Here is a 57,671-nt window from a genome sequence, read left to right as displayed (position 1 = left end):
CCGACGTACCGAGAGGGCCGACGAGCGTGCCCGCGCCGAGGGTGAAGCCGGTGCCGACGGCGTAGGCCGCGCCCCACACCACCGCGTTCGGCACCAGCACCAGGGCCAGCAGCAGCACCGCGAACCGGCCCGTCCCGGGCTCGGTGAGCTGGTGGAAGGACTGCTGCGCCGCGGCGCCGTGCCAGGTGAGGGACAGGGCGACGAGCAGGGCCCCGCCGCCCAGCAGAACGGCCGTGCCGGCGGTTCCCGCCCGCCCCGCCGTGACGAGCCTGCGGCGGGTGAACACCGCGCGGACGCGGCGCGGGATCCGTTCCAGGACCTGCCCGGCCCGCTCGGGCAGCGGGTCGCGCGGCCGGCCGCAGGCGGTCCAGTACCCGTAGGCGACGGCGGCGAAGGTGACGACCGGCAGGTGCAGCAGGGCGCTGAGGGCGTCGGCGTGCAGCGGGCCGCCTGACGCGTAGATCACGGCCGTCACGCCGACCAGCAGATAGCCCGCGCTCAACCACCCGATCGTGGGACCGGCCGGAGGGGGGCCGCCGGGCTCGCGCCCGGCGTCGGCCAGCTCCTCCTCATGGGTCTCGATCGCGTGACGGGACGCGCGGTACAGCAGCCAGACGGGCACCGCGCCGAGCAGCAGCGGGGTGATGCCGACGGGCGCGGGGGCGCCGGAAACAGTGCCGGTGCGCACGAGTTCGGCGCCGTGGGCGAGCAGCCACAGGGCCGCCGCCACGTGCAGCGCGGCGCTCGGACCGCTCTCCGGGTACGGCGAGACGATCCACAGCAGCAGGACGACGACAGTCACCGCGCCGAGCCCCAGGGCGGCCGCGACCACCCCGCCCGCGACGAGGCGGCCGCGGGCCGGCGACGACGGGTGCGGCGGTGACGGCGGCGGTGTCCGGTCGTTCGAAGGGGTCACGGCGGACATGCTGCCAACAACACACCATTCGGGGGCGCAGCAGCTCTTCGGCCGTCGTGTCGCTCAATATGTGGCTATGCACCGTTACGCACAGCCCGGCAGGGAACGGGTGGGCGGAGGCGCGGCGTTGGCGTTCGACGCGCTCTACACCGCCCACGCCGCCGGCCTCGTACGGCAGGCCTATCTGCTCACCGGCAGCAAGCACCTCGCCCGGCAGGCGGTCTACCACGCCTTCTACCAGGCATGGCAGCGCTGGCCGGAGGTGGCCGTTGACAGCGATCCAGCCGGGTGGGTGCGGGCCGCGACGTACGAGTACGCGCTCTCGCCCTGGCGCCGGCTGCACCATGCCAACCGCGGGCCGTCGGGCCGGCTGGGCCCCGACCGTGCGCTCATCACCGCGCTGCTCGGCCTTCCGCCGTCCTACCGGCGTGCGCTGCTGCTGCACGACGGCGTGGGTCTGGGTCTGCCCGAGACAGCGGCGGAGACCGAGGCGAGTACGGCCGCCACCACCAACCGGCTGATGCACGCCCGGGCCGCCATGGCCGGGTCGCTCCCGGAGCTGCGCGATGCGACGCCGGTCCGGCGGGCCGCGGCCCTGCGCCGGATGCTGAGCGAGAAAGCCGCCGTGCAGCAGGTCAGGACACGGCCCGCGGAGTCGGTGCGGACGGCGGGCGAGCGGCGCGCGCGGTTCTGGACGCGGACGGTGTACGGGCTGGTGGGTTTCTTCGCCGCGCTGCTGCTGGTGGCCACGGTGGTCGACACCCTCTTCTGACGGGAGTGGGCGGGACTCATGGCCCGAAGTGCCGTCACGCAGAAGGGCTTGGGCCCGTACCTCGCGGTACGGGCCCAAGCCCTTGTCAGCGTTGCGCCGGGATGCCCCGGGGCTCAGCCGCCGAGCGCGGCGCGCGCCAGGCGGGCGGTCTCGGACGGCGTCTTGCCGACCTTGACGCCCGCGGCCTCCAGGGCCTCCTTCTTGGCCTGGGCCGTGCCGGAGGAGCCGGAGACGATGGCGCCGGCGTGGCCCATGGTCTTGCCCTCGGGCGCGGTGAAGCCCGCCACGTAGCCGACGACCGGCTTGGTGACGTTGGCCTTGATGAAGTCCGCGGCCCGCTCCTCGGCGTCGCCGCCGATCTCGCCGATCATCACGATCAGGTCGGTCTCGGGGTCGGCCTCGAAGGCGGCCAGGGCGTCGATGTGGGTGGTGCCGATGATCGGGTCACCGCCGATGCCGACGCAGGTGGAGAAGCCGATGTCCCGCAGCTCGTACATCATCTGGTAGGTCAGTGTGCCGGACTTCGACACGAGACCGATGCGGCCGGGCTTGGTGATGTCGGCCGGGATGATGCCCGCGTTGGACGCGCCCGGGGTGATGAGACCGGGGCAGTTCGGGCCGATGACCCGGGTCTTGTTGCCCTTGGTCTGGGCGTGCGACCAGAACGCGGCGGTGTCGTGGACGGCGATGCCCTCGGTGATCACGACGGCGAGCGGGATCTCGGCGTCGATCGCCTCGACGACCGCGTCCTTGGTGAACTTCTCCGGGACGAAGATGACCGTGACGTCGGCGCCGGTCTTCTCGATGGCCTCGGCCACGGTGCCGAAGACCGGGATCTCGGTGCCGTCGAAGTCGACCGCGGTGCCGGCCTTGCGCGGGTTCACACCGCCGACGATGTTGGTGCCCGAGGCGAGCATCCGCCGGGTGTGCTTCTGGCCCTCGGAGCCGGTCATGCCCTGGACGATGACCTTGGATTCCTTGGTGAGGAAGATAGCCATGGTGTCGGTGTCCTCGTCCCTCTTACTTGGCTGCCAGCTCGGCGGCGCGCTCGGCCGCTCCGTCCATGGTGTCCACCTGCTGCACGAGCGGGTGGTTGGCGTCGGTCAGGATCTTGCGGCCGACCTCCGCGTTGTTGCCGTCGAGGCGCACGACCAGCGGCTTGCTGACGTCCTCGCCCTTGGACTTGAGCAGTTCCAGGGCCTGGACGATGCCGTTGGCGACGGCGTCGCACGCGGTGATGCCGCCGAAGACGTTGACGAAGACGGACTTGACGTCCGGGTCGCCGAGGATGATCTCGAGACCGTTCGCCATCACCTCGGCGGAGGCGCCGCCGCCGATGTCGAGGAAGTTGGCGGGCTTCACGTTGCCGTGGCCCTCACCGGCGTACGCGACGACGTCGAGGGTCGACATGACCAGACCCGCGCCGTTGCCGATGATGCCGACCTGGCCGTCGAGCTTGACGTAGTTGAGGCCCTTGGCCTTGGCCGCCGCCTCGAGCGGGTTGGCCGCGTCCTTGTCCTCCAGCGCCTCGTGTCCCGGCTGGCGGAACTCGGCGTTGGCGTCCAGGGACACCTTGCCGTCGAGGGCGATGATGCGGCCGTCGGCGACCTTGGCCAGCGGGTTGACCTCGACGAGGAGCGCGTCCTCGGCGACGAAGGTCTTCCACAGGGTCTGCAGGACCTCGGCGACCTGGTCGGCGACCGCGGCCGGGAACTTGGCGGCGGCGACGATCTCCGCGGCCTTCTCGGCGGTCACGCCCTCGTTCGCGTCGACCGGGATCTTCGCCAGGGCCTCGGGCTTGGTGGCCGCGACCTCCTCGATGTCCATGCCGCCCTCGACGGACGCCATGGCCAGGAAGGTGCGGTTCGTACGGTCGAGGAGGTACGAGACGTAGTACTCCTCGGCGATCTCCGGCGCGGTCTCCGCCAGCATGACCTTGTGGACCGTGTGGCCCTTGATGTCCATGCCGAGGATCTGGCCGGCCTTCTCGACCGCGTCCTGCGGGTCGGAGGCCAGCTTGACGCCGCCGGCCTTGCCGCGGCCGCCGACCTTGACCTGGGCCTTGACGACCGACCGGCCGCCGAGACGCTCGGTCACCTCGCGCGCCGCCTCAGGCGTGTCGATGACTTCACCGGCCAGCACCGGTACACCGTGCTTGGCGAAGAGGTCCCTCGCCTGGTACTCGAACAGGTCCACGCGCGTCCGTCCCTTGCGTCTGCGTCTTGATTACCGCTGTCGTGGTGATGCGGTTCGTTGTATGCGTGGGCGTGCCGCTAGGGCAGCGTGACGACGCGATCACAACGGAGGCGCACACACGTTGGCCGGGTACGCGGCATGTCCGTCTCGCAGGTTATCCCCGTCGCCCTCGGGTCCCTAAATCACAGGTCACATGTGAGCGGTGATGGTGGTCACATGACGAGACGGAATGTCTCACCACGGCGCCGATCCTCACGAAGCGCAGCCAATCGGCCATTCCTCTCGTTCAGGGCGCCGACAGGGCGGCAAACCGGCGCGCCGGGACTTTCATTCTTTCGACTCGTTTCCGTCGTTCAAACTCATCCATCAGGTGGGCACACCTCTCCCGCATTGCCATATTTCGCCAGCGCAAAGCCCGTATCCGAAACCAAATCGCCCTTCCTCCGAGCGCAAACGAAAGATCGGCTTCTTGACCGGAAAACTGCCTTGACCCGCAGGTGAGAGGCGGTCGAGACTCCAAGAGGCACGCATGCAACAGGAGTCGCTCCACTGCGAGTTGGGCTCCTGCGATACCGAAATCGCTCGGGGGTGTGTGACGGGGGAATTGCTGGAGAAGTGTGCATCCGCGCGTTCCGCGCACGCCATTTCTTCACATCCTCTCCATCATCTCTGGCTGCGCTAAGGGATTGGAGGGGAATGCCGGTGCAAACGGGCTATCCCGGCGTATACATCGAGGAACTTCCCAGTAGCGTCCGTACGATCGCGGCGGTCACCACGTCGGTCACCGCCTTCGTGGGGCACACCCGCCGCGGACCGCTGAACCACCCCGTGCGGATCACCAGCTTCGCGGACTTCGAACGCCGCTTCGGGGGTCTGAGCTCGCGGAGCGCCGTCGGCCACGCCGTTCACCAGTTCTTCGGCAACGGCGGCACGGTCGCGGTGATCGTGCGCGTGGCCGCCGCGGGATCCGGCCAGGAGGCGTGCGTCACGCTCGACTCCACCGAGGGCCGCAGCGAGTGCCCGGTGCTCACCGTGCACGCCAAGGAACCCGGAGTCTGGGGCAACGGCCTGCGGGTGGCGGTCGACTACGACACCCCGGAACCCGACGAGACCTTCAACCTCCACGTCCTCGACGCGAAGGGCGGCGCCCGGGAGACCTTCACGGGCCTGTCCGTGCGGCAGGGGCACGGCCGCTTCGTGGAGACCGTGGTCAACGCGGGCTCCACGCTGATCCGGGCCGACGTCGTCGGCGACGGCGGCAGGCCGGACCCCTCGGGCACGGTCTCCAAGCCGTTCGGCGCCGAGTTGCCGGACCTGGCCGTGGACCTCACGGTCAAGATCGGTGACGTGGAGCGCGAGTTCACGCTCTTCGACCCCGACCAGGACGGCGAGCCGCCGGCCGGCGTCACCGAGCTGGCCCTGCTCCTGGAGCGCAAGCTGCGGGCGCTCCCCGACGCCCCGGGCAAGCGCGCCTTCGCGGGCGCCGAGGTGACCGCGTTCGGCCGACGCGTCCAGGTCGTCGCGGGGTCCACCGATCCCGAGGACGTGGTCCGGTTCGTCGGCCAGTGCGCCAACGACCTCGGGCTGGAAGCGTCCGTCAACCCGCCCGTCTTCCCGCTGTGCGGCGGCGAGGACGGCGACCCGCCGGGGCCGCGCGACCTCATCGGCAGCGAGGGCGGCAAGACCGGTGTCCAGGCACTGCGCGGCGTCGACGACGTCAACCTGCTCGTGCTGCCGGAGCTGGCCGCGTACGAGTCCACCGAGGACATGATCACCGTGATCTCGGCGGCCCAGCGGCTCTGCCAGGAGCGGCGGATCTTCCTGCTCGTCGACTCGCCCACGAGCTGGGTCAGCGTCGACACCGCGCGTGCCGGGCTCTCCGCCTTCGAGCCGGTGCGCGGCAACCACGCCGCGCTGTTCTTCCCGCACGTCCAGCTCACCGACCCGCTCACCGGCAGGCTGCGCTCGTTCCCGCCGTCCGGTGCGATCGCCGGCGTCATCGCCCGCACGGACGCCGAGCGCGGGGTGTGGAAGGCACCGGCGGGGACCGAGGCGCGGCTGGCGGGGGTGCGGTCGCTGACCGTACCGCTCACCGACCGCGAGAACGGCCTGCTGAACCCGCTCGGGGTCAACGTGCTGCGTACGTTCCCCGTCGTCGGCCCGGTCGTCTGGGGCGCCCGCACCCTGCAGGGATCGGACGCGCTGGACAGCGAGTGGAAGTACGTACCGGTGCGGCGGCTCGCCCTGCACGTCGAGGAGAGCCTCTACCGCGGACTGCAGTGGGTGGTGTTCGAGCCGAACACCGAGCAGCTCTGGCAGCAGATCCGGTTGAACGCCTCCGCCTATCTGCACACGCTGTTCCGCCAGGGCGCCTTCAAGGGCGGCACACCGCGCGAGGCGTACTTCGTCAAGTGCGACAAGGACACGACGACCGACGAGGACATCGAGCGCGGCGTCGTCAACGTCCTGGTCGGCATCGCGCCGGTGAGGCCCGCGGAGTTCGTGATCGTCAAGATCCAGCAGATGGCCGGTCAGTTCGAGATCTAGGAACCCGAAGGAAACCGAAGGACACCGATGGCTGAGTTTCAGATCAACGCCCATCGCTTCGACCCGTACAAGAACTTCAAGTTCCTGGTCCTCTGGGACGGCCGTACGGTCGCGGGCATCAGCAAGATCAGCCCGCTGAAGCGCACCACCGAAGTGGTCAAGCACCGGCACGGCGGGGACCCCAGTTCGCCGCGCAAGTCGCCGGGCCGCTCGGAGTTCGAGGGCATCACGCTCGAGCGCGGCGTCACGCACGACCCCGAGTTCGACCGCTGGGCCAACAAGGTCTGGCAGGTCGGCGCCGGGCTCGGCTCCGAGGTCTCGCTCGCCGACTTCCGCAAGGACATCGTGATACAGGTCCTCAACGAGGCCGGGCAGGTGGCCGTTTCGCACAAGCTCTACCGGACCTGGCCGAGCGAGTACCAGGTGCTGGGCGAGATGGACGCCAACGCCAACGCCGTCGCCATCCAGAGCCTGAAGCTGGAGTGCGAGGGCTGGGAGCGGGACTACGAGGTGCCGGAGCCGACCGAGCCCTCCTTCACCCACCCGGCGTGAACGCGACGCCCGTGGGGCCCGCCGACCTGCTGGCCGCCTGGGAAGCGGGGCAGGCCGCCCGGCACGGCAGCGAGCGAGCGCAGCTCCTGCACCGGGCGGCCCGTCCGGACAGCGGCGGCGACGCCCTGCTGTCGGTGCCGGTCGGCGAGCGGGAGGCGGATCTGCTGGCCCTGCGCCGGGCGCTGTTCGGCGACCGGATGCAGGTGCTCGTGGAGTGCTCCGCGTGCGGCGAGGCCATGGAGTTCGACCTCGACGCGGGCGGACTGGCGCAGCGGCCGGGGCAGCCCGCCGGCCCGCTGCGGGTCGAGGCCGACGGGTGGGTGGTCGAGTTCCGGCTGCCCACCGTCGCCGACCTCGAGGCGGCCGCCCGCTCCGCGCTCGACGCGGCGGACGCCCGGCGTCTGCTGGTCGCCCGCTGCACGGTCTCGGCCGAACGGGACGGGGAGCCGGTCCCCGCGGACCGGCTCGCCGACCTGCCCGAGACCGTGCGGCGGCGGCTGGCCGAGGCGGCCGAACGGGCCGACCCGGCCGCCGAGGTGACGCTCAGCGTCGCCTGCCCCGAGTGCGGCGAGGCCACCCCGGCCGAGCTGGACATCGCCTCCTATCTGTGGACCGAACTGGACGCCTGGGCACGGGACCTGCTGCTCGACGTCCATCTGCTCGCCTCCGCGTACGGCTGGAGCGAGCCGGAGATCCTGGCGCTCAGCCCGCTGCGCCGCCGCTACTACCTGGAGCTGTGCGCAGATGCCTGACGTGCCCGACCACTTCGACCGGCTGCTGGCGCGGCACGCCCCGCCGCCGGGGGCCGAGCCGCGCACCGCCGCGCAGGTACGGCCGCGGCTGCCCGGCCCCTTCGAACGGGTCGAGGCGCTGCGGGCCGAGCCTGCCCGACCGGACGAGCCTGCGCCGCTGGTCCCGGCCGCGCCCCGGCCGGCCGGCCGTGCCGGAGAGGTGATCCGGCACGAGCGGGAGATCAGAACCGACCACCGCACCGTCGTACGGACCGGGACCGCGCCCCGCGACAAGGCCGGGGAGTCCACTCCGGCTCAGGCTCCGGCCGCGCCCCTGCTCCGGCCCGCCGCGCAGGTCGGCCCGGTGGCCCGGCCCGCCGCGACGGACGCACCGCGCCAGGGCCTGCGGACCGCGGGGGCGACGACACCTGACGCACCATCACGACCAGCGGCACCCGCGCCTGCCGTCCAGGGCCCGGGCGCCGCACGTGCCGCCGCGGCGGCAGCGGTGCGGCCGCGCCCCGACGCGGCGGCGAACGCCCGCGGCGCCGCGCGCACCGCTGCCGCACGGCGCGGAGCGCGGCCGGTGGAGCAGGTCGTGCACGTACAGATCGGGCGGCTCGAGGTCAGCGCGGCGGGCGCGGCGGCTGGCGGCCGTACGGCCGCTGCGGGCGGGAACCGTGCGGGACGGCCCGCACCCGCGCTGAGCCTGGAGGACTTCCTGGCACGCGGCGAGAAGAGGGGCTGAGGACCGACGTCATGGGCGGTACGAAGGGCGGGGACGGCATGAACGGCACGGACGGCCGTACGCGGCGGAGGACCAGCGGTGCCGGATACGCGTACGGGCGGGCCCGCGGCGAGGGCGGCCGGGCGCGAGGTGAGGGCGGCCGGACGCGAGGTGGGTTCGCCCGGACGCGAGGCACGTACGGCGACGCGCGAGGTGCGTGCGGCCGGGCCAGGGGCGTGAACTGCGGCAGCGGGGGGCGGACTTCATGAGCAACGGACTGGCGTTCGCGACGGTCACCCAGGCCCTCGCGCTGCTGATCGGCAACAACCTGCAGCCCGAGATCGACATGGCCGTCTCGGTCGAGACGCGCAAGCCGCCGGCCGACCCGCCCACCGACCCGACCATCAACGTCTTCCTCTACCAGGTCACCCAGAACGCCTCGATGCGCCACACCGACCTGCCGACGCGCGCCTCGGACGGCACGCTCGTCAAGCGTCCGGCCGCGGCGCTCGATCTGAACTTCCTGATCACCGCGTACGGCGAGGAGACCGAACTGGTCGGCCAGCGGCTGATCGGCTGCGTCGTCCGCACGCTCCACGAGATCCCGGTCCTGCCCAGGGATGTGATCGAGCAGGCGGCGGAGTTCCCGTACCTGGAGGGGAGCGACCTGGCGGAGTCGCTGCAGAAGGTGCGCTTCTCGCCCCTCCAGATGGACGTCGACGAGACCTCCAAGCTCTGGGGGATGCTCCACCACACGCCGTACGCGCTGTCCGTCGCCTATCAGGCGTCGCTGGTCCTGATCGAGGGCCGCGAGAGGCCGGTCCCGGCCAGGCCGGTCCGCGAACGCACCGTGCGCGTGGCGCCGTTCGGCGCACCGGGCGCGCCCGAGCCCCCCGCGGCGGCCACGCCGGATCGCGCCGCGGCCGCGTCGGACACGGCGGGGGCGGGGGAGGCGGGAGCCGCGGGGCCCACGGGATCTGCGGGAGCCACGGGGCCCACGGGATCCGCGGAGGACGCGGCTGCCGGGTCCGGGCGCGCGGGTGGTGCCGCCTCCCCGCGCAAGAGTCCTGACTCCGGCAAGGGCAGCACTGGCAAGGCGGGCGCGGCGCCCAAGTCCCGTACCGCGAAGGGCCCTTCGGCGCCGTCGACGGCTTCCGGCTCGGGTCGGCCGGAGGAAGCCCGTGCGGATACCGCAGCGGCCGAACCCACCGATGCGGCGACGGACCGCACGACGAGCCGTACGACGAGCGGCTCCCAGGAGCGCGCCGCCAAGAAGTCGGCTCCCGGGGCCGGTTCACCCCGTACACGCAAGGCGACCGGCTCGGCACGACGAGGAGGCGGCGCGTCCACGCCCCCACGGGCCGCAGGAGACGTCGCGGACGGTGCCGCCGCGGAGAACGGCCAGGGCTGAGACGGATGCGGAAGACGGGGGTGGGCGGCGTCATGGGCGCACAGCAGGGGAACGGACCGCGTCCGGCGGCTCCCGGCACGGACGGGCGGGCGCTGACCGCGGCGATCGCCTCGGTCCTGGCCCGTGTCGACGCGCACGCCCTGCGCGCGTCCCGCACCCGAGCGGAGACCGGAAGCGGAACCACGAGCGGCCCGGCGGCCGGCACCGGGCCGGACGCCAACACCCGTACGGCGGCCAGGGACGAGACCGACAACGCCACCGGCGGAACGGCGAAGCGGGCCGCGTCCCCCACCGGACCCGGAACCCTCGACGCCCTCGTCACCTGCTTCGGGCTCACCCCCTTCGAGCGCGACGTGGTCCTCCTCGCCGCCGCCACCGAGCTCGACCCCACCACCGCATCCCGCTGCGCCGCGGCGAGCGGCGACCCCGAGCGCGCGTACCCGACCTTCTCGCTCGCGCTCGCCGCGCTCGCGGAGCCCCACTGGAGCGCGCTGACCCCCGTCGGCCCCCTGCGCCGCTGGCGGCTGCTCGAACTGGACGACGAGACACGGCTGACGGCAACCCGGCTGCGTCTGGACGAACGGATCCTGCACTTCCTGCTGGGTTCGCCGTACCTCGATGTCCGCCTGCACGGGCTGCTGCGCCGTACCCCCGTTCCGGACGGGCTGCCCGCCTCGTACGACCGGGCGGCGGACCGGATCGCGGCGGGCTGGGCCGAGCCCGTGCCGGACGCTCCGCTGCGGGTCGAGCTGGTCGGCGGGGATCTGCGCACCCGCGCCGACATCGCCGCCTCGGCCGCCCACCGGACCGGGCTCGGCCTCTACGCGATGTCGGGCCAGGACGTGCCGTCCGACCCCGCCGAACGCGACGGGCTGGCGCGCCTCTGGCAGCGCGAGGCGATCCTGCTGCCCGCCGCGCTGCTGCTGGAGACCGGCGACCTCGACCGCGAACAGGCCACCGCCACCGATGCGTTCCTCGCCTCGGCGGCCGTGCCGCTCGTCGTCGCCGGGACCGACCCGCGCCCGTCCGAGCAGGCGCGCGGCGAACGCGTGACGGTGCCCTCCCTCGGCACGGAGGAACAACTCGGGCTGTGGGCCGATGCGTTCACCGGCGTGCCGGGGATGTCGCGGGAGCATCTCGGCGGCCTGGTCGCGCAGTTCCAGCTCCCGCCGCACGTCATCCGCTCGGCCGCCACCGCCGTACGCCGTGCCCTGCCCGAAGACAACGACGGTGAGGGCGGAGCCGACGCGGCGGCGCTGGCCTGGCACGCCGGGCTCGCCGAGGCCCGCATCGGCCTGGACGAGCTGGGGCGGCGCGTCGAGCCGGAGGCGGGCTGGAACGATCTGGTGCTGGCCGAACGGCAGTTGCGCATCCTGCGGGAGATCGTCGCCCACGTACGGCGGCGGGCCACCGTCCACCAGGAGTGGGGCTTCGCCGGGACGCTGCGGCGCGGCCTCGGCGTCACCGCGCTCTTCGCGGGAGGCTCGGGCACCGGCAAGACGCTGGCGGCCGAGGTCATGGCGCGCGAACTGGGCCTGGACCTCTTCGTCATCGACCTCTCCCAGGTCGTCAGCAAGTACATCGGCGAGACCGAGAAGAACCTGCGCAAGGTCTTCGACGCGGCCGAACGCGGCGGCGCGCTCCTGCTGTTCGACGAGGCCGACGCCCTCTTCGGCAAGCGCAGCGAGGTCAAGGACAGCCACGACCGGTACGCCAACCTGGAGGTCAGCTATCTGCTGATGCGGATGGAGGCGTACCGGGGCCTGGCGATCCTCACCACCAACATGAAGAAGGCCCTGGACTCCGCCTTCATGCGACGGATCCGCTTCGTCGTCGACTTCCCCTTCCCCGGCGAGTCCGAGCGGGCCGAGATCTGGCGCCGGGTCCTGCCCGAGCAGGCGCCGATGAAGGACATCGACCCCCGGCTGCTGGCCCGGCTGACCGTGGCGGGCGGCTCCATCCGCAACATCGCGCTGGCGGGCGCCTTCCTCGCGGCCGAAGAGGGCGACCGGCTGCAGATGCGGCACATGCTGGCCGCGGCGCGGACCGAATACCTGAAGCTGGAACGCTCCTTGACGCCCTCGGAGGTCCACGGATGGGTCTGAACGAGGAACCGCGCCGGGCCCGCCCCGGGCCGGCGCACACCGTACGCGTCGACATCGGCGAGCTGGTGCTCGACGGCTTCGAGCGGGTCGACACCGATCGTGTGTCGGAGGCGTTCCAGGCGGAGCTGACCCGGCTCGTACGGGAACGGGGCGTGCCGATCGCCGCCGACGGCACCGACCGTGAGCTGGACGTGGTGTCCGGCCTTCCGGCCCTCCCGGCGAACGCGTCCTCGCGGCGGCTCGGCCAGGAGCTGGCGCGCTCGGTGCACGCGGGCCTGGCGGGGCGGGGGGAGGCACGATGAGCGCCTCCCATGTCCCGTCCCAGGACACCGAGTCGAGCCGGTCCGGCAAGCGGCGGAAGCGCAAGGAGCGTGCGGGCACGGCGCGTACCCCCGAGCCGAAGGACATCGTCAGCGGGGCAGGTCAGCCGCTGGACGTGAGCGTACGGCGCGAGCTGGAGGAGCAACTCGGCCACGACCTGGGCCGGGTGCGGCTGCACACCGACCGGGACGCGGGCGCGCTGACGGACTTGCTGGGCGCGGACGCGGTCGCGGTCGGCCAGGACATCTTCTTCCGCGAGGGCGCATACCGTCCGGGTACGGCGGATGGCCGGCGGCTGCTGGCTCACGAGGTGCTGCACACCGTCCAGAACCCCCACGGCCTCGGCGCGCTGCGCGCTGGCCGCGACCTGGGAGCGGTGAGCCTGCCGCAGCAGGCGGTCGAGCGGGAGGCGGAGTCGGCGGCGCAGGACGTCGCGGCGGGCGAGGCCGCTCCGGCCGACCGGGAGCCGCAGGTCCAGGAGGGCCGGTCCACGCCGGGCTGGCTCCGCTACACCACGGTGCACGCGGACCGGAACCGGATGGAGCAGCTGGACCCGGCGACGCTGGTGGACCGGTTGGCGAACTCGGTGGTGCGCTCGCTGCGCGGCGACCCGGAGGACCGGTCGAAGCGCACCCGCATGCAACTGGGCCGGATGTCGGACGCGTTGCAGGACGCCGTGCTCGAACGCCTGGAGTCCCGGCTGCTCAGCACGGAGCACGACCGGGTGCTCGACCTGGTCGACGAGGTCGGCTTCGCGGAGGACCTCGAACAGAACTCGCTCGACGCCCCCTTCGTCGAGGCGGACCAGGCCGAGGAGCTGCTGCTGGAGCGGGAGACCGAGCAGCGGTCGGCGGAGGAACGGCGGGCGGAGGAGACCAGGCCGGCCGTCGCTCCGGGACCGGAGAAGGAGGAGTCCGGCGAGGAGGGCGCCACGGGCGGCACGCCGCGGAACGGCGGAACGGCGGAGCATGGGACCACCCCGCAGGGCGGTGGTGCGCCGCGGGGCGGCGAGCACGGGCGGAAGCCGGACGAAGAGCATGGGCAGCGGCCGGGGACCACCACCCCACGCAGCGGCGGGAGTTCACCCTCCGGAAGTCAGCCCTCGCCGGAGTCGCCGGCAGCGGCTGAAGCACAGGCGAAGGCACCCACCTCACCGTCCTCCGAACGTCAGCAGTCCGCGTCGGCGCAAGCTTCCGGAAGGTCCGCCGGACAGCAACAGGCCGGTGACAGGAAGGGCGCAGGCGCCAAGGAAGGGAAGGACCTCGAGGGCGCCGGGTCAGCGGGCAAGGAGCAGGCCGCCGCCGAGAAGCGCGCGGGCGGAGCCGACGCCCCCGCCGCCGGACGGCAGCCCGAGCGGAGGGACGAACGCGGCGCGGAGAAGCCCGACGGTCCTGCGGCAACTGGCAAGGACACCCAGCTGCCGGGCCCCACCAGCCGGCTCGACGGCGTACGCGCTCAGGACCTCGGCGGCCCGGAGGAGCGGGCGGCCGAGGACCCGTTCGGTTCCGGCAGCGCGTCGGAAGTCGATGTCGGGGGCGAGGAGAAGAGTGCCTGGGACGTCAAACTCCAGCCGGAGGACTTCGTTCCGGAGAAGGACCTCGACGTGTCCGCCGTACCGACCGCGGACCAGCTGGACCCGTCCTCGTCCGGCTCCGCATCGGCTCCGTCCTTCCCCGCTCCCCCGGTCACCAAGGCCGACACGGTGCAGGCCGAGCGCGACACGGAGGACGCCGAGGACGCGGCGGCGGACGCCGGGCCGGAGGACGAAGCGGCGGAGAGGCCCGCCGGGACGGAGCCGCCGGTCGAGGCCGAGGAGGGCGGACCCGGAGCCGATCGGCCGGGGGCCCTCGAACTGGAGCGGGCCGGCGTGGCCGGGCCGGGATCGCCGGGTGCCACTTCGCGGGACCCGAAGAGCGGTGACGACCCGAAGGCCGGGCCCGTCACGGCCCAGACCACGGTGCAGGAGGCGCCGGGCAAGCCGGAGACCGGCACGTCCGAGGGCGGCAGTCCGGCGAAGGAGCAGGCCGCCAAGGAGGAGAAGGGCACGGCGGCCGCCGGGGACAACGCAAGCGGTACGCCGGAGAAGGCGTCGCAGCAGGCCGTGGGCGGCAAGTCGGCCCCATCGGAGCCCGGGGCCATGGAGCAGCAGAGGGCGGGGGATCTGCCGTCGGCGGCGAAGCTCGAGCCGGCGGCCGACGCGAAGGCTGCGTCCCCGACCTCGCAGGACACGCAGGCCCCCGGCGGCTCCGGTCCGGGCACGCCCGGCGGCCCGAGCAGCATGCCGGAGAGCGATACGCAGAACGCGCCGTCACCGGGCAACACGGCCACGAACGAGGCGAGTTCGCGTACGGAACCCCCTACCGCGCGGGAGGCCGCGCCTGCACCACCACCGGAACCCGCCTCTGCCCCTGCCCGTTCAGGGGGCAGGGCGCCCCGGTCCCGGGGCGGAGGCGGAGGTACCCGGAGCGCCGGCGGGGGCGGCAGGGGCGGAGGTGGTTCCCGTACCGCCGCGTCGGCCGCGGGGAAGAAGAAGCCGGCGGCTCCGGACCTGTCCCAGGTGACCCCCGAAGCCGGGCTGAGCACAGCATCGAACCTCAAGCCTCATCAGGCCCTCGAGGCCATGGGCGGGTTGAACGGTGCCGTCGACAAGAACGTGGGTGAGGAGCACCAGGCTCTCAAGGACGCGCCGCCCTCGATGGAACGCCCCGCCGGAGCGCCGCAGACGTTGCGCGGCGCACCCAGGACCTCGGCGCCGGGCGAGTACTCCGCCGACCCCGCGGCAAAGGTTGATGCGCCCGAGAAGGAGAAGGCCAAGGTCGAAGGAGAACCGCCTCCACAGGGCGATCTCGCGATCGAGGGTGTCGAGGAGCCGAGCAAGCTGCAACTGGGGCTGGCGGCGGGCGGACAGCTCATCGCAGGTGCCGTGAACGGGGTGACCAAGTTCTTCGGCGCGGACGAAGACGTCATCGACACGGGTGCCTTGATGCGCTGGATCCTCGACATCCCGAGCGACGACGAGATGCTGGCCAAGGCGCAGGTGGGGACGGCGCCGGGTGTGGAGCTTCAGGGGGAGACCCAGGGGCGAGCCGATGAGCAGAGTGGTGAACTGGACACCAAGGGGCAGGAGTTGCATGCCTCGGGCCGTCAGGACGCCGACCGGCCGTTGGGCGAGGACCAGGTCTACCCGGACGTACCCAAGGAAACGCTGACGTCCCATGTCCCGGGCTCCAAGGGGCAGGGCCCCGCGGGCGGGGGCAACACCTCAGCAGCGGGAGGCCGGATTCCCCCGGAAGCGCTGTCCGAGGTCGCGGAACACGAACGCCGCCCACAGCTCAAGGCTGCATTCAGCGACGGCCGGAAGGCCATGTCCGACAAGCGGCAGACCAAGGACAAGGAGTCCAGGGAGTCGCAGGAGCAGCACAAAAGGCAGGTCCGGCACGAAATCGAGTCGAACACCCGGACCCAGACCGCTGAGCGCGAAAAGACCATGTCCGAGGTGTCCGGCTCACGTTCGCAGTGGAAGGCCGAGCAGGACAAGGAGCTCGGCTCCCTCGGAACCAAGAAGTCCGCGAAGATCACCAAGATCCGCCAAGAGGTCCAGGACAAGGAGAACGATACCGACACCCGCGTCAGGGACCAGCATGAACTGGACCAGGAGAACATTCACAAGGAGAGGAAAAGGGCAAACGAAAAATCCGAGAGCAAGAAGAAAACGGCACACAACGACTCCGGCAGCTGGATCTCCCGGGCCTTCTCGTTCATCCGCGAAAAGCTGACCGAACTCAAGGATGCCATCATCGGCTTCCTCAGGGCGGCGCTCACCGAGATCAGGAAGCTCATCACCAACTTCAGGACGACGGTGATCGGCTGGATCGACGCGGCCCGCAAGTTCATCGTCGACAAGTTCAAGGACTTCACCGAGGCCCTGATCCAGCTCGGCAAGGACCTCCTCAACGCCGTGCTGGAGATCGCGAAGCGCATCCGCGACCTCATCATCCGCATCCGTGACGCGGCCATTGCTCTGGTCAACCGGATCGCCACCCAGCTCAAGCAGATGATCAGCGATCTCCTCGACGCGATCGGCGCGTTGCTCAGCAGGATCCTGGACGCGCTGAAGAAAGCGCTGCGCGCCGTGGTCGAGGCAGTCGTGAACGCGGTGAAGGCCATCATGGACTTCGCGGCCAAACTGCTCGGCGCTCTGGGTGACTGGATGCTCATCGCCGTCGACTTCCTGGCCGACCCGGGCGGCTGGCTGAGCGGCGCGAAAAACTCCGCGGTGGACGGGGCGAAGAACCATTTGTTCGCTGAGGTCTCCTCAGCGGTCAAGCAATGGTTCAAGGACAAGATCCAGGAAATCATCGGCGTTCCGAAGGCAGTTCTCGACAAGCTGCTCAAAGGCGGCTTCACCCTCGAGCAGATCGTCAAGGAGGCGTGGGACGCCGTCGTTCCCCAACTCCCGCTGATCATCGGCGAACTGGTCATGACCAAGATCGTCGCCAAGCTGATCCCGGGAGCGGGCTGGGTGATGGCGGTCATCGACGCCATCCGTACGGCGTGGGGAGCGCTGAGCGAGATCCTCCGCGCTCTGGGCCTGGTACTGGACTGGTTGAAGGCCGTACGCCGAGGCGGCGCGGGCCTCCTCTTCGCCAAGGCGGTCGCGGCAGGTGTCGTCGCGCTGCTGGAGCTGCTGTACGAAGCGCTGTTGAGCGGCATCGGCAAATACGTCGCGAAGGTCGGCCGCCGCCTCAAGGGCGTCGCCGCGAAGCTCGGCGACAAGGACAAGGGCGGCAAGCCGGGCAGCGGCAAGGGAGCGGGCGCGGACGGCACGGACAGCCGGGCCGGCAGGCGGAAGGACGAACCGGCCCCGGCGACCGCCGGCGCTCCCGGGACGCACCCGGTCACCGGCCGGCCCCGGCCCGGCACGATTCCGGACGTCACGAAGCCGGGCACGCGGCACGGCGCCGGGCCGGACCCGGGCAAGGACGCGCCGGGCCCGGGCCGCCCGAAGGGCGGTGCGGACGACGGCAAGAGGCCTGAGCCGACGAGCAAGGACAAGAACGGCAGGCCCAAGGGCAAGGACGACGAGAAGCCGGACACCCGCCCGACCCCGTCCCCGAAGCCCAAGCCGAAACCGGAACCGCGGCCGAAGCCGAAGGACGACCCGGAGGCGAAGCCGAAGCCGAAGGATCAGGCCCCGGGCAAGCCGAAGTCCGACGCCAAGGACACGCCAGGCAAGCCGAAGCCGGACGGCGACAAGGACCCGACGCGGCCGAAGGACGGGAACCCGAACAAGCCGGAGGACGGTAAGGGCGGGGACAAGGACTCCCCCGGCAAGCCGAAGAACAAGGGCAGCGGCAGGGGCGCCGACGAGCGTCCCAAGAAGCCGAAGGACACGGACGGCGAACCCAAGAAGCCCAAGAGCAAGGACGAGGCCAGGGGCCCGAAGAAGCCGAAGAATGACAGGCCGAAGGACAACGACCCGGCCAAGGAGAAGCAGGACAAGAAGGACCGGCGCAAGAAGGAAGAAGACTCGAAGGACTCCAAGGACGAACGGCTCCGCAAGATCGTCGCGCGCCTCCGCCCACGCATTGACTCCAAGCTGCGCAAGGGAGTCAACGCGCCTCTGATGCGCGCCATGCTCGCCGCCAACCGAGCGTGGTTCCGTCTGACGTCGCTCTCCCCTGAAGGGGGCGCCGCTCAGACGGTAGTGGCTCGGCTCAACCCCGAGCTCTCGGCCAGCGAGAAGCACAAGCTCGCTCGCCAATTGCAGTTGCAGCAAGAGATGGACCAATTCGCCAGGAAGCAAGCAGCGCAAGAGGCGGCAAAGAAAGACGACCCGACCGAGCAAGAGCCACCGAAGCAAGCGGAACCGGACTCCGGAAATGCCCCCTCGGGCAGTGCAGCTAAGCTCCATCACCAGCTCAACCCGGATCAGCCGCTACTCACACAGACCGGCTCCGTCAACACAGTTCTGGACCAAGCCAAGCGAGAAAAGCTCTGGGCAACCCTGCAGCACGGGAAGAACGGCCCGTCCGTGGACTGGCGGGGTGGATTCCGTCACGATCCCGGCGGGTTCCTCAACCTGAGCAGCGGCGATGTGAGATATCAGGATGCACGCCTCGCCACCAAACAACTGAAGGACGTCAAGAGGTTCGTCGCCGGTGTCCAAGCCATCCAGCGGGGTGACCTCAAGGCCGCCATGGAGACCGGCCACGACCTGCAGAAGATGATGGAATTCGCGTATCTGCGAACCCTCATCGAGAGTCGACGCGACCCCACCATGAAGACCTTCGGTCTGACCGAGATCAGCTGGGCGGGACGCGCAAATTCTGAAGCGGCCGCAAAGCAACGCCTGGATGAGATTCTCAGCCGCGGAATGATGACCCATAACCGCAACGTGAAGCTGGCCAAGGACGTAGCAGAGATAGCCAGGAAGGTCGCCCCCAACGGCCAGCTCAATATGGACCGCATGGACGACGCCGCAGTGCAAAAACTCTTCAAGGACCCCACTCCGTACATCATCGGGCGCGTGCACGAGAACGAGGTGAAGTGGGCTCTGCGCGCTGGACAGCGAACCCCCGACGAGGACGAGACACGAACAAGCAAGGAAACAGCCCGACAGCGACTGGACCGCTTGACCCTCTGGACTCATCGCGTGACCCCGAGCGATGTGCACGTCACCTTCGACGGATACGAAGACCATCTCGAAAGGATGCGGAAGATTATCGACGAAATCCTTGACGCCGACTCAGAGGTGCTCGATCGCGCACCTGGACTGTGGACGCCGTAAAGGCCACCCAAGAAGGGGACAATGCAATGCAATGGGGAGCGTTTCGCGGTCGTCGGCTCGTCCTTTCCGATGAGATGGGCGAGGACGAGGTGTTCGAGTGCGCGTCTGTCATCAATGCCACGAAGAAGCGGGAGACGACGGCAAGCGTGGAGGTGGGCCTAGCCAGAGAGGTGACATGGGAGCTCACCCCTGATCATTACATGCATTTCGGGAAGGAACACCCGTGCGGCGTCTGTTTCGTATTCGTGTCCGGACCCGGGCAAGCGCAAGTCGACGAGCTGACCGGCATGCTGTCGCGTTACTTCGAGCCCCGCGAGGACGAAGCGCTGCTCACCGGACTTGACGACGCTGATTCGATCAAGAGTCGACGTTGCCAACTCGTTTGCCTGGGGATCGGCGCTCCCCGCACCGCAGATGTCCGATACCTGGAGCGCATCGTGGCAGCGATGCACGACGAGAGCAGCCGAATTCGAGAAGGCGGGCTCTGGGCCGCGATGTACGCACTGTGGCCCGAGCTGCTTCCGGAAATCGACGCGATGGAACGGGTCGATTCGGAGCCGCTGCTTCGTGAGCAGGCTTGCGCGCTGGCAGGCCACATGAGGAAAGAGGGGATCACACCATGACCCGCTACGCCGACATACCCAAACCCATCCGCTCCGGCATCGTCATCGTCGACCCCGAGCGCGGAACCCCCCAGCGCATCATCGTGCTGCAGTTCAATCCCGACACCCTCGAGCGCTCCATCGCGCCCCAGGCCGCCGGAGGCGGAGGGGACTCCGGCGGGGGCGGGAGCGGGGGCGGGGACAGGAACGAGGCTCTGCGGCTCAAGGGGCCTGCGCAGGAGACGTGGAAGTTCACCGCGGAGATCGACGCCACCGACCAGTTCGAGGTGGCGGCGCCCGACGGGATTCATCCTCAACTCGCCACGCTCGAGATGCTCGTGCAGCCGACCACCGCCCAACTGCGTGAGGCCACCCGCCTCAGCAAGAAGGGCACCATCGAGATCAGTCCCATCGAGACGCCGCTGACCCTCTTCACCTGGGGAAGCAAGCGCGTCATGCCCGTACGGCTGACCGAGCTGTCGGTCAACGAGTCGGCGTTCGACGTGCATCTCAACCCGATACGGGCATCCCTCAGCATCGGCATGAAGGTGCTGACCGTCAGCGATCTGCCGGCCGGGCACCGCGGGGCCGAGCTGTATCTCGCGCACCTCGCGCAGAAGGAGCGGCTCGCCGGGGCCGCGGCCGCCGGGCGGCTCGGGTCGCTCGGGCTGACCGGCGCGGACATCGGAACGGGGAGGGCGTAACAGACCATGATCGAGCCGTACGAGTCCGCGCTGGACGCCATCCCCGGCGCGCATCCCTATCCCCGCACCAGCCGGTACCACGACGCCGAGATCGGGGTGCACACCCAGCCCGACGGCACCGAAGTCCGTTACACCAAGCGCCGTTTGCTCCCTCCGATCGACCAGGTCGCGGCGGAGGACGACACGGCGACCCACACCGTCAGCGCCGGGGAGCGCCCCGATCACCTCGGGCAGCGCTGGTTCGGCGACCCCGCCCAGTGGTGGCGGATCGCCGATGCCAACCCCGTACTCGACCCTGAGGAGTTGACCGACGAGCCGGGTCGGCACATCGGCATCCCTCTGCCGGGCGGCCGCCATGGGTGACGAGCCGATCGGGAGCGGGCCCGTTCATCTCACCCTCCACATGGGTCCCAAGCTCACCCGCCCCGTCCCGCCCGAGGTGTCCGAGGCGCTGCTGTCGGCGCAGATCACCAGTACCGCGGGGGAACGGTCCGGTTTCCAGATGGCGTTCGACCTGACGAAGAGGGGGATGATCACCCAGCGGCTGCTGCCCGAGGGGTTCTTCGACCCGAAGACGCGGGTCGTCGTCGTCACCTCGGTCAAGGGGACCCCGACGGTCGTCCTCGACGGGCTGATCGTGCGTCAGGAGGTCGGGGCCAGCAACCAGCCGGGGCAGACCACCCTCACCGTCACCGGTGAGGACCTCACCCTGCTGATGGATCTGGAGGAGCGCACCGACCGGTATCCCAATCTCGCGCCCTCCCAGCGCGTGGAGCGGATCCTGGCGAAGTACGCGGACTACGGCATCGACGCCCGCATCATCCACGAGCAGATCCAGCAGCCGCCGCGCGAGCAGCTCCGCGTCGACTACCAGACCGGGACCGATCTGAGTTACGTCAACGAGCTGGCCCGCGCCAACGGCTACACCTTCTATCTCGATCCCGGCCCGCGCCCCGGGCGGTCCACCGCCTTCTGGGGCCCCGAGCAGAGGATCGGGCAGCGCCAGCACGCCCTGAACGTCAACATGGACGCCAACTCCACCGTCGATCAACTGACGTTCGCGTACGACGGGACGGCCCGGGAGGAACCGCAGGCCCGCTGGCAGGATCCCCGCACCCGCGACACGGTGCTGATGCCCCAGCCCGACATCGGCCCGCTCCGGCCGCCGCTCGGCCGGCGCGCCAGTCCCGCGCTGAAGCGCAGAACGCTCTCCGGCACCGCCAAGAAGGACCAGGAGCAGGCGCGGGCCGAGATCCTGGCGCGCGCTGCGACGTCCGCCGACGCGATCTCCGGTTCCGGGCAGCTCGACGTGAACCGCCACGGCTACGTGCTGCGGCCGCGCGAGCTGGTCGGGGTGCGCGGCGCGGGCGTGACGTACGACGGCGACTACTACGTGAAGAGCGTGACGCACCAGTTGCGGCCCGGCTCGTACCAGCAGAACTTCACGCTCTCGCGCGAGGGGCTCGTCGCCCGCGGCGACACCGTCCGCCCGTAGAGCCCGAACAGCACAGCCAACACAGCCAGGACAGCCAGGACAGCCGCAGAACCCGTGCAGCACGGCCCGGGGCCCGCAACCCCGCACGCGGCGATACCGCAGGACACACGCGACAGACCAGGAGCACCTTCGTATGGCGGCACCGAACAACCGCTACCTCGGCAAGTTCCGGGGACGGGTGGTCGACACCAGGGATCCGCTGAGGATCGGCCGGATCACGGCCCATGTGCCCGATGTGCTGGGCGACACCCCGTCCACCTGGGCTCTGCCGTGTTTCCCCTTCACCGGCGGCCGTGCGGGCCAGTACACCGTCCCCGAGCCGGGGGCCGGGGTGTGGGTGGAGTTCGAGCAGGGCGATCCGAGCTTCCCCGTCTGGACGGGGTGCTGGTACGGCGACGCGCAGGAGCTGCCGGTGGACGTGCGCGAGGAGGTGCCCGTGTCGCAGCCCGTCGTGGTCGAGACCCCGGGCCGCCACAAGCTCGTGATGTCGGACGTGCCGGGCGGCAAGGGGATTCTGCTCAAGGCCCCGGGCGGAGCGTACGTACAGATCGACGAGCGGGGCGTGACCATCGACAACGGTCAGGGCGCGTCGGTCGAGCTGATCGGCGATCAAGTGAACATCAACGAGGGCCGGTTGATCGTGCCCAAGAAGCAGTAGCCAGACCAACGGGGAGAGTCTCTTGTCCGGAACCTCCGGGAATCTCGTCAGCGCCGCAGCCGCGCTCCACTGTCCGCACGGCGGCCGGGCGTCGGCCGCCGCCTCAGCGTCCTCAGCCGTGTCCGCCGACGGGCTGCCGGTGCACACCGGCTCCGACGCCTTCACGGTCACCGGCTGCCCGCACACCGTCGACCGCGTGCCGCGGCCGTGCACCACCATCCGCTGGAGTCCGGCCGCCGGCGGCGTGACCGTCGACGGGGCGCCGGTCCTCCTGCACACCACGCATGCCATGTGCTTCAGCGCCGGCCTGGTGCCGCAGGGCAGGCCGCTCGTCACCACCGCCGAGCAGGGGGTCGTCTGCCGATGAGGACACGTCTGGTCCGTACCGACATCGCCTTTCCGTTCCGGGCCGACCGCCTGGGACGGACGGCGCACGCTCCGTACGAGGAGCATGTGCGGGATCTGATCGAGCAGTTGCTGTTCACCAGCCCCGGCGAGCGCGTGATGCGCCCCGACTTCGGCTGCGGCCTGCTCGATCTGGTCTTCACCCCGAACAGCCCGGAGCTGGCCTCCGCGCTGGAACTGTCCGTCCACGCCTCGCTGCAGCGCTGGCTGGGCGAGCTGATCGAGGTCGAGTCCCTGGACGTGGTCAGCGAGGAGAACGTGGTCCGCGTCCATCTGCGCTACGTGGTGCGCTCCACCGCGAACCGGCGCGACGACGTGTTCGAAGGGAGGGGCGCGGCATGAGCGGCGCGAGCGGCGACCTGGTGTGCCGTACGGACGGCAGGCGCGCGAAGGTGCGCGGCGCCCGGCTCGGCGGGGTGGACGCGGTGGAGGCCGGTGACGACGGGCTGACCCTGACCGTCACCTTCATCGGCAAGGCCCCGCACGGGCTGTGCCCGGAGAACGTACGCATCGACGGCGGACGCCGCGTCACGAGCATCGAGGCCGTCGAGGTGTGTGTCGAGCGCGAGGAGGACCCGGAGCTGGACGACCGGCTCCTCGTCACCCTCGACCGCACCGGCGACTCCTCCCCCTACCGGCTGTCGATCGTGGCCACCGACCCGTACGGGCGGCCGGGCACGGAGCCCTTCCCCGGGTTCGACCAGCGGTACTTCCACGCGGAGTTCCGCTTCGTGAGCGACTGCCCGTCGCCGTTCGACTGCGCGGACGAACAGCCGGACGCCCCGCCCGCGTATCCGCAGGCGCCGGTCGTCGACTACACCGCGCGGGACTACGACAGCCTGCGCCGGGTCGTCCTGGACCGGATGGCGCTGACGACGCCCGACTGGACCGAGCGGCACGCGCCCGACCTCGGCGTGACGCTGGCCGAACTCCTCGCGTACACCGCGGACCGGATCAGCTACCAGCAGGACGCGGTGGCCACCGAGGCGTATCTGGACACGGCACGCCGCCGGGTCTCCGTACGCCGCCACGTCCGGCTCATCGACTACCCGATGCACGACGGCTGCAACGCACGGGCGTTCGTGGCCGTGGAGGCGGTGGAGCCGCTGACGCTGCTGCCGGGCACGTACCGCTTCGCCGCGGTGGACGTCCGCAGGCTCGGCCCGCACGACGCCCCCGAGCCGGGCACGGTCATCGACGACGGTGATCTGACCGCGCTGGACGAGCGCGGCTCGGTCGAGGTCTTCGAGCCGGTCGCGCAGGAGCCGCTGCGCCTGCTGCCCGCGCACAACGCGATCCGTTTCTGGACGTGGGGCGACGAGGTGTGCTCGCTGCCGAAGGGCGCGACGTCCGCGACGCTGCGCGACGCATGGACGGACGCCCCGGGTGAGGAGCAGGGCTGGGAACCGGACGAGTCCGGCGAGCGGTGCCGGGAGCGGCAGTTGGACCTGCGCCCCGGCGATCTGCTGCTCTTCGAGGAGGTGCTCGGCCCGCGCTCCGGCACACCCGGCGACGCCGACCCGTCCCACCGCCAGGCGGTCCGACTCACCTCCGTGACCCCGGCCGTGGACCGGTTGTGCGGACAGCCGGTGCTCGAGGTCACCTGGTCCCGTGAGGACGCCCTCGCCTTCCCCGTGTGCCTGTCCACCCTCGGCGGTACCGACTGCTCGCCCGTGCCCGACGTGAGCGTGGCCCGCGGCAATGTGGCGCTGGTCGACCACGGACGGTCGACGGCCTTCTGCGAGGCGTTGCCCGAGCGGATCACCGTGCCCGCCGATCCTCCGGTCCCCGCGCCCTGCGGCCCGGACGCGTCCGGCTGCCCGGACCGCGCGCTCGGCAACGCACCGGCAGAACTGATCAACGCGCTGCTGGAGACGACCCGTTGCGGCCGTCTGCTGCGGCCGGACGACATCCGCGAGCTGTTCTCGGTCGTCGGCGAGGAGGCGACCCTGCGCGCCGGACTCGCCCTGGAGCTGGCCGGGCGCCGCCGCGGACGCGGAAGCGACGACGGGCGGGTCGTCCCCGGCACGGCGTACGCCCAGGCAGAGGCGTTGCGGACGCTGCTCGCCCAGACCGCGTACCCCGGCATCGTGCCGCGTTTCCGGCCGGTGCTGGACCGCTCCCCCGTCGTCCAGGCCGTGCCGTTCCCCGAGCCGCGTCATGTCGCGGCGGGGCAGGCCGGGCGGCTCGCCGCGATCCCGGAGCGGGCGCGGGAGCGGCTGGTGGAGCTGTGGCGCAGCGCGCGCCACCACGACGGTCTCGCGGAGGAGGAGATCGCCGAACTGACCGTGCTCTTCGGGCTGAAGGTGCTGGAACGCTTCGAGCTGCGCCGCCACCCGGTCCGCGCCCTGCGCGAACTGCTGCACCGCAGCGAGCGGTTGCTCAGCCCCAAGCGGCGCCGGCTGACCGTCCTGACGGCCCGCGCCCGCGCGGGTGCGGTGCTCGACGGACGCATCGCCTGGGAGATCGCCCGCACCTGGGGCCCGGCGTACGCGGAGGGGCTGCATCCGCAGGAGACCGTGCTGCACGGCCCCGCGGCCGCGCTCGTCCAGGACCCGAGAGCCGCGCTGCCGGCCGTACGCCTTCTCGACGGCCGGGCGGTGTGGGAGCCGCGCAGGGACCTGCTGCACAGCGGCGCGCGGGACCGGCACTTCAGCGGTGAGCTGGAGGACGACGGGCGGCTCGCGCTGCGCTTCGGTGACGACCGGTACGGCGCGAGGCCCCGCCCGGGCGCGACGCTGGAGGTCCGCTACCGCACCGGCGGCGGCCCGGCGGGCAACGTCGGCGCGGAGGCCATCAACCACCTGGTGCTGTGCCGCGGCGAGGAGGCCGTGGAGGCCCGCGACGCGATGCCCGTCGCCGGCGTGCGCAATCCGCTGCCCGCCGTGGGCGGCACCGCTCCCGAGCCGGTCGAGCAGGTCCGCCAGCTCGCCCCGCTCGAACCGGCCCGCACGCGGCTACGCGCCGTGACCGCCGAGGACTACGCGACGCTGGCCGCCGCGCTCCCCGGTGTGCAGCGGGCGGCGGCAGAGATCCGCTGGACCGGCAGCGTGCAGGAGGTGCACGTGGCGGTCGACGCCCTCGGGACGGGCGATCCGCCGCCGGACCTCCTCGACGCGGTCGCGTACGGGCTGGAGGGCTACCGCCGTATCGGGCACGACCTGGTGGTGCAGCCCGCGCGGGCCGTGCCGCTCGACATCGCGCTGGAGGTCTGCGCCCGACCCGGCCACCAGCAGGGGCAGATCATGGCCGACCTGTACCGGGTGCTGGGCAGCCGCACGCTGCCCGGCGGCAGGCTCGGCTTCTTCCACCCCGACGCGCTGACCTTCGGCGAACCGGTCCGCCTGAGCCGCCTGGTGGCGGTCGCGGCGGCCGTGCAAGGCGTACGGAGCGTGCGCGCGACCCGGCTGCGCCGGCTCTTCCAGGACGACCACGGAGAAGTGGAGGCAGGTGTGCTGCGGCTCGGCCCGCTGGAGATCGCACGCTGCGACAACGACCCCGAGCAGCCCGGGAACGGTCTGCTCCGGATCGCCTTCGGAGGTGTCCGATGAGCGGCGCCTGCGGATGCGGATGCGGCGGACACGACGAGCGCACGGCCCCGCCCGCGCTCCACAACCCGCCCGGCCGCGACGCGCTGGACCACCGCGTGGGCACGTACGGTTCGTTCCTCGCGGCCATGCTCGACCGGCTCGCCTCGCCCGCCTACCCGGGCCTGCGCGGGCTGACGGTCCGCACGCCGGACGACCCGGCGATCGGGCTGCTCGACGCCTGGGCGGTCCTCGGCGACCTGTTGACGTTCCACTCCGAGCGGATCGCCGACGAGGGCTATCTGCGGACCGCGAACGATCACCGGTCGCTCGCCCTCCTCGGACGGCTGACGGGGCACCGTCCGCGGCCGGGCGTGTCCGCGGACACGCTGCTGGCGTACACCCTGGACCGTGACCCACGGTCGGAGACGCGGACGCCCGTCCTGATCCCGCGCGGTGCGCGCAGCCACAGCGTCCCGGCCGCCTCCGACCAGGACGCGCAGACCTTCGAGACCGACGAGGAGCTGCTCGCCCGCTGGGACTGGAACGAACTGGCGGTACGGCGGCGGCGCCCGATGCCGCTGACGCCGGAGGATCTGCGCGAGCGGCCCGAGCTGTTCTTCGCGGGCACCGCCAACTCCCTGCGGCCGGGCGACAAGCTGCTGTTCGTCTTCGGCGAGGACGAAGCCGGCTCGTCGCGGCGTCTGCTCCCCGTGACGCGCGTGCGGATCGACCGCGAGGACGACGTGACGGCGGTCGGGCTGCCGGTGTCGGTCCCGCCGTCGCTGCGGGAGCTGGTGGAGGAGCTGGAGCAGTGGATCACGGTGGGGCCGGACAGCCCCAACCCGCGACCGCCCGCCAGTCCGCTGATCGACGACTTCGACGCGCAGGTGCTGGCGCAGCTCCGCGCCGACCTCGAACTCCTCGACACTCCGGCGAAGTTCGCGCGACGGCTGGACGACCCGGTGCAGCGCCTGTGGGAGGCGCAGGCCCTCTCGGCCCCGTACGAGGAGACCGGCGACTGGTTCGAGCAGCTCAACGCCGTCCTGGTGGACCTGCAGGAGCGGGCGGCCGGACTCGACGGCTCGGACGAGGTATCGGACCAGGACCGGCCGGAGGGGTACGGGCCCGGCGAGGTGGACCCGCGGGCCGCGGCGGCCCGCACGCTCGGCGCCCTGCTCCCGCATCTGCGGGCGGCGTCCGGTACGCGGCCCCCGGCCCGGTCCTCCGCCCCGGACGCGCGCCTCTTCGCACCCGGCTCCGACCTCACCGCCCAGCTCCTGTCGGCGCTCGACCCCGGCCTGGAGAGCACGCTGTACCCGGCGCTGCGGCAGGCCGTGCCCGCACCGGCCGGCGCGCTGCGCTCGGTCCAGGCGATGCGGGTCACGGCCGCCCCGTTCGGTTCGACCGCCCCGCTCAAGCCGGTGCAGGACGACCGGGGGCGGGTCGTCCGTACGGCCGACTGGCCGCTGACGGGCGGCGCGCTGACGTCGATGCGGGTCGTGTTCGACACGGCGGGACGGGTCCCGCTGAAGGCGGAGTTCCAGCACATCGAGGCCGGCACATCCGTGCAGCGCACGGAGAACCTGCCGTCCGACGCGGCCTTCGACCTCGGTCCCGGCCGGGTGCAGATGTCCACGCGCAGCGGACCGGACCACGACCTGAGCTGGCTGGGGCGGCGCCCCAGCGACTCCCAGGAGCCGGGGGTCACGGCCCGTCTGCTGGCGGAACTCCCGGAGCGCACCCTGTTCGTCTCCCGCCCGGCCGAGGACGGCCGCGTCCATGTGGCCGTCGACGACGGGGGCGGCTCGCCGCTGACGTGGCGGCTGTCACCGGGCGAGCAACGGCAGCACACGCACGGCGAGTTCGAGGTGACGGTGCGGTACACCGCCGGGAGCGAACCCACCGGCGTCGAGATCGGGCTCGCCACCGTCCCCGCGCCGCCCAACCGCCGTGTCCTGGCGCTGGACACGGTGATCGAGGGGATCTCGGCCGGGAGCTGGGTGGCCGTCGAGCGGCCGCGCAAGGGCGCGGGCGGCGAGGACGGGATTCCCGGCGACAAGAACCTCGCCTTCGTCACCACCCGGGTGACGGCGGTGCGCACCGCCGCGTACACCGCGTACGGCATCACCGGGCGCGGCACCGAACTGACACTGGCCGACCCGTGGCTGGACGAGCACGACGTGGTGCTCTCCCACATCCGGGACGCCGTCGTGCACACGCGCGGCGAGTCGCTGCGCCTGGCCGACGAGCCGCTGGGCGAGGACGTGCACGGCAACGAGATCGAACTCGCCGAGCTGTACGACGGGTTGCGGCCCGGCCGACTGCTCGTGGTGTCCGGCGAGCGCACCGACATCCCGGGGGTCGCCGGGATTCAGGGCACCGAGCCCGCCGTCATCGCGGCCGTCGAGCAGACCGTCGACCCGGAGCTGCCCGGCGACCATCTCCACACCCGGCTCACGCTCACCGCCGACCTCGCGTACCGCTACCGGCGGGGAACGGTGAGGATCCAGGGCAACGTCGTGTCCGCCACGCACGGCGAGAGCCGCGACGAGGCGATCGGCAGCGGCGACGCGACCCGGCTCCACCAGACGTTCGCGCTCTGGCAGTCGCCCCTGACTTGGCTGCCGGATTCGAGGGCAGCTCACGGGCGAGGTTCCGGGGGAGCTCTCGGCGCGACCCCGATGCTGGAGATCCGGGTCGACGGTCTGCTGTGGCACCGGGTGGACAGCCTCGCGGGCCGCGGCCCCCGCGACCGCGTCTACGTCCTGGGTACGTCCGGGGACGGCCGGACGACCGTCACGTTCGGCGACGGCCGGAACGGCGCCCGGCTGCCGAGCGGCCACGAGAACGTACGGGCCCGCTACCGCTTCGGCACCGGCCGGGACGCCAACGTGGCCGCGGGCCGCATCACCCAGGCCGTCACCCGGCCCCTCGGCGTCACCGCGGTCACCAACCCGCTGCCCGCGACGGGCGGGGCCGACCCGGACGGTCCGGGTCTGACCCGCCGCAGCATCCCGCTGGCCGTCTCCGCCCTGGACCGCCTCGTCTCGGTCCAGGACTACGAGGACTTCGCGCGGTCCCGGGCAGGCATCGGCCGGGCCTCGGCGCGGCAGCTCTTCGACGGGCGGCGGCAGATGCTGCACGTGACGGTCGCCGGGGCGGACGACATCCCGGTCGCGGAGGACTCGGAGGTGCTGCGCTCCCTGCGCTCCGCGCTCGGCGAGTACGGCGACGCCCGGCTGCCGGTGCGCGTGGATGTCCGCGAGCTGGTGCTGCTCGTTCTGGCCGCGCGGGTGAAGGTGGCTCCGGACCATTCCTTCGAACTGGTCGAGCCACGGCTGCGGCGCGCCCTGCTGCACCGTCTCGGCTATCCGGGGCGGGAGTTGGGCCAGGGCGCGCACCTGAGCGAGGTGCTCGCCGTCGCCCACTCCGTACCGGGCGTCGACCACGTGGACGCCGACACCTTCACGGGCGTCCCCGCGAGCATCACCCCGGACGCGCTCGCCGGGCTCGCCGGGCGGATGGCCGGGACGCCGCAGTCCACGGTGCCCGCGCGGCCGGCGGCTTACGAGGAGGAGCTGTACCGGGTCACCGGCGAGCGCGGCGAGACGCTGTCGTCCGTCGCCGCCCGGCACGGTGTCCCGCTCGCGGAACTCCTGCGCCTCAACCCCGACATCACCGACACCCAGCGGCTCGCGAAGGGCCGTTCGGTGTGCGTCTTCCGCGGTATCCGGCCGGCACAGCTCGCGCTGTTCTCGCCTCGCGTCGCGGACACCCTGATTCTGACGGAGGTCAAGCAATGAGCAGGGAGCCGGACGGGCTCGCCGAGCTGCTCCCCCAGTGGCACCGGCTGCGCGACGCGGAACAGGGCGAGCCCTTGCGGGCCCTGCTCGCCGTGATCGCCGAGCAGGTCGACCGCGTACGCGACGGGGTGGAGCAGCAATACGACGACTGGTTCGTGGAGACCGCCGCCGAGTGGGTGCTGCCCTACCTCGGCGACCTGGTCGGCTACCGCCCGCTGCCGGGCTACGAGCGGGTGCTCGCCACCGGCCTCAAGGACGGTGGCGACGCGGCCGGTTCACGGCGGCGGCTGGCCGAGGCACTGGCACCGCGCCGCGACGTGGCCGCGACGGTCGCCAACCGGCGCCGCAAGGGCACCCTCGCACTGCTGGAGGAGCTGTCGGAGTCCGTAGCAGGATGGCCGGCGCGCGCCGTGGAGTTCTCCCGGCTGGTCGCGCACCACCAGCCGGTGAGGCTGTACGGCTCGGGCACGGAGGCCGCCGACGAGCGGCGGCGGGAGCGCGGCCGTCTGCTGGACCTGCGGGACGGTTCCGCACTCGACCTGGCGGGCGGCCCGTTCGGGACGGTCGCGCAGTCGGTGAACGTACGGCGGGCGGGCTCGGACCGGCGGCAGGGCGGCTACAGCCCCGCCGGGGTCGGCCTGTTCGTGTGGCGGCTGAAGCCGTACTCCGTGACGGGCGCGCCCGCGTACTGCATCGACCGGGCCCGCAACCTCTACACGTTCTCGATCCTCGGCAACGACTCCCCGCTGGTGACCCGGCCCGAACCGGAGCCGTCCGCCCAGCACATCGCCACCCTCGACAACGTGCCCGCGTCCATCACCCGCCGGCAACTCGCCGACCGCCTGGCCGACTACTACGGGCCCGGCAAGAGCTTCACCGTCTGGCGCGACGGGCAGGACGAGCCGGTGCCGCCGCAGGACATCGTCGTCGCCGACCTGTCGCACTGGCGCTACCGTCCGAAGCGCGGCCAGGTAGTGATCGACCCGGAGCTGGGCCGGATGGCGTTCGGGTCGCGGCAGGCGCCGCGCCAGGGCGTCTGGGTCAGCTACCACTACGCGTTCGCAGACGACCTGGGCGGCGGCGAGTACGCGCGGGACCGGGGGACGGACGCGGGCGCCGAGGTCTACCGCGTCGGGCCCCATCAGCCGTACCAGCGGATCATGGACGCGTACGCGCAGTGGCGGAACGACCGCCGGGCGGGGCGCTGCGGACCCGGCGGCATCATCGAGATCACGCACAGCGGCGCCTACCAGGAACAGCTCGACTTCGACCTCGAGGACGGCGACCGGCTGGAGTTGCGCGCCGCCGAGGGCACGCGCCCGGTGATCCGGCTCCTCGACTGGTACAGCAACCGGCCCGACGCGCTCAACATCCGTGCGCGGGAGGACTGCGCGCCGGGCGACGCGCCGCGGATCGTGCTCGACGGACTGCTCGTCACTGGACGGGGACTCCATGTCTCGGGCCCGGTCGGCACGCTGGTGCTGCGTCACTGCACGCTCGTCCCGGGCTGGTCGCTGGAGCCCGGTGGTTCGGCCGACGGCGGGGGGTGCGAGCCGCACTCACCCGAGGAGCCGAGTCTCGTCCTGGACCGCACCACCGCCTGCGTCCAGATCGAGCGCACCGTCCTCGGCACGATCGAGGTGATCGGCGACGAGGTGCACACCGACCCGCTGCACCTTCACCTCTCCGACAGCGTCCTGGACGCCACCGGGCACGACCGGGAGGCGCTCTCGGCGCCCGACTGCCGCCACGCCCACGCCGTCCTGCACGCGCACCGCACCACGATCATCGGCGAGGTCCACACCCACGCCGTGGAGATCGCCGAGAACAGCATCGTCACCGGGCGGATGAACGTCGCCCGGCGAGGCGTCGGCTGCCTGAGGTTCGGCTACGTGCCGCCCGGCTCGCGCACCCCGCGCCGCCACCGCTGCCAGCCGGACCTGGCCGGGCCCGAACGGACCCGTCTCGTGCGGCCGTTGTTCAGCAGCGAGCGCTACGGGACGCCCGGCTACGCGCAGTTGGCCACGGGGGTCGCCGAGGAGATCCGGCGCGGGGCGGAGGACGGGGCCGAGATGGGGGCCTTCCACGACCTGTACCAGCCGCAGCGCGAGAACAGCCTGCGGGCCCGGCTCGCGGAGTACACCCCGGCCGGCACCGACGCCGGGATCATCCCCGTCACCTGACCCTGAAACGCCGTACACCGCGGATCCGAACCATTCGAGGGGGACCTCTTCCCATGCACGCAGATCTCTCCCGCTTCACCTTCCGGCCGGAGCGGAACTACTCGGCGGTGGTGGCCCAGCAGGGCCGCGTCCAGCTCGACGCCGACGCCAACGAGCAGGCGGCCATCCAGCTCCACCAGGCCCGTACGATCGCCCGTGACCTCATCGGGCAGCACGGCGGACCGGCCGGGGCACTCGGCTTCGGCATCGAATTCATCGGCGGCAAGAGCGAGTTGGACGACCTGTCCATCGGCGGCGGCCGCTACTACGTCGACGGCATCCTCGTCGACGCGACCCGCCCGCGGCCCGCCACCGCCGTCGAGGACGAGCCCGCCGCGGAGGACGACGGCGCGGAAGGGGGCGCCGATGCCACCCCGTCCGCGCCGGAGCCACCCGCGACCTGGCGCTACTGGGACCAGCCCGACGGGTTCCGCGACCCGGAGCGCCCTGCCGACCGGCTGCCGTCCGGCTTCCCGTTCCTGGTCTATCTCAAGGTGTGGGAGCGGCTGGTGACGGCCGCCGAGGACCCGGTGCTGCGCGAGGTGGCGCTCGGCTCGGCGCTGCCCGACACCGCGGCCCGTACCAAGGTCGTCTGGCAGGTGCTGGCGCTGGAGGGCTCGAAGCTGGACCTGGAGGACGGCGACGGCCGCAAGGACTCCGTACGCCAGGCGTTCGCGCGGTGGGCGGCGGAGCAGGAGCGGCCCGGGTCGCGCCTCGCCGCGCGCAGCGAGCGGCCGGACCACGCCGACGAGGACCCGTGCCTGGTCAGCCCGGACGCCCGCTACCGGGGGCCGGAGAACCAGCTCTACCGCGTCGAGGTCCACGACGGCGGCTCCGCGAAGGACGCGACCTTCAAGTGGTCGCGGGAGAACGGCTCGGTGGTCTTCCCCGTCGACGGTCTGGACGGCACCTGGGTGGAGCTGGCCTCGCTCGGCGCCGACGACAAGCTCGACCTCCACGTGGGCGACCGCGTGGAGTTCGTCGACACCGCGTACAGCAGCCGCGGGGACGCCCTGCCGCTGCTGCGCGTCGAGGAACTCGACCTGCCGGGGCGGCGGGTGAGGCTGTCCGGCGAGCCCGAGCCGGGCGTCGGACGGCGTCCGGAACTGCACCCGTACCTGCGCCGCTGGGACCACCAGGAGGGGGCGCGCCGGGGCAAGGGGGGCGCAGCCGCAGGACTGAAGCACGGCGCACTCCGACTCGAAGAGGGCCGTTGGCTTCCTCTCGAGGACGGTGTCGAGGTCTATTTCGCTGCGGAGGGTACGTATAGGTCAGGGGACTACTGGCTGATCCCCGCGCGCACCGCGACGGGCGCCGTGGAATGGCCGGTGAACGCGGCCCGCAAGCCGCTGCTGCAGGCCCCGCTCGGGGTCCAGGCCCACTACGCGCCTCTGGCGTGGGTGCTGGGCGAAAGGACGGAGCCCGACCTGCGGCAGTCCTTCGGGCCGTTGGCCGCTCCGGTCCCGGCGGCGAACGACGAAGTGCTGGCCGCGGAATCCGCGGCGGCAGCGGAAACGGAAGCACGCGAGGCGGCGGGAGCGGACGCGGAGGAGGAGGCGGGTCAACAGCAGTAGTCCACATCTGAACCGACACCGAAGGAGACACGATGGCCACGCCCCTGAGCGCGTCCCGAATCGTCAAAGTCCTGCGCGACGAGGGACTGGTGGTCCACGAGTACCGCAGCTGGCGTACGCACAACCGCAATCACAAGGGCCCCTGGGGACCGGTGAACGGCGTGATGATCCACCACACCGTCACCAAGGGCACGAGCAACTCCGTCGACCTCTGCTACGACGGGCACTCGGCGCTGCCGGGACCCCTGTGCATGGGGGTCATCGACAAGGCGGGCGAGGTGTGGCTGGTCGGCAACGGCCGCGCCAACCACGCCGGACTCGGCGACGGCGACGTGCTGCGCGCCGTCATCAACGAGTCCGACCTGCCCCCCGACAACGAGGCGGATACGGACGGCAACCGGCACTTCTACGGCTTCGAGTGCATCAACCTCGGCGACGGGGACGACCCGTGGCCCGAGAAGCAGAAGCTCGCGATAGAGAAGGCGTCGGCAGCCCTCTGCCGCGCCCACGGCTGGACGCACAAGTCCGTGATCGGCCACCTGGAGTGGCAGCCGGGCAAGCAGGACCCGCGCGGCTTCACCATGAAGTCGATGCGCGACCGGATCGCGAAGCGGCTCGGCCGCGACCCGGAGGGCCCGACGGATCCGCCGGCGCCGCCCAAGTACGAGCCCTTCCCGGGCGCCTCGTTCTTCCGCGAGGGCCGCAACAGCAAGATCATCACGGCGATGGGCAAGCGGCTCGTCGCCGAGGGCTGCGGCCGCTACGAGGTCGGGCCGGGTCCCGAGTGGACGAACGCGGACAAGAAGTCCTACGCGGCCTGGCAGCGCAAACTCGGCTACTCGGGCTCGGACGCGGACGGCATCCCGGGGAAGACGAGCTGGGACAAGCTGAAGGTCCCGAACGTGTAGCGGGAACGGCGTGACGGCGCCGCGCCGCCAGGATCTCCGCCACGAGCCTCCGTGACGGTGACTGCCGGGCGCCGCGGCGCCAGTTGGGGCCCGGCGGGCGTGCTGCTCCGGAAGCGACGGCCGGAGGGTCCGGCGACCGGCTGACCGGGCAGCGGCGCACGGCGGGTTCACAGCGGGCTCGCTGGACTGACGCCGTCCGACACCTTGCGGCTTCATCTCGCGCCTCCGGCGCAAGACCGAGCATCGGGCCCCCGAGGGATCCGATGACCGGCCCCCACCCAAACAAGGGCCGGGGACCGGCCAAGGTCACCAAGGGCCTGGGCCAACCCGGGTCGCCCGGGCACCCGTTGTGAAAATGCTTGCCTCAAGTCAAGCATTCCGACAACAGCACCCCGGGAGACACCGCGCCATGCGAACAGCTCCAAGCGCCACCACACGACGACCGCAGCCGGACACCCAGAACCCGAAGCACGAGCCGGGGACCAGCCAAAGCCACCCACGGCCTGGACCAACCCGGGCCGCCCGGGCACCCGTTGTGAAAATGCTTGCCACAAGTCAAGCATTCCGACAACAGCACCCCGGGAGACACCGCGCCATGCGAACAGCTACAAGCGCCACCACACGACGACCACCGCCGGACACCCAGAACCCGAAGCACGAGCCGGGGACCAGCCAAAGCCACCCACGGCCTGGACCAACCCGGGCCGCCCGGACACCCGTTGTGAAAATGCTTGCCACAAGTCAAGCATTCCGACAACAGCACCCCGGGAGACACCGCGCCATGCGAACAGCTCCAAGCGCCACCACACGACGACCACCGCCGGACACCCAGCCCAGCCGACCTCCTCCCGGCCCGCATGCTCAAAACCCACGCACCGGCCCGCACCCCGGCGACAACCCGAGCCCCACCCCTGGGCCCCCGCTCGGGCACCACCGCGCTCCTGCCCCCGCCCGGCTCTCCACCCCCAACACTCAGGCTCAGGCTCCCAACACCCGGCGGCTAGGCCCCTCTCCGCGGCAGGTGCCGCACGCACCCTCAGCGGACCGTCCTCACCCACCCGCGTCCGGGACGGGCAGCGGTCGCCTCTCGATCGCCGCGGCCATCACCTCCGGGAAGAGATCGGGCGTGCACGCGAACGCGGGCGCGCCGAGGGCCGCGAGCGCCGCGGCGTGCTCCCGGTCGTACGCGGGCGCACCCTCGTCCGACAGCGCGAGCAGCGTCACGAACTGCACGCCGGACGCCTTCATCGCCGCGACCCGCTTCAGCATCTCGTCCCGTATGCCGCCCTCGTAGAGGTCGCTGATGAGCACGACGACCGTGTCCGCGGGGCGGGTGATCCGCGACTGGCAGTAGGCCAGCGCGCGGTTGATGTCGGTGCCGCCGCCGAGCTGCGTGCCGAACAGGACATCCACCGGATCGTCGAGCTGGTCGGTGAGGTCGACGACCGCCGTGTCGAAGACGACCAGGCGTGTGGCGATGGACCGCATCGAGGCCAGCACCGCGCCGAAGACCGAGGCGTAGACGACGGAGGCGGCCATCGACCCGGACTGGTCGATGCAGAGCACCACGTCCTTCTTCACGCCCTGCGTGGCCCGTCCGTACCCGACGAGCCGCTCGGGCACGACGGTGCGGTGCTCCGGGAGGTAGTTCTTGAGGTTGGCCCGGATCGTGCGGTCCCAGTCGATGTCCCGGTGGCGCGGACGGCTCGTCCTGGCCGAACGGTCGAGCGCTCCGGTGAGGGTGGCCCGCGTGCGGGTCGCCAGCCGCTTCTCCAGGTCCTGGACGACCTTGCGGACGACGGCGCGGGCCGTCTCCTTGGTCGCGTCGGGCATGGCCTTGTTGAGGGACAGCAGCGTGCCGACGAGATGGACGTCCGCCTCGACGGCCTCCAGCATCTCCGGTTCCAGGAGCAGGGAGGACAGTCCGAGCCGGTCGATGGCGTCGCGCTGCATGACCTGCACGACGGAGGACGGGAAGTAGGTACGGATGTCCCCCAGCCAGCGTGCCACCCGGGGTGCGGAACCGCCCAGGCCCGCCGACCGGCTGCCGCTGTTCCGGCCGGTTCCCGCCGTAGCGCCTCCCTTGCCGTAGAGGGCTTCCAGGGTCCCGTCCATGGCCGCGTCCCGGCCGCCGAGCGTGCACAGCCCGCTGTCGGCCTCCCCGCCGCCGAGCACCAGCCTCCACCGCCTCAGCCGCTCCTCCGCGGCGTCGGGAGCATCGGACGGTACGGACACCGGGCCCGCACCACCCCCGCGATCCCCGCGATCCCCAGGACCCCCGGGACCCCCCGGCCCCCCGTCCGCGTCGGCGGGCGGTCGCCGCACAGGCATCGTGTCGTGGCTCATCCAGGCACCCCCGCAAGGTCGTTGTCGTCCAGTCCCAGCAGCAGCCGCAGCGTCGGCAGCACCGCGTCGGCGCGGGCGGCGTCGAGACCGGGGCCGAAGCCGGGTACGGTCCCGTCCGCCGCGCCGGAGCCGCCCGCGGTGCCCGCGCCCGTCCCGCCGGGCAGGGCGGGCCCGCGGCGGACGAGTTCGCCGAGCGTGCGCCGTACGCCCGGCTCGTAGGCGGAGAACGTCCGCCGCAGCAGCGGCAGTACGTCCGTGAAGGCGTCGGACGTGACGCTCGTCAGCCAGGAGTCGACGAGCCCCAGCAGCCGCTCGTCGTGAACCAGCAGCATGCCGCCGCCCGCGCCCCCGCCCACGAACCCGTCGATCCACGCCGCCGCTTCGGCGGGAGCCGTGCCCGGCGACAGCGCGAGGCCCATGTGGCGCGCCGCCTCGTCCTCCCCGAGGCGGGCGTCGTCCAGCAGCAGCCGCGCGGCCCTTCCCCTGATCAGCCCGGCGACGCCGTCCCGGCCGGAGAGGCCGCGCAGCACCGCGGCCCACCGGTCGCGCAGGGCGGGCTCGGTGGTTCGCTCGGCCCTGTCGCCCCCAGCCGGGGTGGCTCCGCCGCCCACGTGCGCCGTGTCGGCCAGGAGGCCGACCGCCGTGTGGACGGAGTCCAGATGCCCGCGCATCTCGGCCGCACCGTCGGCGTCGAGCCCGGCACAGGCCGGCGGGAGACCCACGAAGACGCGCTCGGCCAGTCCCATGGCCACATCGGTGAGGCCCGCCCCGTCCGTGCCGCGCACGTCGCCGTACCGCACCGAGCGGACCAACGCGGGCAGGGCCTGGGCGAGATGGCCGACGTCCGCGTCGAGGGCGGCCCGGTCGGCGAGGACCCGCATGACGAGCGGCAGGGCGTCAGGGAGCCCGGCGAGCAGACACAGCTCCGCGAGCGCCGTGACGTCGGCGAGCGAACCGGCCGTCGTCGCGTCCGACCCGGCCTTGGCCGTGGCGGCGCCGACCACCGTCGTCCCCCACACCCCGGCCTCGGCCACGCGCACCGACAACTCCGGTTCCCAGGCCAGCCGCCAGGTCTCCCGGAAGGTGCCGAGTGCGCCGCGTGAGCGGACCGGTTCGCCCCAGGCGATGCCCAGGATCCGCAGCCGGTGGAGCAAGCGGCTGCGCCCGGCGTCGGTGTCCTTGCGGAGGTCGAGCTCGAGTTCGCGCTCCGCCGCCTCCGGCTTGAGCCGCAACGACCGCTGCGTCCGCGTGAGATCGCGCTGCAGCGGGACGGCGGGCGCGGTGTCCGGCACCTCGCCCAGCTCATCGCCGACGACCAGCCGGTCCTGGACGAGCGCCAGCGGCACGTCCGACCCCTCGCACATCACGGCAAGGATCGCGTCGGTGGTCTCGCCGAGCCCGGCGAGGGGTCGGCCACGCATCGCGGCAAGGGACTCGGCGAGCCGTACGGCCTCGATGACATGGGCCGACGAAACGGACCGGCCCTCGTCCCTGAGGAAGCCCGCGACCTTCGTCATCCAGCGCTCGACGGGGCGGTCCGGGGCCGCGAAGAGATGCCCGTACCAGCCCGGCGAGGTGATGCCCGCGCCGTAACCCGTGTGCCGGGCCAGCCTGCGGTGGGTCCACGGGACCCATGTCATCTCGGTCCTGGCCTTCGGCAGTCCCCTGAGGATCTGCCGGTCGGCGGTCACGGTGGTGCGGTGGGTCAGTGCCGGTACGTGCCAGGCGCCGCAGACGACCGCGAGGCCGTCCCCGAACTCCCGCCGGGCGTCGCGGATCCGCAGTCGCATATGGGCCTCGCGGACGGCGTCGCGCTCGTGGCCGCCGTCCCCGTAGGCGGCGCGCAGAGCGCCCATGGCGTCGGCGAGCGCCCGGAACGCGGCCAGGGAACCGTCGTCCCCGGCGGACGCCCCGTCTGCGTTCGCGCCGGCGGTGACACCCTCTGGAGCATCGACGCCCCTCCCCGCGGAGGAGATCACGCCCGCGGCATGCCGGGGGACGCGGTGCTCGACGACGTCCTCCCACCAGCGCTCCGGATCGTCGTATCCGGCGGTCTCGGCGAGCACGCCGAGCGGGTCGATACGCAGCCGGGCCGCTTCTCCCCCGTCCTCTCCGGGAAGAGTTGTCGGCTCTCCCGCATCGTCGGGAGCGCTGTCCGCGCTCCGTTCGTTCATGGCGAGGGTGTGCGCGGCGGGGAGGTCGATGAAGCGGACCGGCACGCCGTGGGTGACGGCCCAGTGGATCGCCACCCACTCGGGCGAGAACTCGGCGAGCGGCCAGAACGCGGAGCGGGCCGGGTCGTCGGCCACGTGCGCGAGCAGCGCGACGGGGGGCCGCATGCCCGGGTCTCCTGCCAACTCGACGAGGGTGTCCGCCTCGGGAGGGCCCTCGATGAGCACGGCCGGCGGCCGGTGCCGGTCCAGGACGTCGCGCACGGCCCGGGCGGATCCGGGTCCGTGGTGCCGCACCCCCAGCAGCAACGGCTCACAAGAGTCCCCGCCCGGCGCGGGCGCGTCCGTACGCGCCGTCACTCCGACACCTCACGGCACGCGCGGTAGAAGTCCTTCCACCCGTCCCGCTCGCGCACCACCGTCTCCAGGTACTCCTGCCAGACGACGCGGTCGGCGGCCGGGTCGCGGACGACGGCGCCGAGGATGCCCGCCGCCACATCGCCGGCGCGGAGCATGCCGTCGCCGAAGTGGGCCGCCAGCGCCAGGCCGTTCGTGACGACGGAGATCGCCTCGGCCGTCGAGAGCGTGCCGGAGGGCGACTTGAGCTTCGTACGGCCGTCGGCGGTCGCCCCGTCCCGGAGCTCGCGGAAGACCGTGACGACCCGCCGGATCTCGTCGACCCCGTCCGGCGCCGCCGGGAGGTCGAGGGACCGGCCGATCTGCTCGACGCGGCGGGACACGATGTCGAGTTCGGCCTCGGGCGTCGCCGGGAGCGGGAGCACCACCGTGTTGAACCGGCGGCGCAGCGCGCTGGACAGCTCGTTGACACCGCGGTCGCGGTCGTTGGCGGTGGCGATGACGTTGAAGCCGCGGACCGCCTGGACCTCCTCGCCGAGCTCCGGGATCGGCAGCGTCTTCTCGGACAGCACCGTGATGAGCGAGTCCTGCACGTCCGCCGGGATACGGGTCAGCTCCTCGACGCGGGCTGTCATGCCCTCCGCCATGGCCCGCATCATCGGGCTGGGGACGAGCGCGGCGCGGCTGGGGCCCTCGGCGAGCAACCGGGCGTAGTTCCAGCCGTAGCGCAGGGCTTCCTCCGGGGTCCCCGCCGTGCCCTGGACGAGAAGCGTCGAGTCGCCGCTGACGGCCGCGGCCAGATGCTCGGACACCCAGGTCTTGGCCGTGCCCGGGACGCCGAGCAGGAGCAGGGCGCGGTCGGTGGCCAGGGTGGTCACGGCCACCTCGACGATGCGGCGCGGACCGACGTACTTGGGTGTGATCACGGTGCCGTCCGGCAGGGTGCCGCCGAGCAGATAGGTCGAGACGGCCCAGGGCGACAGCCGCCAACGGGCGGGGCGCGGGCGGTCGTCGGCGGCGGCGAGTGCCTTCAGTTCGTCGGCGAACGCGTCCTCGGCGTGCGGCCGGAGTGCCGGGGCACCGGTGGTGGACGCGGCCTCGCCGGTGCTCGCTCCGGCGGTTGCTTCCGCCGTCGGTCCGGTGGTCGTTTCCGTGGCGGTGACAGTCGTTGTCACGGCTCCCCCTCATCGCGTGGCTGCGCTTGGCGCATGACGTTCCATCAACCGTGCACCACGCCACTGACAACGCCTCGTCACTGCGGTCGCTCCCCGCCGGACCGCACCTCGTATTCGCATCTCAGGGGCGTTTGTCAGTGGCGGGTCGTAGCTTTCGGTCCATGACTGGAATGGGGGAGCGCTGGACGGCGGATCAGGTGCTGGCACTGGCTCCTGACGCCGCATCACACAGCGCGGGAATCAAGCTCGGCGTGCTCGGCCCGTGGTCCGGTGCGAGCGCGGGGGACGGCGCGGTGTGGGGGCTGTGCAAGGGGAGCGGGAAGAAGCCGTACCAGACGGTGGTGGCGATCCACGCCGGCCGGGGCGGCGAGGGGGAAGGAGACGGGGCGGAAGCGGCGTCGGCGTCCGCCACCCTGCCCGGGTACAAGTGCAGTTGCCCGAGCCGCAAGTTCCCGTGCAAGCACGCGTTGGGTCTGCTGCTCCTGTGGGCCGAGGGCCCCTCGGCCGTGCCGGACGGGGAGCGGCCGCCGGAGTGGGCGGCCACCTGGCTCGACGGCCGGAGACAGCGCGCCGCCCGCCGGGCCGAGTCCGCGCCTGCGGACGCGGGCGGCGGCCGGGGTTCCGACCCCGAGGCGGCCAGGCGTCGCGCCGAGCGCCGCGCGGAGCGGATCACGGCGGGCGCGACCGAGTTGGAGCAGCGCCTGGCCGATCTGCTGCGGGGCGGGCTCGCCGGAGCCGAGCGCACCGGGTATGCGGCCTGGGACGAGACGGCGGCCCGCATGGTGGACGCGCAGGCACCCGGCCTGGCCTCCCGCGTACGGGAGTTGGGAGCCGTACCCGCCTCGGGCGACGGCTGGCCGGGGCGGCTGCTGGAGGAGTGCGCCCTGCTGCACCTGCTCAACGAGGGCTTCCTCGGCATCTCCCGGCTGCCCGGCCCTCTCGCCGCGACCGTCCGCTCGCGGGTCGGCGTGACGACGGACAAGGCCGACCTCCTGGCCTCCGAGGGCGGAGGGCTGCGCGACCGCTGGCTGGTCCTCGGTATGCGGGACAGCGAGGACGGCGCGCTGACCACGCGGCGTATCTGGCTGCGGGGCGAGCGGTCGCGCCGGGAGGCGCTGCTGCTCTCGTACGGCGCGGCCGGGCATGCCCCCGAACTCGTCCTGCCCACCGGGCTCGCCCTGGACGCCGACCTCACCTTCTACCCCGGCTCACGGCCGCTCCGCGCCGCCGTGGGCGCGCAGTTCGCCCCTCCGGCACCGGCGGCACCGGGCGGCCCGCCGCCGGGCTCCACGGTCGGCGCGGCCCTGTCGGCGTACGGGGACGCTGTCCGCGACGACCCCTGGCTGGACGCGTGGCCGGTCGTGCTGTCGGACGTCGTCCCGATACCCGCGGCCCACGGCTGGCAGCTCGCCGACGCCGCGGGCGACGAAGCCCTCCCGGTGGACCCGCGCTGCCTGAACCGTTCCGGCTTGTGGAAGCTCGCCGCGGTCTCGGGCGGCGCCCCGCTGACCGTGTTCGGCGAATGCGGCCACCGTGGATTCACGCCCCTGACGGCGTGGCCGGCCGACGCGCCGGACGCGGTCCCGTTGTGACGGGCCGAGCCCGCGGCGGGGGCCGAACGCCCCTCGGGGCGACCGGAGTTCGGCCCGCGTCCCCGGCACGCGGCGACGTGGACCACATCAGTGACAGACGGAACGAGGGGGACGCATGACCACGAGCACCGAACACCCCGCTCCCTCCTGGGAGGCGCTGGTCAGTACCGCGCTCCTGGGAACCGAGCGGCGCAGGCCGCCCGTGGCACGGCCGGGCCGGGAGCCGGCGGCCGCGCTGCTCGACAGCGCCGCGCTCAGCACCGTACGGCGGCGGGCGGGCCTCCGGCCTGCCGCGGCGGGCCCCCGGCCGGCACCGGCCCCGCGGGACACGAGGGCGACGCTGCCGCCCGCCGCCCGCCGCCGTCTGGCCTCGTTCCTGGCCGACCGCACCGCCGGGTCGCGCAGCGGCGGAGGCCGCCGCGGCACGGCACCCGACCTGACCGAACTCCTCCCCCAGTGGCTCACCGCCGCGAACCGCCACGGCTACCGCGCCCCGGACGCGCTTCTGCCCGCGCTCCTCGACGCCGCCCGGTCCCGTACGGATCTGCGGCACGAAGCACTCGTTCTCGGAGGTCCCCGCGCCCTGTGGCTGGCAGGGCTCAACCCGGACTGGAAGTTCGCACTCCGCGGGACCGCGGCAGGCTCCGTGCCGAGCCCCGGTTCCGGCGGCCCTCGCTCAGACGCCCCCGCGGAGGGCGATCCCGCGAGGGGCGAGGCATCGGGGGGCGATCCCGAAACCGCCGGCCCAGCGACCGAGGGCCCCGGCTCGGCCCGGCGGACTCAACAGCTCTGGCAGGAGGGCCTGTTCGCCGAGCGGGTCGCGCTCCTGACCGCCCTGCGGCGCCACGATCCGGCCGCCGCCCTCACCCTGCTCGGCTCCACCTGGGCACGCGAACGGGCCGAGGACCGGCTGATGTTCGTCGACTCGCTGCGTACCGGGCTCTCCACCGGCGACGAGCCGTTCCTCGAACAGGCATTGACGGACCGCAGCCGCAACGTCAGGGCGACCGCCGCCGAGTTGCTGTCCGCGCTCCCCGGATCCGCCCTCGCCGCGCGCATGGCCGAGCGTGCCTCCGCCTGCGTCACGCTGGACGGCACGGGCCGCAGGCCCCGCATCGGCGTCGATCCGCCGCGGGCTTGCGACGCGGAGATGCAGCGCGACGGCGTCACACCGAAGCCACCGGCCGGGTGCGGCGAGCGGGCCTGGTGGCTGGGGCAGCTCGTCGAGGCCGCGCCGCTGTCCTGCTGGCAGGAGCAGTTCAGCGGCCTGGCACCCGCGGAGATCGTGGAGTTGCCCGTCACCGAGGACTGGCAGGCCGACCTGCACGCGGCGTGGTGCCGTGCGGCGGTGCGGCAGCGCGACCCCGCGTGGTCGCGGGCGCTGCTGGGTGCGCCCGGTGCCACCGCCGGGCCGACGACCGCGGCCGCCTCCCTCGGCGAACGTGCGAAGCTGCTCGCCGCGCTGGAACGGGACGAACGGGCCGCGTGGGTCGCGGAGTTCATCGCCGCGCACGGCCTCTCGGAAGCCTTTCAGCTGCTCGGGGTCTGCGCGGTTCCGTGGGCGGCGCCCCTGGGCCGGGCGGTGGTGGACGCGCTCGACATCGCCCGTGACGCGGGCAGCTACCCCTGGAGTTTCAGCGGTGTGATGGGCCTCGCCGAGCGCTGCCTGGATCCGGACCAGGCCGACCGCCTGGAGTTGCTGACGGCGACACCTGACGAGGCGGAGGGCGCCTCCCCTGGCGCGGGCGGCTATTGGTCCGAGGCGTTCCAGCGGCTCGTCGGCACGCTCCGTCTCCGCGCCGCCATGCACCGGGAACTGGAGGACGACTCCGGGACCGGCCCGGAACCGTCCGGGACGCCATGCGCCTGAGACCGTCGCTCCGCCCGGTGGACGGGGCCCGCGAACGCACCGTGGGGGCGCTCGCGGACCCCGTCACGGTAGAGGATCAGCGCCGCGGGAGAGGGTGTCCGGCCCAGGAGACCGTCTCCGCCGCTCCGCGTCCCCGGGACCACCCGCGCACCGGCAACAGCCGGGACAGCGTGAGCACTCGGAGGCCCGACCACCCGTAGCAGCCGGGGCAGCGGGACCACCCGGGCCAACGCGAACAGCCCCGGACAGCCCGGACAGCCGGACAGCCGGGCCGAGAAGGGACCCACCCGGACACCGGCAACAGCCGGGCCACCGGAGGCACCGGGGCCGCGCCGAACCTCGTCACACGGGGAAGGAGCCGCCGCAACCCCCCTGAAGTCCGGGTGCGGCGGCCTGGGGGATCCCGTGAAGCCCGATACGGCCCGGTCTCCGGGATTCGGAAGGCGTCCAGGCCCGGCGCGGGTTCAGAGGTCCGGCGGCCTCCGGACAACGTACGGACTCCGGGGGCTCAACTGGGAGACGGACTCCGGGGGCTCCAGAGGGAGACGGACTCCGTGGGTTCGACCGGGAGGCGGCTCCGGGGCTCCACAGGGAGTCGGGCTCCGCTTCCGTCGATTCCCCGAGGCCCGCGAGCCTGCGACTGCCACCCCGCCGTGACCACGACCGCCGGCCCCGGCAAGCGCCGGGACCACCGTCACCGCCGAGGGCCCGCGAGCCGTCTCCGGCGCGCTCACCCGGTCCGTGGCGAGCACGGACCGCGGCCGGTCGGCCGGACCGGCGCGTGGACGCACCCAGCACGCTCACGCACCGCGGCCGCCGTACTCCGGCAGCGCCGGGAACGGCTCGGCACTCCAGGATGCGCTACGCGGCGAGCTCCCGCACGTTGGCACGGACCCAGTCCACGACGTCGGTCGTGGTGGTGCCGGGCGTGAAGATCGCGGCGACCCCGAGCCGCTTCAGCGGGGCGATGTCGTCCTCGGGGATGATGCCGCCTCCGAAGACCTTGATGTCCTCGGCCTCGCGCTCCTTCAGGAGCTCCAGGACCTTCGCGAAGAGCGTGTTGTGCGCGCCGGACAGGATGGACAGGCCGATCGCGTCCGCGTCCTCCTGGATCGCCGTGTCGACGATCTGCTCGGGGGTCTGGTGCAGACCGGTGTAGATCACTTCCATGCCCGCATCGCGCAGAGCCCGCGCGATGACCTTGGCTCCACGGTCGTGACCGTCGAGCCCTGGCTTGGCCACAACCACGCGGATCGGACCCGATACACCCATCCCAGCCTCCAGTACCTCAGGGTCACCACACGCATGCGTGAACGAACGTTATCCCCAGCATCCCTCACGGGGCAGTTTTGCGGAGGCGGCCGAGGGGGAAATCACACCAGGGACACGTTTTGCAGGAGAGCCGCCAAGGCCGGGGGCGAGCCGCACCGGCCTTTCCCACACAATCGGGCTCTCCGTGAGGGCACACGGGGGACGGAGCCACCGTCCTCCTCACGTGCCGGTCGGGAGGTCGGTCATGAGGGCCTTGCCCTTTCTTCCGAGTCTTCTCCGCCCCTCTGCCGCGTTCATCAAGGCAACGGCTCTGGACCTGGCGATCCTCGCCGGGCACGCGGTGCTCTACCCCACGGGCGTGATTCAGGAGACCCCGCCCGCGGTGCCTACGCCCACGCAGCCCGCCGGGCCCGACGACACCCCCGGAGCGGGGCCCTCCGAGGCCGCTACGGCCCATACGCCCGAAACGCCCCTTCTGCCCGCGGACGGCTCCCCGCGCGCCGCCCGGGTGCCCGTGCTGCTCCTGCACGGCTTCATCGACAACCGCTCGGTCTTCGTCCTCCTGCGCCGCTCCCTGCGCCAGCACGGCTGGGATCACGTCGAAGCGCTCAACTATTCGCCGCTGAGCTGTGACATCCGCGCCGCGGCCTCCCTGCTCGGCAAGCACATCGAGGAGGTCTGCGAGCGGACCGGCCACACCAAGGTGGACGTGGTGGGGCACAGCCTCGGCGGGCTGATCGCGCGCTACTACGTCCAGCGCCTCGGCGGAGACGTCCGCATCCGCACCCTGGTCACGCTCGGCACGCCGCACGCCGGCACGCGCGCGGTGCCGCTGCTGTCCGCACACCCCATCGTGCGCCAGATGCGGCCGGACTCCGACGTCATCGAGGAACTGGCCCAGCCCGCGGCGGGATGCACCACGCACTTCGTGAGCTTCTGGAGCGATCTGGACCAGCTCATGGCACCGCTGGAGACCGCCCAGGTCCAGCACCCGGACCTGATCGCGCAGAACGTGCAAGTCAGCGGCATCGGGCACCTGGCCCTGCCGGTGCACGGCGCCGTGGCGGCGGGCATCCGCGAGGCGCTCGACGCGGCGGCCTCCAACGGCGGCGCATCGGAGGCGGCCTCCGTCGCCTGAGCCCTCCGCGAGGAACGCAACGGACAGGCCGGACAAGAGGGTTGTCTTCCGGCGCTTTCCGTTCCGCTTCCTTCCGGCGCCCATCGCGTCGCGGAGTCGCCGTCGAGTCGCCGCGGAGTCGCCGCGACCGCAGCCGCGACCCGCCCTCGACCTCGAACGACATTCGAACGTCCGGCCAAGGTCCGGTACGCAGTCCGCCGAAAGGCGGCCAAATGCCCGTTCCTTGAGGGCCGGAAACCTGCCGAAGATTGTCGGCGCCGCATACCGCCGGGTACAGTCGCCGCACTGCACCGCCCTGGGGGAGTCCCCAGACCCCCAGCTCCTGCTGTCGAGGCGAAAGAGAAGTTGGTGGTGAACGACCGTCACCCGTCGGGCAGCTCCGCCCCGACCGCCCAAGCTCCCGACGGTTCGTACGGGCATTACGCACCGTACGACCAGCAAGGAGCCCTCAACGGCCATGCCGGGTACGACGGCTATTCCACCGGTACCTTCGACAGCCTGACCGCGGCCTACGACGACAGCGACCCGCTCTTCGGCGCGCTGCCCGGTTCGTACGGCACCGGCACGTACTCCACGGGCACGTACGGCACGAGTCCCTACGACTCGGGCCAGTACGACACCTCGCAATGGGGTGCGCCGATGGGCAGTTACGACGGTTACGACGCGTACGGGGCCTATACGGGCACCTCGCACGAGACCGGCAGTTACGACACGTCCGCCTGGGGCAGCACCATCCCGCAGCAGGGCGGCCCCGCGTCCGTCGAGTCCCTCGACACCGGCGCCGACGCTCTCCACGCCACCGAGCAGGTCCAGGCCGACCAGGCCCGCGCGACAGACCCGGGCCACGACACCACAGCATGGGCCACGGGCTCGTACGACTTCGGCGGACAGCTGCCGGGCCAGCAGGACTTCGGGGCGCAGGAGTTCACCCCGCAGGAGTTCGCTCAGCAGGAGTTCACCCCGCAGGAGTTCGCTCAGCAGGAGTTCACCCCGCAGGAGTTCGCTCAGCAGGAGTTCGCGCAGCAGGACTTCACACAGCCGGACTTCACGCAGGACACAGGCCAGTACGACGCCGCACAGTGGGACACCACCGCCCATACCGGCACCTGGGACACCGCAACCTTCGCGTCGGCCGTCGAGGACCCGTACGCCCCGTCCGGCTTCTCCGGCCAGGAGACGTACGAGGCGGCTCCGCACGGCGCCGAGGCCGAACGGACCGCCGTCTTCGAGGCGTTGGACGAGCAGGGTTACGAGTCACCCGAATCGGGCCACGCCGGCGCCGACTTCGGTGACGCCGACTTCGGTGACGCGGACACGGACCTCCCGGCCGGTGCCGGGCACGCGTCCGAGGGGCACGCGCCCGAGAGGATCGAGGGCGGGCACGGCGTCCCCACCGTTCCGGTGCAGCGCCGTGGCGCCGCCGCCCGCGGACGCCGGCGCACTCCGGTCCGCCGTTCCGCGATGCTCACCGTCGCCGTTCCGTCCGTCGCCGTCATGGGCGTCGCCGGGATCGCCGCGGCCTCCGTCAGCGGCGGCGGCAGCGACGAGGCGAAGAGCACGCAGGCAGCGCCGGACCCGTCGTCCGTGAAGCCGGCGGCCGCCAACAGCAAGCTCGACAGCCAGCTCGCGACGCTCACCGCGGACGCCGACGACTTCGCGGACCGCGCCAGCCGCACGCAGGAGCGCCTCGACCTCAAGCAGCGCCAGCTCGAGGAGAAGAAGCGCAAGGAAGCGGAAGCGGCGCGCAAGGAAGCGCTCCGGCCGAAGTTCGCGCTCCCCGTCGATCAGGACGGCCTCAGCGCGTACTACGGCCAGGCGGGCATCAACTGGATGTCCGTGCACACCGGGATCGACTTCCCCGTCAGCTACGGCACCCCGGTCATGGCCGCCACCGACGGCACCGTGCGCACCCAGTGGGACGGCTCGTACGGCAACATGGCCATAGTCACCGCTCCCGACGGCACCGAGACCTGGTACTGCCACCTCAGCAGCACCAAGATCCGGTCCGGCACGGTGAAGGCCGGCACCGTCATCGCGTACTCCGGCAACTCCGGCAACTCCACCGGACCGCACCTGCACTTCGAGGTGCATCCCGGCGGCGGCTCGGCCGTCGACCCCCTGCCCTGGCTCCGCAGCCACGGCCTCGACCCCAGCTGACGGACCGGGCCTCTCCGCCCCACCCGCTTCGTCCCCCATCGCCGTACCGCATCCGCCACCTCGGCACCCTGCGCGTTTCAATGAACGCGGAGCGTGAGCAGCCCGGCTAGCGTGTTCTCCCCCGGCGCCCGTGATCGTCGGGCCGCTCGGCCGCCTGTCGGCCACTGGGCGGGCGGTCATGGCGGAAGGGATGCCCGGCAATGCGCACGCACCACATCTCCGGCCGCACGCGCGGCAACGGCCGACGCCGTATCGGCAGGGCCACGCTGACGGTCTGCGCGGCGGCCGCGCTGCTGGCCCCCTGCGCGGTCGCCGGTTCCGCCGCAGCCGATCCTGCCCTCCTCGGGAGCGGGGCCCCGGCGGCCCCCGGCACGCGCCCGGTCATCACGGTGACCACCGCCAAGGTCGGCTCCCCCGGTAATCCCCCGGTGGGCGTCGTCCCGTTCACCGATGCCGTCTACCGGTCGTGCGCCGACGCGCCGTCCGGATCGAGCGGCTGCCTGATGGTCGGCGGCGTTCGCTACCCCTACGAGATCGGTCAACTCGAAGTCACCGTCGAACAGTTTGTGGCTTTTCTGAACACGGCCGATCCCACCGGGCGCGACCCGCACGACCTCTACGACGAGAACGAGGGCGCCTCGGCCTGGCCCAAGTACGGCCAGATCGCCTTCTCCTCCTCGGCCTCCGACGGCAGCCACTACTCCGTGGCCTACCCGGAGTGGGCTTCCAAGCCGTACGCCTTCGCCGACTTCCTCAAGTCGGCGCGCTTCGCCAACTCCCTGGTCAACGGCCGGGTGATCAGCGAACGGGCCACCACCGACGGCCGCTTCACCTACGTCACCTACGAGGTCGAGCTGTCCCCGCGGACGGAGCGCGGGATGTACGACCTGGCCCGGCGGGCCCCGACGCGGACCCGGAACTCCGGTTTCGTGGTGCCCAGCCAGAACGAGTGGATCAAGGCGGCCTACTACGACCCCACCGGTGGCGGCACGTACTCGTACTGGAAGTACCCCACCAACGCCGGTGTCTTCGGCGACGGCGACGCGACCGCGCCCAGCCCGTCGGTCCTGAATCCCACCACCGGCGACGTGACCAACGCGGCCACGCAGCCGCTGGCCACCTATCACGCCGACGGGCAGCCCGCGCCGAGCTGGTGCCCGGCGCAGGCGGGACCGGCCGCCTGCTCGACCGTCAATCCGATCGGGGTGGACCCCATCGCGTACGCCAAGCTCTTCCAGGGCAGCGTCGGTACGGTCGGGCAGGCCCGGACGGTCTCCCCGTGGGGCACGTTCGACCAGGGCGGGAACGCCGTCGAGTGGACCGACACCATCACGCCGCCCCCGAACGGCGGGACCTCCCCGCGGGTCTGGCGGCGGTTGCACGGCGGGACCGCCAACGCCCCCGCCTATCAGATGTGGCTCTCGGCGATCGGGCTTCAGCCCCAGGACAACGTCTTCTACAACGCGACATATCCGTGGCTGGGGCTCCGGATCGGTGTGATCGGCGACCTGAAGCCCACCTCGCCCTGACGCGCGGCTCGCCCACGGGCGGCTCGCGCGACGCACAGCTCGCCCTGAAGTCCGACTCGTCCTGACGCCCGCGGCAACGGGCCCGGCCGTACGGCCCGTTGCCGCGTCCGGATCCGGCGCATCCACCCGCTCAGCCCGTGGCCCGCTCCACGGGGATCCACAGCTCCGCGTCCGCCTGCGTCCCGTCCTGCGACAGCCGGGTGCTCAGGATCTCGGGGCCCGGTCGGCTCCGGTACGGGTTGGACGGGAACCACTGCGTGAACACGTCCCGCCACAGATGCTGCAGTGCCTGCGGGAACGGCCCTGAACTCTCGAAGACGGCCCAGGCACCCTCCGGCACTCTGAGCGTGTCCAGGTCCTCAGGACCCGGGGACCGGGTCACCACCGCGTGGTAGTAGTCGAGTTCGGTCCCCTCGGCCCGGCTCGGGTCGAGGGCGTCGCTCACGGCGACGATTCCCCGCGGCTCCTGGTCGGACAGCGCGGTGACACGCGCCAGCGTCTCCTGGTCGATGCTCCGGATGAACGCGGCGATCGCCGGGTTCATCCCCTCGTGGACGAGCGGAACCCGGGCCTTCCTGCCGACCACGCAGAACGGTTCCTTGTCCACCACTCGGTATCGCATGGTGCTGCTCCCTTCGACGATGAGCCGGAAGGAGATGCGGGGCTGGGAGTGCAGAGCCGCACCGGTGCGCCTGGCCTCGCCGGGGCCCACGCCGTGGACGGCGCGGAACGCGCGCGCGAAGCCCTCCCCCGACGTGTAGCCGTACCGCACCGCGATCTCCAGCAGCGTCCGCTCCCCGGCGAGCACATCGGCTCCCGCCACGGTCAGCCGCCGGCGCCGGACGTACTCCGACAGCGGCATCCCCGCCAGTGCGGAGAACATCCGCCGGAAGTGGTACTCCGACGTCACCGCGATCCGCGCCAGTTCGGACACCTCGATCTCCTCATCGAGGTGCGTCTCGATGTGGTCCAGCGCCTGGTTCAGCCGCTCCAGCACTCCGTGCCTCCATCCCTTCCGCTTCCACCACGCTAGGAAGGGGCCGCTGGGCCGGGCCCGACATTCCGTGCCCGGTCCGGTCGGGTACGGCGGAACACCCGGGTAGGGATGGAGCCGTGCCGGAGCCGCACCGCCCACCGCACAGCCGCGACCGTTCGCAGGGCCCCTCGCCGGGTCCCGTCACTGGGTCCCGTCGCAGGGCCTCGTCTCAGGCTCCGGAACCGCTCCTCAGAGCTTCTCCACCGGTGCGTACCGCAGCAGCAGGACCTTCGGCTTCTCGTCGCCGAAGTCGATCGTCGCCTTCGCGTCGTGCCCGCTGCCTGCCACCGACATGACCGTCCCCAGACCGAACTGGTCGTGCGTGACGCGGTCCCCGACCGCCAGCGAGATCACCGGCCGGTCCGTCGCCCTGCGCGTCGCGAAGCCGCTCGGTCCGGACCTGGACCGCGAGGCCGACAACGCGCCGCCCACCCCGGCCGCCGCCGAGGCCGACGGCGTGGAACCGCCCGTACGGCGCCACTCCACATACGTCGGCGGGATCTCCTCCAGGAAGCGGGACGGCGGGTTGAACGACGGCTGGCCCCACGCGCTGCGCATCGTCGAGCGCGTCAGATACAGGCGCTCCCGCGCGCGTGTGATCCCCACGTACGCCAGGCGCCGCTCCTCCTCCAGCTCCTTGGTGTCGCCGAGGGCGCGCATGTGCGGGAAGACGCCGTCCTCCATGCCCGTCAGGAAGACGACCGGGAACTCCAGACCCTTGGCGGTGTGCAGGGTCATCAGCGTGATGACGCCGGTGCCCTCCTCGCCCTCGCCCTCGTCGGGGATCTGGTCGGAGTCGGCGACCAGGGCGACCTGTTCGAGGAATTCGGCGAGGGTGCCCGGGTTCTCCTCGGTGCGCTCCTGCTCGAACTCCAGCGCCACGGCGGCGAGTTCCTGGAGGTTCTCGATCCGCGTCTCGTCCTGCGGGTCGGTGGACGCCTGGAGTTCGGCCAGATAGCCCGTGCGCTCCAGGACGGCTTCGAGGATCGTCGCGGGACCGGCTCCGGACTCGGTGATCGTCCGCAGCTCTTCCATCAGGGTGTTGAACCGCTTGACGGCGTTGGCCGAGCGCGCGGCCATGCCGTACGCCTCGTCCACGCGCCGCAGCGCCTGGGCGAACGAGACCTTCTCGCGCAGCGCGAGCGCCTCGATCATCGCCTCGGCACGGTCACCGATGCCGCGCTTGGGGACGTTGAGGATCCGGCGCAGCGGCACCGTGTCCTCGGGGTTGGCCAGCACCCGCAGATACGCGAGGACGTCACGGACCTCGCGGCGCTCGTAGAAGCGGACGCCGCCGACGACCTTGTACGGCAGGCCGACCCGGATGAAGATCTCCTCGAAGACCCGGGACTGGGCGTTGGTGCGGTAGAAGACGGCGACGTCTCCTGCTCTGGCCTCGCCCTCGTCCGTCAGGCGGTCTATCTCGTCGGCGACGAACTGTGCCTCGTCGTGCTCGGTGTCGGCGACGTAGCCGGTGATGGCCGATCCGGCTCCGGCCTCCGTCCACAGGTTCTTGGGGCGGCGGTCGGCGTTGCGCTCGATGACCGCGTTGGCGGCGGAGAGGATCGTCTGCGTGGAGCGGTAGTTCTGCTCCAGCAGGATCGTCGTCGCGTCGGGGTAGTCCTCCTCGAACTGGAGGATGTTGCGGATCGTGGCACCGCGGAAGGCGTAGATCGACTGGTCGGCGTCACCCACGACGCACAGCTCGCCCACACCGTCCTCGGGGGCGGTGTCCTCGGTGCCGACCAGCTCGCGCACCAGCATGTACTGGGCGTGGTTGGTGTCCTGGTACTCGTCCACCAGCACATGGCGGAAGCGTCGCCGGTAGTGCTCGGCCACGTCGGGGAACGCTTGGAGCAGATGGACGGTGGTCATGATGATGTCGTCGAAGTCCAGCGCGTTGGCCTCGCGCAGCCGCGACTGGTACAGCGTGTACGCCTCGGCGAGGGTCTTCTCGAAGGGGTCGGACGCCTGCCCCGCGAAGTCCTCCTCGTCGATCAGCTCGTTCTTGAGGTTGGAGATCTTCGCGCTGAAGGACTTCGGCGGATAGCGCTTCGGGTCGAGGTCCAGGTCGCGGCAGACCAGTGACATCAGGCGCTTGGAGTCGGCGGCGTCGTAGATCGAGAAGCTGGAGGTGAAGCCGAGCTTCTTGCTCTCGCGGCGCAGGATGCGGACGCAGGCGCTGTGGAAGGTGGAGACCCACATCGCCTTGGCGCGCGGGCCGACCAGCTCCTCGACGCGCTCCTTCATCTCGCCCGCGGCCTTGTTGGTGAAGGTGATCGCGAGGATCTGGCCGGGGTGCACCTGCCGGGCGCCGAGCAGATACGCGATGCGGTGGGTGAGCACCCGGGTCTTGCCGGAGCCGGCCCCGGCGACGATGAGCAGCGGAGAGCCGCTGTGGACGACGGCGGAACGCTGCTCCTCGTTCAGCCCCTCGAGCAGCGCGGCGGTGTCCACCACGGGGCGGTGCGCGCCGTTGCGGTAGTACCGCTCGCGCGCCTCCTCGTCCGCGGAGGCGTCGAAGCGGCCGCCGAAGAGATCGGCGGAGATCTCCTCGCCGCCGCCCTCCTCGGGCGGCGGGGGCGGGTGCTCCTCACCGGGTCGTCCCGCGTGGGCGGAGGCGCCCGGGGCGCGGTGCTGGAAGCCCGCCAGGAAGTTGTCGTCAAAGAGGCTGCTCATCGCTCCCCGAGTCTAGGCGGCCGGACCGACAGCCCACGCCGGATCCCGGTCGTCGGACGGACGGAGCCCCGATCCGGTTCCGCCGGACCCGGATCCGGGTCCGAACGATCATGCCGCGGATTGGTCACGAAAAGGTTTCGGGCATATCGAACATCAGCCTTCACAGGTACCCCACACGTTGGCTACCGTGCTCGCTCAGGTGGCCCGCAACCCCCCGTCGACGACCCGCGTCGGCACGAGCCGCCTCCGCTGAATCCGGCGCTGCCCGGCGGATGTCCGACCGACGTCCCCTCGGCATCCGGAACCGGGGACCCACACGTCCCACCGGGGTGAATCGGCCCGCGCACGTGCACTGAGCAGTCCGTCGGCGCGGCGCCGTAGGGCAGCCTTCCGATCGCCCGAACCCGACAGCTAACCCGGTAAGCGGTCCACGGAAGGAGACGCGCGCCTTGGCGTCGCACCGCAAATCGCGGCTTCGTGGCCTCACGTCACCCGGCTCGGGCCGGGCTGCCGTCGGGCTGACGACCGCGGCCCTCGCATCGGTCGGCCTGTTGTCGCAGACAGCGCAGGCGGCTCCGGGCGAGCCGAAACAGGGCATCGAAGAAGTCCAGAAGAAGGTGGACGAGCTCTACCGGCAGGCCGGCAGCGCCACGCAGTCGTACAACCAGGCCAAGGAACGCACGGATCAGCAGCGCACCCGCGTCGACCGGCTGCTCGACGACGTCGCCAAGCGCACCGAGAAGCTGAACGAGGCGCGACGGCTGCTCGGCAGCTACGCGGCCACCCAGTACCGCAACGGCGGCATGGCGTCGACGGCCACGATGATGCTCGCCGACGATCCGCAGAGCTACTTCGACCAGGACCATCTGATGTCCCGTATGACCGGGCAGCAGAAGCAGGCGGTCGAGGACTTCCAGACCCAGCAGCGCGCCGCGACGAAGAAGCGCGCCGAGGCCACGGAGAGCCTGGCGGGTCTGACCGAGTCGCAGAAGCAGCTCCGCACCACCAAGGAGTCGGTGCAGCGCAAACTCTCGGACGCACGCGAGCTGTTGTCGAAGCTGACCGCCGAGGAGAAGGCTCGGCTGGCCGCTATCGAGCGCAAGAAGAAGGCCGAGGCCAAGCGCAAGGCCGAGGAACTGGCCCGGCAGCAGGCCGAGAAGCAGCGCCAGGAGGAGGCCGACCAGGGCTCCGGCCAGGCCGAGGGCTCCTCCGGCTCGTACTCGGCCAAGGCCGAGAAGGCGCTCGCCTTCGCGCGGGCCCAGATAGGCAAGCCGTACGTGTGGGGGGCCACCGGCCCCAACTCCTTCGACTGCTCGGGTCTGACCCAGGGCGCCTGGAAGGCCGCAGGGGTCTCGCTGCCGCGCACCACCTGGGACCAGGTGAAGGTCGGCACGCGGGTCGCCACCGAGGACCTGAAGCCGGGTGACCTCGTCTTCTTCTACGACGACATCAGCCACGTGGGCATCTACACCGGCAACGGCCAGATGATCCACGCGCCGAAGCCGGGTGCGAACGTCCGCACCGAGGCCATCACGTACATGCCGATCTACGGCAGTGTCCGGCCCGCGTAGCAGCGGCTCTTCTCAAGGGGTGCCCCGGCCGGGGCACCCCTTGGTGCCGGGCGGTGTCCGGCCCCGGCGGCGGGGCGGGACCCGCCCGTACGGTCAGGCACCGCGCGGCCGGGGGGCTGCGCGGTGTCCACGGGGGCGGGGTGTTCGGACACGGGAGCGGCGGACAGGCCCGCCCTCAGGTCGCCGTCAGGTCCAGAGCACGGCGATGAAGATGTTGGCAAGCGTGAGCAGGCCGACGGCGCCGAAAGCCCCCTTCTCGACCTTCTCCTCGTCCCGCTTCACATAGACGAGGGCGAGGATGACGACCAGGACGGCGAGCTTCACGCCGATCTTGACGTTGTTCACCGTCTGGTCGTCGGCCTGGTTCAGCCCCACCAGCGCGACACCGGTGACGAGCATGGTCAGCGCGCCGTGCAGCATGCCCGGCGTGAAGCGCGCGGTGCCCTGGCCCATCGCCTTCATCTGGTTCAGGAAGCCGCCGAGCAGGGCCGCGATGCCGATGATGTGCAGGCCGACAAAGACATTGATGGCTATGTCCATGCGCGGAGCCTAGCCGGGCCCATAGCAGCCGCTCCCACTCAGGTGGCCCTCAATTGCCGCTTCGGTCATGCCCGGAGGGCGAATGACCACAGCGTGGGGAAATCACCCGGTCCGTACGATCAGTGCCGTACCGAAACGTTTCAGTCCCGGTCATCCCGGCTCACGACCGTGACGAAGCGGATTAACGTCCTCCCCCTAGGTGCCCGTACGGCACCCCGGAACGGCCCCCTCCGCAAGGCCACCGGAGACCAGGGGAAGGAAGTGACGACCGCCGTGGCCTCGCACAGGAAGCCCAGGCAGCGATCGTTCATCGGCTCGCTGACGGGCAGCACCGCCGTCCGTACGGCCGCGACGTTCGCCCTCGCGGGCGCGGCGGGCTCCGTCGCCCTCGAAGGAGCCGCCCAGGCCGACCCGGCGCCCACCCCGGCGCAGGTGCGGGAGAAGGTCGACCGGCTCCACCACGACGCCGAGGTCGCCACCGAGAAGTACAACGGCGCGATGGAGAAGACGCGTACGGCGCAGCGGTCCCTGGACCGTCTCCGCGACGAGGCGGCCCGCAGGACCGGGAAGCTCAGCGCCTCACGCAACGCGCTCGGCTCGATCGCCACGTCCCAGTACCGCTCCGGCGGCATCGACCCGGCGCTCCAGCTCGTCCTCTCCTCCTCACCCGACGACTACCTCGACCGTGCGGCCGTCGTCGAGCGCGCCGGCAGCCGCCAGGCGACTGCCGTCTCCGGCGTCCAGCGACAGCTCCGCGCCCTTGAGCAGGTACGGAGCGAGGCGTCCGGGAAACTGTCCGAACTCAAGGACCACCAGGCCGCGTTGGGCCGACACAAGCGCACCGTGCACGGCAAGCTCCGCGAGGCCGAGCGGCTGCTCGACCGGCTGACGGCGGCGCAACGCGCGGCGGTCCTCGACCAGGACGGCCACTCCGCGGACGGCCTCGCCATCGCGGGCCGGGCGGGCCGCTCAGTGCCCCGCGGCCCGGTGCGGGCCCCCAACGCCCGCGCCGCCCAGGCGGTCACATACGCGCAGAGCGCCCTGGGCAAGCCGTACGTCTGGGGTGCCACGGGCCCCTCCGGTTACGACTGCTCGGGTCTGACCCAGGCCGCCTGGCGCGCCGCCGGGGTGTCCCTGCCGCGCACCACGTACACGCAGATCAACTCGGGCCAGCGGATCTCGCGCTCCCAACTGGCCCCTGGCGACCTGGTCTTCTTCTACTCCGGCGTCAGCCATGTCGGCCTCTACATCGGCGGCGGGCAGATGATC

Annotated in this window: 37 protein-coding genes, 1 pseudogene and 1 riboswitch (2 of these 39 cut by a window edge); of the genes and pseudogenes, 28 read left to right on the top strand and 10 right to left on the bottom strand. The window is 72.1% G+C overall.

Translation table 11 applies throughout. The features are described from left to right. On the bottom strand, positions 1-916 hold the 5' portion of the coding sequence (locus ABZ822_RS17355; protein WP_360853907.1) for a DUF6350 family protein. The gene continues 620 nt to the left of window position 1, outside the view; 916 of the gene's 1,536 nt are visible here — the first part of the coding sequence; it begins with the start codon at positions 914-916; its stop codon lies off the left edge, out of view. Positions 917-1,040: 124 nt separating this feature from the next. Here ABZ822_RS17355 and ABZ822_RS17350 point away from each other — a divergent pair. Continuing rightward, positions 1,041-1,619: pseudogene (locus ABZ822_RS17350) on the top strand (sigma factor-like helix-turn-helix DNA-binding protein); the annotation flags it as partial. 182 nt (positions 1,620-1,801) lie between these two features. Here the strand turns inward: ABZ822_RS17350 and sucD are convergent. Next, positions 1,802-2,686 carry a succinate--CoA ligase subunit alpha gene (sucD, locus tag ABZ822_RS17345; RefSeq protein ID WP_360853904.1) on the bottom strand — a complete coding sequence of 295 codons (885 nt, stop codon included), beginning with the start codon at positions 2,684-2,686 and terminating at the stop codon, positions 1,802-1,804. 22 nt (positions 2,687-2,708) lie between these two features. Next, positions 2,709-3,884 (bottom strand): ADP-forming succinate--CoA ligase subunit beta, encoded by a 1,176-nt coding sequence (sucC, locus tag ABZ822_RS17340; protein ID WP_360853901.1) that lies wholly within the window; start codon positions 3,882-3,884, stop codon positions 2,709-2,711. 696 nt (positions 3,885-4,580) lie between these two features. Here sucC and ABZ822_RS17335 point away from each other — a divergent pair. The 20 genes from ABZ822_RS17335 (at position 4,581) to ABZ822_RS17240 (ending at position 34,969) form a co-directional block, all read left to right on the top strand. Continuing rightward, complete coding sequence (locus tag ABZ822_RS17335; protein WP_360853898.1) at positions 4,581-6,431, top strand: phage tail sheath subtilisin-like domain-containing protein; 1,851 nt, start codon at positions 4,581-4,583, stop codon at positions 6,429-6,431. 27 nt (positions 6,432-6,458) lie between these two features. Next, complete coding sequence (locus ABZ822_RS17330) at positions 6,459-6,983, top strand: phage tail protein (protein WP_360853895.1); 525 nt, start codon at positions 6,459-6,461, stop codon at positions 6,981-6,983. Next, entirely contained in the window at positions 6,980-7,735 is a 756-nt protein-coding gene (locus ABZ822_RS17325; RefSeq protein ID WP_360853892.1) for a hypothetical protein, read from the top strand. Before ABZ822_RS17330 ends, ABZ822_RS17325 begins: the two co-directional genes overlap by 4 nt. Then, the gene (locus ABZ822_RS17320) at positions 7,728-8,462 is read left to right on the top strand and encodes a hypothetical protein (protein ID WP_360853889.1); all 735 of its coding nucleotides are present in this window, start codon (positions 7,728-7,730) and stop codon (positions 8,460-8,462) included. Before ABZ822_RS17325 ends, ABZ822_RS17320 begins: the two co-directional genes overlap by 8 nt. A gap of 244 nt (positions 8,463-8,706) precedes the next feature. Then, a complete protein-coding gene (locus tag ABZ822_RS17315) occupies positions 8,707-9,852 on the top strand; it encodes a DUF4255 domain-containing protein (RefSeq protein WP_360853886.1) in 1,146 nt (381 codons plus the stop codon). Positions 9,853-9,884: 32 nt separating this feature from the next. Continuing rightward, positions 9,885-11,957: an ATP-binding protein gene (locus tag ABZ822_RS17310; protein ID WP_360853883.1), complete on the top strand. Its 2,073-nt coding sequence runs from the start codon at positions 9,885-9,887 to the stop codon at positions 11,955-11,957. Then, positions 11,948-12,259: a hypothetical protein gene (locus ABZ822_RS17305; protein WP_360853880.1), complete on the top strand. Its 312-nt coding sequence runs from the start codon at positions 11,948-11,950 to the stop codon at positions 12,257-12,259. Before ABZ822_RS17310 ends, ABZ822_RS17305 begins: the two co-directional genes overlap by 10 nt. Next, a complete protein-coding gene (locus ABZ822_RS17300) occupies positions 12,256-19,068 on the top strand; it encodes a DUF4157 domain-containing protein (RefSeq protein WP_360853877.1) in 6,813 nt (2,270 codons plus the stop codon). Before ABZ822_RS17305 ends, ABZ822_RS17300 begins: the two co-directional genes overlap by 4 nt. Positions 19,069-19,094: 26 nt before the next feature. Beyond that, entirely contained in the window at positions 19,095-19,691 is a 597-nt protein-coding gene (locus ABZ822_RS17295) for a hypothetical protein (RefSeq protein WP_360853874.1), read from the top strand. Further along, positions 19,688-20,374 carry a hypothetical protein gene (locus tag ABZ822_RS17290; protein ID WP_360853871.1) on the top strand — a complete coding sequence of 229 codons (687 nt, stop codon included), beginning with the start codon at positions 19,688-19,690 and terminating at the stop codon, positions 20,372-20,374. The genes ABZ822_RS17295 and ABZ822_RS17290 overlap by 4 nt, the downstream gene beginning before the upstream one ends. Before the next feature lie 6 nt (positions 20,375-20,380). Further along, positions 20,381-20,737 carry a hypothetical protein gene (locus ABZ822_RS17285; protein ID WP_360853868.1) on the top strand — a complete coding sequence of 119 codons (357 nt, stop codon included), beginning with the start codon at positions 20,381-20,383 and terminating at the stop codon, positions 20,735-20,737. Further along, positions 20,730-21,869 (top strand): hypothetical protein, encoded by a 1,140-nt coding sequence (locus ABZ822_RS17280; protein WP_360853866.1) that lies wholly within the window; start codon positions 20,730-20,732, stop codon positions 21,867-21,869. Before ABZ822_RS17285 ends, ABZ822_RS17280 begins: the two co-directional genes overlap by 8 nt. A 133-nt stretch (positions 21,870-22,002) precedes the next feature. Beyond that, positions 22,003-22,527, top strand: coding sequence for a phage baseplate assembly protein V (locus ABZ822_RS17275; protein WP_360853863.1), 525 nt, complete (start codon positions 22,003-22,005; stop codon positions 22,525-22,527). A 118-nt stretch (positions 22,528-22,645) separates the two neighbouring features. Beyond that, positions 22,646-22,894, top strand: a complete 249-nt coding sequence (locus ABZ822_RS17270) for a hypothetical protein (RefSeq protein ID WP_360853860.1) — start codon at positions 22,646-22,648, stop codon at positions 22,892-22,894. Next, complete coding sequence (locus tag ABZ822_RS17265) at positions 22,891-23,274, top strand: GPW/gp25 family protein (protein WP_360853857.1); 384 nt, start codon at positions 22,891-22,893, stop codon at positions 23,272-23,274. Before ABZ822_RS17270 ends, ABZ822_RS17265 begins: the two co-directional genes overlap by 4 nt. Continuing rightward, entirely contained in the window at positions 23,271-26,483 is a 3,213-nt protein-coding gene (locus ABZ822_RS17260) for a putative baseplate assembly protein (RefSeq protein ID WP_360853854.1), read from the top strand. The genes ABZ822_RS17265 and ABZ822_RS17260 overlap by 4 nt, the downstream gene beginning before the upstream one ends. Continuing rightward, positions 26,480-30,265 (top strand): putative baseplate assembly protein, encoded by a 3,786-nt coding sequence (locus ABZ822_RS17255; RefSeq protein ID WP_360853851.1) that lies wholly within the window; start codon positions 26,480-26,482, stop codon positions 30,263-30,265. The genes ABZ822_RS17260 and ABZ822_RS17255 overlap by 4 nt, the downstream gene beginning before the upstream one ends. Beyond that, positions 30,262-32,448, top strand: coding sequence for a hypothetical protein (locus ABZ822_RS17250; RefSeq protein WP_360853848.1), 2,187 nt, complete (start codon positions 30,262-30,264; stop codon positions 32,446-32,448). The genes ABZ822_RS17255 and ABZ822_RS17250 overlap by 4 nt, the downstream gene beginning before the upstream one ends. 53 nt (positions 32,449-32,501) lie before the next feature. Next, a complete protein-coding gene (locus ABZ822_RS17245; RefSeq protein ID WP_360853845.1) occupies positions 32,502-34,061 on the top strand; it encodes a DUF6519 domain-containing protein in 1,560 nt (519 codons plus the stop codon). A 32-nt stretch (positions 34,062-34,093) separates the two neighbouring features. Continuing rightward, entirely contained in the window at positions 34,094-34,969 is an 876-nt protein-coding gene (locus ABZ822_RS17240; protein ID WP_360853843.1) for a peptidoglycan-binding protein, read from the top strand. A 1,050-nt stretch (positions 34,970-36,019) separates the two neighbouring features. Here ABZ822_RS17240 and ABZ822_RS17235 read toward each other — a convergent pair. The 3 genes from ABZ822_RS17235 to ABZ822_RS17225 form a co-directional block, all read right to left on the bottom strand. Then, positions 36,020-37,204, bottom strand: a complete 1,185-nt coding sequence (locus tag ABZ822_RS17235) for a VWA domain-containing protein (RefSeq protein ID WP_360853840.1) — start codon at positions 37,202-37,204, stop codon at positions 36,020-36,022. A gap of 107 nt (positions 37,205-37,311) precedes the next feature. Then, positions 37,312-39,846 (bottom strand): DUF5682 family protein, encoded by a 2,535-nt coding sequence (locus ABZ822_RS17230; RefSeq protein WP_360853837.1) that lies wholly within the window; start codon positions 39,844-39,846, stop codon positions 37,312-37,314. Continuing rightward, entirely contained in the window at positions 39,843-41,018 is a 1,176-nt protein-coding gene (locus ABZ822_RS17225) for an AAA family ATPase (protein ID WP_360853834.1), read from the bottom strand. Before ABZ822_RS17225 ends, ABZ822_RS17230 begins: the two co-directional genes overlap by 4 nt. Before the next feature lie 161 nt (positions 41,019-41,179). Here ABZ822_RS17225 and ABZ822_RS17220 point away from each other — a divergent pair, with 161 nt between their 5' ends. Continuing rightward, complete coding sequence (locus ABZ822_RS17220) at positions 41,180-42,610, top strand: SWIM zinc finger family protein (RefSeq protein ID WP_360853832.1); 1,431 nt, start codon at positions 41,180-41,182, stop codon at positions 42,608-42,610. A gap of 115 nt (positions 42,611-42,725) precedes the next feature. Beyond that, complete coding sequence (locus ABZ822_RS17215; RefSeq protein WP_360853829.1) at positions 42,726-44,480, top strand: DUF5691 domain-containing protein; 1,755 nt, start codon at positions 42,726-42,728, stop codon at positions 44,478-44,480. An 861-nt stretch (positions 44,481-45,341) separates the two neighbouring features. On the opposite strand, the gene ABZ822_RS17210 is transcribed toward ABZ822_RS17215, so the two are convergent. After that, positions 45,342-45,752 carry a cobalamin B12-binding domain-containing protein gene (locus ABZ822_RS17210; protein ID WP_360853826.1) on the bottom strand — a complete coding sequence of 137 codons (411 nt, stop codon included), beginning with the start codon at positions 45,750-45,752 and terminating at the stop codon, positions 45,342-45,344. A gap of 244 nt (positions 45,753-45,996) precedes the next feature. On the opposite strand from ABZ822_RS17210, the gene ABZ822_RS17205 reads away from it, so the two are divergent. The 3 genes from ABZ822_RS17205 (at position 45,997) to ABZ822_RS17195 (ending at position 50,576) form a co-directional block, all read left to right on the top strand. Beyond that, the gene (locus tag ABZ822_RS17205; protein ID WP_360853823.1) at positions 45,997-46,890 is read left to right on the top strand and encodes an alpha/beta fold hydrolase; all 894 of its coding nucleotides are present in this window, start codon (positions 45,997-45,999) and stop codon (positions 46,888-46,890) included. A 351-nt stretch (positions 46,891-47,241) separates the two neighbouring features. Beyond that, positions 47,242-49,047, top strand: a complete 1,806-nt coding sequence (locus ABZ822_RS17200) for a M23 family metallopeptidase (RefSeq protein ID WP_360853820.1) — start codon at positions 47,242-47,244, stop codon at positions 49,045-49,047. Between the two features lie 200 nt (positions 49,048-49,247). Continuing rightward, positions 49,248-50,576, top strand: coding sequence for a hypothetical protein (locus tag ABZ822_RS17195; protein ID WP_360853817.1), 1,329 nt, complete (start codon positions 49,248-49,250; stop codon positions 50,574-50,576). 130 nt (positions 50,577-50,706) lie between these two features. Here ABZ822_RS17195 and ABZ822_RS17190 read toward each other — a convergent pair whose 3' ends face one another. Both ABZ822_RS17190 and pcrA read right to left on the bottom strand, forming a co-directional pair. Next, positions 50,707-51,573 carry an AraC family transcriptional regulator gene (locus ABZ822_RS17190; protein ID WP_360853815.1) on the bottom strand — a complete coding sequence of 289 codons (867 nt, stop codon included), beginning with the start codon at positions 51,571-51,573 and terminating at the stop codon, positions 50,707-50,709. A gap of 228 nt (positions 51,574-51,801) precedes the next feature. Beyond that, positions 51,802-54,291, bottom strand: a complete 2,490-nt coding sequence (gene pcrA, locus ABZ822_RS17185; RefSeq protein ID WP_360853812.1) for a DNA helicase PcrA — start codon at positions 54,289-54,291, stop codon at positions 51,802-51,804. Between the two features lie 278 nt (positions 54,292-54,569). Next, positions 54,570-54,733: riboswitch (cyclic di-AMP (ydaO/yuaA leader) on the top strand. Between the two features lie 7 nt (positions 54,734-54,740). Here pcrA and ABZ822_RS17180 point away from each other — a divergent pair. Then, positions 54,741-55,862, top strand: coding sequence for an NlpC/P60 family protein (locus ABZ822_RS17180; protein ID WP_360853809.1), 1,122 nt, complete (start codon positions 54,741-54,743; stop codon positions 55,860-55,862). A 186-nt stretch (positions 55,863-56,048) separates the two neighbouring features. On the opposite strand, the gene ABZ822_RS17175 is transcribed toward ABZ822_RS17180, so the two are convergent. Further along, complete coding sequence (locus tag ABZ822_RS17175) at positions 56,049-56,402, bottom strand: hypothetical protein (RefSeq protein ID WP_360853806.1); 354 nt, start codon at positions 56,400-56,402, stop codon at positions 56,049-56,051. A 273-nt stretch (positions 56,403-56,675) separates the two neighbouring features. Here ABZ822_RS17175 and ABZ822_RS17170 point away from each other — a divergent pair, with 273 nt between their 5' ends. After that, positions 56,676-57,671 carry the 5' portion of a C40 family peptidase gene (locus tag ABZ822_RS17170; protein WP_360853803.1) on the top strand. It continues 81 nt past the right edge of the window, so only the first 996 of its 1,077 coding nucleotides appear in the window; the start codon lies at positions 56,676-56,678; the stop codon falls past the right edge of the window.

The organism is Streptomyces sp. NPDC047108 (genome assembly GCF_040643575.1).
In the GTDB taxonomy this organism is placed as follows: Bacteria; Actinomycetota; Actinomycetes; order Streptomycetales; family Streptomycetaceae; genus Streptomyces.
The sequence above is the reverse complement of the archived record's forward strand: the minus strand, read 5'-3'. Positions and strand labels throughout refer to the sequence as shown.

Coding starts and splice junctions, on each gene's coding strand:
- ABZ822_RS17250 (WP_360853848.1), top strand. CDS start 30,262: ATGAGCAGGGAGCCGGACGGGCTCGCCGAGCTGCTCCCCCAGTGGCAC.
- ABZ822_RS17175 (WP_360853806.1), bottom strand. CDS start 56,402: ATGGACATAGCCATCAATGTCTTTGTCGGCCTGCACATCATCGGCATC.
- ABZ822_RS17215 (WP_360853829.1), top strand. CDS start 42,726: ATGACCACGAGCACCGAACACCCCGCTCCCTCCTGGGAGGCGCTGGTC.
- ABZ822_RS17255 (WP_360853851.1), top strand. CDS start 26,480: ATGAGCGGCGCCTGCGGATGCGGATGCGGCGGACACGACGAGCGCACG.
- ABZ822_RS17295 (WP_360853874.1), top strand. CDS start 19,095: ATGCAATGGGGAGCGTTTCGCGGTCGTCGGCTCGTCCTTTCCGATGAG.
- ABZ822_RS17320 (WP_360853889.1), top strand. CDS start 7,728: ATGCCTGACGTGCCCGACCACTTCGACCGGCTGCTGGCGCGGCACGCC.
- ABZ822_RS17260 (WP_360853854.1), top strand. CDS start 23,271: ATGAGCGGCGCGAGCGGCGACCTGGTGTGCCGTACGGACGGCAGGCGC.
- ABZ822_RS17275 (WP_360853863.1), top strand. CDS start 22,003: ATGGCGGCACCGAACAACCGCTACCTCGGCAAGTTCCGGGGACGGGTG.
- ABZ822_RS17220 (WP_360853832.1), top strand. CDS start 41,180: ATGACTGGAATGGGGGAGCGCTGGACGGCGGATCAGGTGCTGGCACTG.
- ABZ822_RS17280 (WP_360853866.1), top strand. CDS start 20,730: ATGGGTGACGAGCCGATCGGGAGCGGGCCCGTTCATCTCACCCTCCAC.
- ABZ822_RS17315 (WP_360853886.1), top strand. CDS start 8,707: ATGAGCAACGGACTGGCGTTCGCGACGGTCACCCAGGCCCTCGCGCTG.
- ABZ822_RS17195 (WP_360853817.1), top strand. CDS start 49,248: ATGCGCACGCACCACATCTCCGGCCGCACGCGCGGCAACGGCCGACGC.
- pcrA (WP_360853812.1), bottom strand. CDS start 54,291: ATGAGCAGCCTCTTTGACGACAACTTCCTGGCGGGCTTCCAGCACCGC.
- ABZ822_RS17290 (WP_360853871.1), top strand. CDS start 19,688: ATGACCCGCTACGCCGACATACCCAAACCCATCCGCTCCGGCATCGTC.
- ABZ822_RS17285 (WP_360853868.1), top strand. CDS start 20,381: ATGATCGAGCCGTACGAGTCCGCGCTGGACGCCATCCCCGGCGCGCAT.
- ABZ822_RS17265 (WP_360853857.1), top strand. CDS start 22,891: ATGAGGACACGTCTGGTCCGTACCGACATCGCCTTTCCGTTCCGGGCC.
- ABZ822_RS17335 (WP_360853898.1), top strand. CDS start 4,581: ATGCCGGTGCAAACGGGCTATCCCGGCGTATACATCGAGGAACTTCCC.
- ABZ822_RS17240 (WP_360853843.1), top strand. CDS start 34,094: ATGGCCACGCCCCTGAGCGCGTCCCGAATCGTCAAAGTCCTGCGCGAC.
- ABZ822_RS17210 (WP_360853826.1), bottom strand. CDS start 45,752: ATGGGTGTATCGGGTCCGATCCGCGTGGTTGTGGCCAAGCCAGGGCTC.
- sucD (WP_360853904.1), bottom strand. CDS start 2,686: ATGGCTATCTTCCTCACCAAGGAATCCAAGGTCATCGTCCAGGGCATG.
- ABZ822_RS17300 (WP_360853877.1), top strand. CDS start 12,256: ATGAGCGCCTCCCATGTCCCGTCCCAGGACACCGAGTCGAGCCGGTCC.
- ABZ822_RS17245 (WP_360853845.1), top strand. CDS start 32,502: ATGCACGCAGATCTCTCCCGCTTCACCTTCCGGCCGGAGCGGAACTAC.
- ABZ822_RS17310 (WP_360853883.1), top strand. CDS start 9,885: ATGGGCGCACAGCAGGGGAACGGACCGCGTCCGGCGGCTCCCGGCACG.
- ABZ822_RS17205 (WP_360853823.1), top strand. CDS start 45,997: ATGAGGGCCTTGCCCTTTCTTCCGAGTCTTCTCCGCCCCTCTGCCGCG.
- ABZ822_RS17330 (WP_360853895.1), top strand. CDS start 6,459: ATGGCTGAGTTTCAGATCAACGCCCATCGCTTCGACCCGTACAAGAAC.
- ABZ822_RS17305 (WP_360853880.1), top strand. CDS start 11,948: ATGGGTCTGAACGAGGAACCGCGCCGGGCCCGCCCCGGGCCGGCGCAC.